General features: G+C 72.4%; 55 protein-coding genes (2 of these 55 cut by a window edge). 15 read left to right on the top strand and 40 right to left on the bottom strand.

The window, feature by feature from the left end; translation table 11 throughout:
• Positions 1-88, top strand: the final stretch of a protein-coding gene (locus AB0C84_RS04360; RefSeq protein ID WP_258943934.1) for a glycerol-3-phosphate acyltransferase. 518 nt of this gene lie to the left of the window's left edge; 88 of the gene's 606 nt are visible here — the last part of the coding sequence; its start codon lies beyond the left edge, outside the window; its stop codon occupies positions 86-88.
• On the opposite strand, the gene AB0C84_RS04355 is transcribed toward AB0C84_RS04360, so the two are convergent.
• From AB0C84_RS04355 to wrbA, 5 genes are all read right to left on the bottom strand, one after another.
• Positions 39-1,181, bottom strand: a complete 1,143-nt coding sequence (locus tag AB0C84_RS04355; RefSeq protein ID WP_361061013.1) for a glycosyltransferase family 2 protein — start codon at positions 1,179-1,181, stop codon at positions 39-41. The genes AB0C84_RS04360 and AB0C84_RS04355 overlap by 50 nt on opposite strands.
• Positions 1,178-2,647 carry a phytoene desaturase family protein gene (gene crtI / locus AB0C84_RS04350; protein ID WP_361061011.1) on the bottom strand — a complete coding sequence of 490 codons (1,470 nt, stop codon included), beginning with the start codon at positions 2,645-2,647 and terminating at the stop codon, positions 1,178-1,180. The genes AB0C84_RS04355 and crtI overlap by 4 nt, the downstream gene beginning before the upstream one ends.
• Positions 2,635-3,420 carry a carotenoid biosynthesis protein gene (locus AB0C84_RS04345; protein WP_361061360.1) on the bottom strand — a complete coding sequence of 262 codons (786 nt, stop codon included), beginning with the start codon at positions 3,418-3,420 and terminating at the stop codon, positions 2,635-2,637. Before AB0C84_RS04345 ends, crtI begins: the two co-directional genes overlap by 13 nt.
• Positions 3,421-3,481: 61 nt before the next feature.
• The gene (locus AB0C84_RS04340; RefSeq protein WP_361061009.1) at positions 3,482-4,924 is read right to left on the bottom strand and encodes an MFS transporter; all 1,443 of its coding nucleotides are present in this window, start codon (positions 4,922-4,924) and stop codon (positions 3,482-3,484) included.
• 33 nt (positions 4,925-4,957) lie between these two features.
• Positions 4,958-5,638, bottom strand: coding sequence for an NAD(P)H:quinone oxidoreductase (gene wrbA, locus AB0C84_RS04335; protein WP_361061007.1), 681 nt, complete (start codon positions 5,636-5,638; stop codon positions 4,958-4,960).
• A 77-nt stretch (positions 5,639-5,715) separates the two neighbouring features.
• Here wrbA and AB0C84_RS04330 point away from each other — a divergent pair, with 77 nt between their 5' ends.
• Complete coding sequence (locus AB0C84_RS04330; RefSeq protein WP_361061005.1) at positions 5,716-6,177, top strand: MarR family winged helix-turn-helix transcriptional regulator; 462 nt, start codon at positions 5,716-5,718, stop codon at positions 6,175-6,177.
• 56 nt (positions 6,178-6,233) lie between these two features.
• On the opposite strand, the gene AB0C84_RS04325 is transcribed toward AB0C84_RS04330, so the two are convergent.
• The gene (locus AB0C84_RS04325) at positions 6,234-7,259 is read right to left on the bottom strand and encodes a LuxR C-terminal-related transcriptional regulator (protein ID WP_361061003.1); all 1,026 of its coding nucleotides are present in this window, start codon (positions 7,257-7,259) and stop codon (positions 6,234-6,236) included.
• 348 nt (positions 7,260-7,607) lie between these two features.
• On the opposite strand from AB0C84_RS04325, the gene AB0C84_RS04320 reads away from it, so the two are divergent.
• A complete protein-coding gene (locus AB0C84_RS04320) occupies positions 7,608-8,990 on the top strand; it encodes a carbohydrate-binding protein (protein ID WP_361061001.1) in 1,383 nt (460 codons plus the stop codon).
• 57 nt (positions 8,991-9,047) lie between these two features.
• Here the strand turns inward: AB0C84_RS04320 and AB0C84_RS04315 are convergent, their stop codons facing one another.
• The 8 genes from AB0C84_RS04315 to AB0C84_RS04280 form a co-directional block, all read right to left on the bottom strand.
• A complete protein-coding gene (locus AB0C84_RS04315; RefSeq protein WP_361060999.1) occupies positions 9,048-10,625 on the bottom strand; it encodes a carbohydrate-binding protein in 1,578 nt (525 codons plus the stop codon).
• 446 nt (positions 10,626-11,071) lie between these two features.
• Positions 11,072-12,124: a hypothetical protein gene (locus AB0C84_RS04310; protein WP_361060997.1), complete on the bottom strand. Its 1,053-nt coding sequence runs from the start codon at positions 12,122-12,124 to the stop codon at positions 11,072-11,074.
• Positions 12,124-13,407, bottom strand: coding sequence for a Gfo/Idh/MocA family oxidoreductase (locus tag AB0C84_RS04305; RefSeq protein WP_361060995.1), 1,284 nt, complete (start codon positions 13,405-13,407; stop codon positions 12,124-12,126). Before AB0C84_RS04305 ends, AB0C84_RS04310 begins: the two co-directional genes overlap by 1 nt.
• Before the next feature lie 108 nt (positions 13,408-13,515).
• Entirely contained in the window at positions 13,516-14,772 is a 1,257-nt protein-coding gene (locus AB0C84_RS04300) for an extracellular solute-binding protein (RefSeq protein WP_361060994.1), read from the bottom strand.
• A gap of 91 nt (positions 14,773-14,863) precedes the next feature.
• Entirely contained in the window at positions 14,864-15,724 is an 861-nt protein-coding gene (locus tag AB0C84_RS04295) for a carbohydrate ABC transporter permease (protein ID WP_258943945.1), read from the bottom strand.
• On the bottom strand, positions 15,708-16,712 hold the full coding sequence (locus AB0C84_RS04290; RefSeq protein WP_361060991.1) for a sugar ABC transporter permease: 1,005 nt from the start codon (positions 16,710-16,712) through the stop codon (positions 15,708-15,710). Before AB0C84_RS04290 ends, AB0C84_RS04295 begins: the two co-directional genes overlap by 17 nt.
• A 203-nt stretch (positions 16,713-16,915) precedes the next feature.
• Positions 16,916-17,896 (bottom strand): aldose epimerase family protein, encoded by a 981-nt coding sequence (locus tag AB0C84_RS04285; protein WP_361060989.1) that lies wholly within the window; start codon positions 17,894-17,896, stop codon positions 16,916-16,918.
• Entirely contained in the window at positions 17,893-18,855 is a 963-nt protein-coding gene (locus AB0C84_RS04280) for a LacI family DNA-binding transcriptional regulator (protein WP_339155702.1), read from the bottom strand. Before AB0C84_RS04280 ends, AB0C84_RS04285 begins: the two co-directional genes overlap by 4 nt.
• Before the next feature lie 145 nt (positions 18,856-19,000).
• On the opposite strand from AB0C84_RS04280, the gene AB0C84_RS04275 reads away from it, so the two are divergent.
• The 3 genes from AB0C84_RS04275 to AB0C84_RS04265 are packed head-to-tail and all read left to right on the top strand — an operon-like array spanning position 19,001 to position 22,934.
• Positions 19,001-19,888: an NAD(P)-dependent oxidoreductase gene (locus AB0C84_RS04275; RefSeq protein ID WP_361060987.1), complete on the top strand. Its 888-nt coding sequence runs from the start codon at positions 19,001-19,003 to the stop codon at positions 19,886-19,888.
• Between the two features lie 37 nt (positions 19,889-19,925).
• On the top strand, positions 19,926-20,969 hold the full coding sequence (locus AB0C84_RS04270) for a mandelate racemase/muconate lactonizing enzyme family protein (RefSeq protein WP_361060985.1): 1,044 nt from the start codon (positions 19,926-19,928) through the stop codon (positions 20,967-20,969).
• 30 nt (positions 20,970-20,999) lie between these two features.
• Complete coding sequence (locus AB0C84_RS04265) at positions 21,000-22,934, top strand: DUF6807 family protein (RefSeq protein WP_361060983.1); 1,935 nt, start codon at positions 21,000-21,002, stop codon at positions 22,932-22,934.
• Here AB0C84_RS04265 and AB0C84_RS04260 read toward each other — a convergent pair.
• Positions 22,921-23,412 carry a hypothetical protein gene (locus tag AB0C84_RS04260; protein ID WP_361060981.1) on the bottom strand — a complete coding sequence of 164 codons (492 nt, stop codon included), beginning with the start codon at positions 23,410-23,412 and terminating at the stop codon, positions 22,921-22,923. The two genes, AB0C84_RS04265 and AB0C84_RS04260, sit on opposite strands and share 14 nt — an antisense overlap.
• 229 nt (positions 23,413-23,641) lie before the next feature.
• Here AB0C84_RS04260 and AB0C84_RS04255 point away from each other — a divergent pair, with 229 nt between their 5' ends.
• From AB0C84_RS04255 to AB0C84_RS04245, 3 genes are all read left to right on the top strand, one after another.
• Positions 23,642-23,935, top strand: a complete 294-nt coding sequence (locus AB0C84_RS04255) for a hypothetical protein (protein ID WP_258943953.1) — start codon at positions 23,642-23,644, stop codon at positions 23,933-23,935.
• A 137-nt stretch (positions 23,936-24,072) separates the two neighbouring features.
• Positions 24,073-25,113 (top strand): permease, encoded by a 1,041-nt coding sequence (locus tag AB0C84_RS04250; protein WP_361060979.1) that lies wholly within the window; start codon positions 24,073-24,075, stop codon positions 25,111-25,113.
• Positions 25,110-25,859, top strand: a complete 750-nt coding sequence (locus AB0C84_RS04245) for a TIGR03943 family protein (protein ID WP_361060977.1) — start codon at positions 25,110-25,112, stop codon at positions 25,857-25,859. The genes AB0C84_RS04250 and AB0C84_RS04245 overlap by 4 nt, the downstream gene beginning before the upstream one ends.
• Before the next feature lie 18 nt (positions 25,860-25,877).
• On the opposite strand, the gene AB0C84_RS04240 is transcribed toward AB0C84_RS04245, so the two are convergent.
• The 5 genes from AB0C84_RS04240 to AB0C84_RS04220 form a co-directional block, all read right to left on the bottom strand.
• Positions 25,878-26,864: a pectate lyase gene (locus tag AB0C84_RS04240; protein ID WP_361060976.1), complete on the bottom strand. Its 987-nt coding sequence runs from the start codon at positions 26,862-26,864 to the stop codon at positions 25,878-25,880.
• Between the two features lie 17 nt (positions 26,865-26,881).
• Positions 26,882-28,642 carry a rhamnogalacturonan lyase gene (locus AB0C84_RS04235; protein ID WP_361061358.1) on the bottom strand — a complete coding sequence of 587 codons (1,761 nt, stop codon included), beginning with the start codon at positions 28,640-28,642 and terminating at the stop codon, positions 26,882-26,884.
• 290 nt (positions 28,643-28,932) lie between these two features.
• Positions 28,933-29,496, bottom strand: coding sequence for a SigE family RNA polymerase sigma factor (locus tag AB0C84_RS04230; protein WP_361060974.1), 564 nt, complete (start codon positions 29,494-29,496; stop codon positions 28,933-28,935).
• Between the two features lie 294 nt (positions 29,497-29,790).
• Positions 29,791-30,702, bottom strand: coding sequence for a glycoside hydrolase family 19 protein (locus tag AB0C84_RS04225; protein WP_339155709.1), 912 nt, complete (start codon positions 30,700-30,702; stop codon positions 29,791-29,793).
• Positions 30,702-31,238, bottom strand: coding sequence for a lytic polysaccharide monooxygenase auxiliary activity family 9 protein (locus AB0C84_RS04220; protein ID WP_179845561.1), 537 nt, complete (start codon positions 31,236-31,238; stop codon positions 30,702-30,704). Before AB0C84_RS04220 ends, AB0C84_RS04225 begins: the two co-directional genes overlap by 1 nt.
• Before the next feature lie 548 nt (positions 31,239-31,786).
• Here AB0C84_RS04220 and AB0C84_RS04215 point away from each other — a divergent pair.
• Positions 31,787-33,394, top strand: a complete 1,608-nt coding sequence (locus AB0C84_RS04215) for an FAD-dependent oxidoreductase (protein WP_361060971.1) — start codon at positions 31,787-31,789, stop codon at positions 33,392-33,394.
• 25 nt (positions 33,395-33,419) lie between these two features.
• On the opposite strand, the gene AB0C84_RS04210 is transcribed toward AB0C84_RS04215, so the two are convergent.
• The 6 genes from AB0C84_RS04210 to AB0C84_RS04185 form a co-directional block, all read right to left on the bottom strand.
• Positions 33,420-33,851, bottom strand: coding sequence for a protein-tyrosine phosphatase family protein (locus tag AB0C84_RS04210; RefSeq protein WP_361060969.1), 432 nt, complete (start codon positions 33,849-33,851; stop codon positions 33,420-33,422).
• On the bottom strand, positions 33,848-34,402 hold the full coding sequence (locus tag AB0C84_RS04205) for a CGNR zinc finger domain-containing protein (RefSeq protein WP_361060967.1): 555 nt from the start codon (positions 34,400-34,402) through the stop codon (positions 33,848-33,850). Before AB0C84_RS04205 ends, AB0C84_RS04210 begins: the two co-directional genes overlap by 4 nt.
• A 53-nt stretch (positions 34,403-34,455) precedes the next feature.
• Positions 34,456-36,954, bottom strand: coding sequence for an ATP-dependent Clp protease ATP-binding subunit (locus AB0C84_RS04200; protein WP_361060965.1), 2,499 nt, complete (start codon positions 36,952-36,954; stop codon positions 34,456-34,458).
• A gap of 326 nt (positions 36,955-37,280) precedes the next feature.
• Positions 37,281-37,706 (bottom strand): VOC family protein, encoded by a 426-nt coding sequence (locus AB0C84_RS04195; RefSeq protein ID WP_258943975.1) that lies wholly within the window; start codon positions 37,704-37,706, stop codon positions 37,281-37,283.
• Positions 37,707-37,794: 88 nt separating this feature from the next.
• A complete protein-coding gene (locus AB0C84_RS04190) occupies positions 37,795-38,769 on the bottom strand; it encodes a pyridoxal-phosphate dependent enzyme (RefSeq protein WP_361060963.1) in 975 nt (324 codons plus the stop codon).
• Positions 38,770-38,830: 61 nt separating this feature from the next.
• Complete coding sequence (locus tag AB0C84_RS04185; RefSeq protein WP_361060961.1) at positions 38,831-39,604, bottom strand: SDR family oxidoreductase; 774 nt, start codon at positions 39,602-39,604, stop codon at positions 38,831-38,833.
• Positions 39,605-39,692: 88 nt separating this feature from the next.
• Between AB0C84_RS04185 and AB0C84_RS04180 the strand changes: the two genes are divergently transcribed.
• Entirely contained in the window at positions 39,693-40,310 is a 618-nt protein-coding gene (locus AB0C84_RS04180; RefSeq protein ID WP_361060959.1) for a TetR/AcrR family transcriptional regulator, read from the top strand.
• Positions 40,311-40,490: 180 nt separating this feature from the next.
• Here the strand turns inward: AB0C84_RS04180 and AB0C84_RS04175 are convergent, their stop codons facing one another.
• The 3 genes from AB0C84_RS04175 to AB0C84_RS04165 all read right to left on the bottom strand — a co-directional run bounded on the left by AB0C84_RS04175 (position 40,491) and on the right by AB0C84_RS04165 (position 42,518).
• Entirely contained in the window at positions 40,491-41,489 is a 999-nt protein-coding gene (locus AB0C84_RS04175; protein WP_361060957.1) for a lipase, read from the bottom strand.
• Positions 41,490-41,922: 433 nt separating this feature from the next.
• A complete protein-coding gene (locus AB0C84_RS04170) occupies positions 41,923-42,108 on the bottom strand; it encodes a DUF397 domain-containing protein (RefSeq protein WP_361060955.1) in 186 nt (61 codons plus the stop codon).
• Entirely contained in the window at positions 42,099-42,518 is a 420-nt protein-coding gene (locus AB0C84_RS04165; RefSeq protein ID WP_361060953.1) for a DUF5753 domain-containing protein, read from the bottom strand. The genes AB0C84_RS04170 and AB0C84_RS04165 overlap by 10 nt, the downstream gene beginning before the upstream one ends.
• Before the next feature lie 18 nt (positions 42,519-42,536).
• On the opposite strand from AB0C84_RS04165, the gene AB0C84_RS04160 reads away from it, so the two are divergent.
• Positions 42,537-42,914 (top strand): hypothetical protein, encoded by a 378-nt coding sequence (locus AB0C84_RS04160; protein WP_361060951.1) that lies wholly within the window; start codon positions 42,537-42,539, stop codon positions 42,912-42,914.
• A 95-nt stretch (positions 42,915-43,009) separates the two neighbouring features.
• On the opposite strand, the gene AB0C84_RS04155 is transcribed toward AB0C84_RS04160, so the two are convergent.
• The 6 genes from AB0C84_RS04155 to AB0C84_RS04130 all read right to left on the bottom strand — a co-directional run bounded on the left by AB0C84_RS04155 (position 43,010) and on the right by AB0C84_RS04130 (position 47,573).
• Positions 43,010-43,513 carry a potassium channel family protein gene (locus AB0C84_RS04155; protein ID WP_361061355.1) on the bottom strand — a complete coding sequence of 168 codons (504 nt, stop codon included), beginning with the start codon at positions 43,511-43,513 and terminating at the stop codon, positions 43,010-43,012.
• 130 nt (positions 43,514-43,643) lie between these two features.
• Positions 43,644-44,981, bottom strand: a complete 1,338-nt coding sequence (gdhA, locus tag AB0C84_RS04150; protein WP_361061353.1) for an NADP-specific glutamate dehydrogenase — start codon at positions 44,979-44,981, stop codon at positions 43,644-43,646.
• Between the two features lie 188 nt (positions 44,982-45,169).
• Positions 45,170-45,820, bottom strand: coding sequence for a DUF4360 domain-containing protein (locus tag AB0C84_RS04145; RefSeq protein ID WP_361060949.1), 651 nt, complete (start codon positions 45,818-45,820; stop codon positions 45,170-45,172).
• A 75-nt stretch (positions 45,821-45,895) separates the two neighbouring features.
• Complete coding sequence (locus AB0C84_RS04140; RefSeq protein WP_361060947.1) at positions 45,896-46,546, bottom strand: DUF4360 domain-containing protein; 651 nt, start codon at positions 46,544-46,546, stop codon at positions 45,896-45,898.
• 248 nt (positions 46,547-46,794) lie between these two features.
• Positions 46,795-47,166 (bottom strand): DUF488 family protein, encoded by a 372-nt coding sequence (locus tag AB0C84_RS04135; protein ID WP_361060945.1) that lies wholly within the window; start codon positions 47,164-47,166, stop codon positions 46,795-46,797.
• A gap of 47 nt (positions 47,167-47,213) precedes the next feature.
• Positions 47,214-47,573 (bottom strand): hypothetical protein, encoded by a 360-nt coding sequence (locus tag AB0C84_RS04130; RefSeq protein ID WP_361060944.1) that lies wholly within the window; start codon positions 47,571-47,573, stop codon positions 47,214-47,216.
• A 104-nt stretch (positions 47,574-47,677) separates the two neighbouring features.
• On the opposite strand from AB0C84_RS04130, the gene AB0C84_RS04125 reads away from it, so the two are divergent.
• Positions 47,678-47,869 (top strand): hypothetical protein, encoded by a 192-nt coding sequence (locus AB0C84_RS04125; protein WP_258943968.1) that lies wholly within the window; start codon positions 47,678-47,680, stop codon positions 47,867-47,869.
• Positions 47,870-47,952: 83 nt separating this feature from the next.
• Here AB0C84_RS04125 and AB0C84_RS04120 read toward each other — a convergent pair whose 3' ends face one another.
• From AB0C84_RS04120 to AB0C84_RS04110, 3 genes are all read right to left on the bottom strand, one after another.
• A complete protein-coding gene (locus AB0C84_RS04120) occupies positions 47,953-48,756 on the bottom strand; it encodes a hypothetical protein (protein WP_361060942.1) in 804 nt (267 codons plus the stop codon).
• Between the two features lie 9 nt (positions 48,757-48,765).
• Positions 48,766-49,017 carry a hypothetical protein gene (locus AB0C84_RS04115; RefSeq protein WP_361060940.1) on the bottom strand — a complete coding sequence of 84 codons (252 nt, stop codon included), beginning with the start codon at positions 49,015-49,017 and terminating at the stop codon, positions 48,766-48,768.
• A gap of 569 nt (positions 49,018-49,586) precedes the next feature.
• The gene (locus AB0C84_RS04110) at positions 49,587-51,179 is read right to left on the bottom strand and encodes a CocE/NonD family hydrolase (protein WP_361060938.1); all 1,593 of its coding nucleotides are present in this window, start codon (positions 51,177-51,179) and stop codon (positions 49,587-49,589) included.
• A 95-nt stretch (positions 51,180-51,274) separates the two neighbouring features.
• Here AB0C84_RS04110 and AB0C84_RS04105 point away from each other — a divergent pair, with 95 nt between their 5' ends.
• A complete protein-coding gene (locus AB0C84_RS04105; RefSeq protein ID WP_361060936.1) occupies positions 51,275-52,180 on the top strand; it encodes an arginase family protein in 906 nt (301 codons plus the stop codon).
• A 3-nt stretch (positions 52,181-52,183) separates the two neighbouring features.
• Positions 52,184-53,020 carry a hypothetical protein gene (locus tag AB0C84_RS04100; RefSeq protein ID WP_361060934.1) on the top strand — a complete coding sequence of 279 codons (837 nt, stop codon included), beginning with the start codon at positions 52,184-52,186 and terminating at the stop codon, positions 53,018-53,020.
• Positions 53,021-53,026: 6 nt separating this feature from the next.
• Here the strand turns inward: AB0C84_RS04100 and AB0C84_RS04095 are convergent, their stop codons facing one another.
• Both AB0C84_RS04095 and AB0C84_RS04090 read right to left on the bottom strand, forming a co-directional pair.
• A complete protein-coding gene (locus AB0C84_RS04095; RefSeq protein ID WP_361060932.1) occupies positions 53,027-54,142 on the bottom strand; it encodes a hypothetical protein in 1,116 nt (371 codons plus the stop codon).
• 74 nt (positions 54,143-54,216) lie between these two features.
• A protein-coding gene (locus tag AB0C84_RS04090; RefSeq protein WP_361060930.1) for an LCP family protein crosses the window boundary here: on the bottom strand, positions 54,217-55,513 show its 3' portion. It continues 41 nt past the right edge of the window; only the last 1,297 of its 1,338 coding nucleotides appear in the window; its start codon lies beyond the right edge, outside the window — the gene reads right to left on this strand; its stop codon occupies positions 54,217-54,219.

Below are 55,513 nucleotides of genomic sequence, written 5' to 3'. Positions count from 1 at the left end.
GGTCGAGCAGGTCGCCGGGACCGGGGCGCTGATGTGCCTCATCGGGCTGCGCTTCGGGCAGGCGGCGCTGGCCGGACGGCGGACCTGACCGTCGCGGGGCCGTAGTCCCGGCCGCGCCAGGTGCGCGCAGGCAGCAGCGCCGACCAGGTGAGCCGGACGGCCGTCGCCACGTCCATGAACGGGGACGCCGCGAGTCCGGGGCCGGGACGCGCGTAGCTGCCGCGCAGCGCCGTCACGAGCAGGAGCCGCTGCGCGAGGAGGCCGAGGTCGAGCGGCGTCGGCCGTCCCGCCGCGAGCCGCAGGACGGGCAGCGCGGCGGTCAGCCACACCACGGCCAGGTCGCCCGCCAGATGGGCCGCGGGGGTGACGTCCCGCAGCGCGATGGAACGCCCCCACCCGTGCCACACGTCCGCGGCGGAGGTGTGCATGTCCACCTCCAGCAGCGGGCCCGCGTCCACGAACGCGACCCGCCAGCCGTCGCGGGCGAGCAGCCTGCCGAGCGCCACGTCGTCGGTGAGATGGCGCCGGACCCGCGCGAACCCGTCGGCCTCGTCCATGCGCGCCTTGCGGAAGGCCATGCACTGGCCGTTGATGAGCAGCCGCTCCGCGGACGCCCCCGGCCCGGCCGGGCCCGTCGTCGACCCGATCGGGCCGAAGCGGTAGACGAGCGTGGCCAGCAGCGAGGCGTGCAGCGCCTGCTCCACGGCGTTGCCGCAGATGAAGCGGGGCCCCGCGCTCACCAGGTCGTGGGCGTTCAGGAGCGCCGCCAGCTCCGCGCAGAGGCCCGGCTTGGGACGCATGTCGGCGTCCAGCAGGACCACGACCGGGCCGGTCGCGGCCCGCACGCCCTGGTGCAGGGCCCACTGCTTGCCGACCCACCCGTCCGGCAGCGGCGCGCCCTCGACGACGGTGGCGCCCAGGCTCTTCGCCAGCCGCGCCGTGCCGTCGCGCGACTCGTCGTCCACGACGATGACCTCGCTCACGGCGGGGTCGGCGAGCAGCGGCGCCAGGCACGCCCCGATGCGGGCCTCCTCGTCGCGCGCGGGGATCACCACCGACACCCGCTCGGGCGGTCGACCCGCCGCGCCCGGCCTCAGCGGTTCGGGGCGGCGGCGCCCCCGGGCGAGCCGCGCCGCGACGACCCCGGCGGCGGCCGCCTGGAGGACGGTCAGCGCCCTCATCGCGTCTCCGTTCTCTCGCGGGGCGCGGTGCCGCGGGCGCCGCCGAAGTCCTGGTTCACGAGGGCGGCGACGATCCGCCCGCCCATCGCGACGAGCGGGAGGCCGCCGCCGGGATGGGCCGACCCGCCCACCAGGTAGAGGCCGCGCCGCGGCCCGCGGTTGCCGGGCCTGCGGAACGGCGCGAGGCGTCCCTGGTAGGGGGTGCCGTAGATGGCTCCGCCCCAGGCGCCGTACCGGTCGCGCAGGTCGGCGGGCGTGAACATGTCCACGAAGCGGAGCCGTCCCGACAGGTCGTGCCCGCGTTTCGCCAGACGCTCCAGGACCAGGTCCCGGTAGGACTCGCGGGACATCGGCCAGCGGCCGGGATCGCGCGCCGGGACGTTCACCAGCATCGTCCAGTTCTCCGCCCCGTACGGGGCCTGCGCCGGGTCGTCCACCGCCGAGCAGCCGATGTAGACGGTCGGGTCGTCCGGCGGCACGTTCCGGCGGAAGATGTCGTCGAACTCCTTGCGGTAGTCCGCCGAGAAGACGACGGAATGGTGCGGCAGGTCCTCCGTGCGGCCGTCCACCCCCGCGAGCAGCAGGAACGCCGACGACGACAGGCCGAGCCCGGCGAGCCTGCGCAGCCGGCGCCGGTCGGGCAGCAGCCAGCCGTACAGCGCGGCGGCGTCCGCGTTGACCACCACCGCGTCCGCGTCCACCCGCTCCCCCGACGCCAGCACCACGCCCGACACCGCCGAGCGGCCGGCGACCACCTCCGCCACCTCGGTCCCGGTGTGCACCTCGACGCCCGCATCGGTCAGGAGCCGGGCGAGGGCGTCGGCGATGCGCGGCAGTCCGCCCGTCACGTACCAGCCGCCGTGCCCGTGCTCGATGGCCGGGACGCAGCCGAGGGCCGCCGGCGCCTGGTATGGGCTCGACCCCGCGTACGTCGCGTACCGGCCGACGTACTGCCGCATCCGCGGGTCGTCGAAGAAGCGCCGCGCCAGGCCGTCCAACGTCCGGCCCGGCGCGACCGAGAACAGGTCACCGATCCGGGGCTTCTCGGAGGGACGTCCCAGCGGCCCGGAGAAGAACGTCCGCTCCGAGGCCGCGTAGCACTCCTCCGCCCAGCCGTAGAAGGACCGCCAGGCCGCCCCCTGCCCGGGGCTGAGCCGGTCGACCTCCTCTTCCATCCGGGCGGGGCTGCGGAACGCGCGCAGACGCGTCCCGTCGGCGAAGTAGTACCGGCACAGCTCGTCCAGCTCCACCAGCGGGACGTCCACCCCGAGTTCCTGGAACAGGCGCGGCATGGTCAGCAGGGACGGGCCGAGCGAGAACGCGAACCCGTCCCGCTCGTACTCCGCCAGCTTCCCGCCGAGCCGGTCCAGCCGCTCGTACAGCCGGACGTCGTGGCCGCCGCGCGCCAGCCGCAACGCGGCGGTCATCCCGCCGACCCCGCCGCCGACCACGATCACTTCCGCCATGCGCGCCTCCATGCCGGGACGGCGAACGCCCCCATCGCCACCCCGCCCGCCGCCGCGACGAGCGGGTCCCGGGGCTCGAACACCGCCGCGAACGCCACCGTCTCCATGCCCGCCATCACCGAGTAGAGCGTGACGAGCCCCCGGGACGGGCCCTTTCGCCAGGACGGGAGCGCGGCGTCCTCCCGTCCGGCGATCAGGTCGATCGCCAGCATGACCAGGAACGACACCACCAGCCATCCGGCGAAGTTGCTGAGCGGGACCCCCCGGTAGGGGCCCTCGTCCGCCCACGTCCACAGGCCGAGCCGCAGCATCTGCGGGTCCAGGAACAGGTCCCACGCCGTCAGCGCCGCGGCCCCCGCCGCCCACCGCGCGACCCGGTTCCGCGGGGCGATCGCGGTCGCGACGGCGTGCGCGGCCAGCCCCATGCCGCCCCACGCCGCCGCCACGATGACCGGCACGCCCCCGGCCTGCGGGCGCAGCACCGAGGTGTAGGAGTACTCCCCGAACGGCATGCCCGTGCGGATGCCGACCCATTCGGCCGCGTAGCCGATGGCCACCGTCGCGGCGAAGGCCCCGGCCGCTCGGCCGGGGCTCCGCCGGTCGGCGAGGAACGCCACGGCGCTCGCCGCCAGCAGCACCACGACGACGCTGGTCAGCCGGATCGGCTCGGGCCTCAGCCCGGACGCGACCTGGGCCGCCACCATCGCGGCCAGCAGGCCCGCGCCGACCAGTCCGAGGGGTCGCGGCGCCGGCGCGTCCCAGCCGAGCCGCATTCTGCGCACGAATCCCACACGACCACTTCGTACGGGGGCGGCCCGGCGGATGCATCGATCGTCAGGACGCGTCCCGGCGGCCCGGCAGCAGCAGGCCGGCCGCCGCGATGAGCAGGCCCAGACCGGCCGCGATCAGGAAGACCCGGTCGTAGCCGGCGGCGAGGGCGGCGGTCGTGCCCGGCGCGCCGGACGCGGCCCGCGTGCGCGCGGCGGCGGCCGTCGCGAGCACCGCCAGGCCCACCGCCCCGCCCGCCTGGGAGGCGGTGTTGGCCAGCCCGCCGGCGACGCCCGCGTCGCCCTCCGGGACGCCGGCGGTCGTCGCGGCCATGAGGGTGGGGAACGTGAGCCCGATGCCGACCGCGACGAGCAGCGTGGGGCCGAGCACGCCGGTGAGGTAGCCGCTCCCGGCGCCGGCCTGGGAGAGCCAGCCGAACCCCGCGAGGAAGCAGCCGCAGCCCGCCAGCACCAGGAGGCGCGCGCCCGTCCGTGGCAGCAGCCCGGCGCCGAAGCGCGCGACCAGCATGAACACCACGGCCGCGGGCGTCTGCCCGAGCCCGGCCCGGAGCGCGCCGTAGCCCAGGACGTTCTGCAGGAACAGCGACGTGAAGTACCACATCGCGATGGCGATCCCTCCGAAGAGCAGCAGCATGCCGCCGCCCACGGCCACCCCCCGGATCCTGAACAGCCGCAGCGGCATCAGGGGCCGGGCGGCGAAGCGCCCCTCCACCACGAGGAAGACGGCGAGCAGGAGCAGGCCCGCCGCGACCGGACCGGCGACCCGCGCGGACGTCCAGCCGTGGCCGGCGCTCTGCATGACCCCGTAGATCAGCGCGGCCGCCCCGGCCGTCCCGGCGGCGGCGCCGGGGAGGTCGAGCGGCTCCCGCCGGCCGGTCCGCGCGCCGGGCAGCGACGTCAGGGCCACCACGATCAGCACCGCGCCGATCGGCACGTTGATCAGGAACACCCACCGCCAGGACAGGCCGGTCGTGAGGGCCCCGCCCGCGAGCGCGCCCGCCATCCCGCCCACGCCGCCCGCGGCGGACCAGGCGCCGAACGCCCGGGCCCGCTCGCGGCCCCCGGTGAAGCCGGTGTTGATCACGGCCAGCGTGGCCGGGGCCAGCAGCGCGGCTCCCGCGCCCTGGACGGCGCGCGCCGCGACCAGGACCTGCGGCGCGGCCGCCAGGCCGCCGGCCAGGCTGGAGGCGGAGAACAGGAACATCCCGGCGGCCAGCGCCCGGCGGTGGCCGACCAGGTCGGCGGCGCGCCCGCCCAGCAGCATGAGCCCGGCGAAGGTGAGCAGGTAGCCGTTCACCACCCAGGCGAGTCCGGCCGCGCCGAAGCCGAGGTCCCGGTCGACCGAGGGCAGGGCGACGTTCACGATGGACGCGTCCAGGATCACCATGAACTGGCACGCGCACACCAGCACCAGCACGAGCCGCCCGGGCCCGGTCCCCGCCTTCGCGGACTCCCGGCTCGACGCCTTCGCGGACAACTCAGACGACACGGGAACCTCCCACATTCGAAGGAACGCGGCCGCTCACGCCGGCGTCCGGACGGTCGTCTCGGCGGCGCGGTCGCCCTCGGCGGCGCCTCCGTTCACGCCGGTGGCGCGGGTTCCGGCCAGCAGGCGGGCCGTGGTCCGGGCGAGGCGGCGGCCCTGGTGGCGGGCCGCGTCGAGGGACGCCGCGTCGGGGCCGTCGCCGGACGGGCCGGTCACCGCCGAGGCGCCGTAGGGGTTGCCTCCGGCGGCGTAGACGGCCGGGTCGGTGTAGCCGGGCGGGACGATCAGCGCGCCCCAGTGGTAGAAGACGTTGGCCAGCGAGATGATCGTGGCCTCGTTGCCGCCGTGGCGGTTGAAGGCCGAGGTGAACGCGGTCACCGGCTTGTCGGCCAGCACGCCTTCGCGCCACAGCCCGACGCTCTGGTCGATGAACTGCTTGAGCTGCGCGGCGGGCGCGCCGAAGCGGGTCGGCGTCCCGAACGCGTACGCGTCGGCCCACGCCAGGTCCTCCACGGCGGCCTCCGCGATCGAGGCGGTGGCGTCCATGTGCCGCCGCCACCGCGGGTTCTCGTCGATCGTGCTGCCGGCCGCCAGTTCGGCGACCCGCCGGAGTCTCACCTCGGCCCCGGCTGACGCGGCGCCTTCGGCGACGGCCTGCGCGAGCGCGTGCACGGCGCCCGTCGAGCTGTAGTAGATGACGGCGACCTTCACGGACATGTCGGCTCCTCGACGTCGCGCTAGAATTAGTTATGCGCATAATGTTATGCGCATAACTAATCCGTCAAGGAGGGGCCGTGGACTTCGACCGAGCCGACGCGATCAACCAGGCCGTCCGGCTGCTGAGCCTGCGCCACCGGGCCCGGGCCGCCGCGCTGCTGGCCCCGCTCGGCCTGCACCCCGGCCAGGAGGCGCTGCTCCTCGAACTCGCGCGGACCGGCCCGAGGATCCAGGCCCAGCTCAGCGAGGCGCTCGGCTGCGAGCCGCCCAGCGTCACGCTCATGACCCGCAAGCTGGAGGCGTCCGGGCACGTCCGCCGCAGACCCGCGCCCTCGGACAGGCGCGCCAGCATCGTGGAGCTCACCGAGGCAGGCGCCGCCCTGGCCGAGCGGGTCAAGGACCTGTGGTGCGCCCTGGCGGAGGAGACCGTCACCGGCCTGCCCGAGCAGACCGTGGCGGACCTGCCCGGCCTGCTCGCGACCCTGACCGCCAACGTCGACACCCGGCGCGCACGCCCCGCCCGCGGGTCCGGCGAGTGAGCACGCCGGCCCGTCCGGCCGGACGCGCGTGAAGGCGCCCGCGTGGTCGCGGGGTCTCAGACCAGGCCGCGACGGGCGGCGTGGACGCCCGCCTGGAACCTGGTGCGGGCGTTGAGGGTGCGCAGGAGGCGCGCGACGTGCCGGCTGACCGTGCGCGCGCCCATCCCGGTGTGGCGGGCCACCGCCTCGTCCTTCAGCCCGGCGGCGAGAAGGGTGAGCAGATGCCGGTCGGCCTCGGACAAGCGGGGCCAGACGCCGACCGGGCCGGACTCGTCGTCGAAGCGCAGCGGCGTCGCCTGCTCCCAGCAGGTGTCGAAAACCTCGATGAGAATGTCGAGCAGCGTCGACGGGCGGATGAGCGCGGTGATGCCGGGATCGTCGCCCCGCAGCGGCATCAGCGCCATCTCGTCGTCCACGATGACGAGTTTGGCGGGCGGGTTCTCCAGGATGCGGGCCCGTTCACCGAAGCCGGAATCCTCGCGGGCCAGCTCCATGCGCGCGGGGATGGCCAGGGCCTCGGGCGTGTAGATGGCGCGGTACTCCACGCCGTTCGCCAGGCGCTCGCGCTCGATCGCGTTCGGGCTGACCGGGTCGACGGCGTAGGGCGGCTTGTCGATGGCCTTCACGTGCCTGACCGCGGCGCGCTGGACCTGCTCGTAGCGCTGGATCACCGCGTCCAGCCCGTCGATCACCTCCACCAGCTTCTCGGGGTTCGACCGCTGCTCGGCGGCCAGCAGATCGCCGTTGATCCGCTTGGCCTCGATCCGCGCGCGGATGAACTCGGTCTCCCGCTTGCGGATGAGCGTCTCGACCACGGCGTCCGGAGGATGGGCCGTGTACGCGCGGTCCGCCGGGGCGGCCGCCCCGCCCGCGCCCGCCACCCCGGCCGCGCCCTCCGCGCTGATCATGCCGAGGTCCTCCATCTCCAGGAGGAGCGCCGCCAGGCGGGGACGCGGCGCCTCCGACATCCCCGCCAGCTCGCCCAGCGTGCTGCCCGGGTTGTACAGCAGCGTGAGGTAAAGGGTCTGCTGCGTGGCGGTGACACCGAGAGCCGCGAATGGATTCTCACCTGGTGCGGTCACGGGAAACATGAAAAGGATTATGAAGCCGACGGAGTGCGACTTCCAAGTAACCTCCGTTTCGGCCCGGGCCCGGCGCGCACCCCGCACACACCGGGCCCGAACCGCCGCCGGGACCCGCAGATACTTCCCCTGCCGCCAGTTCCGGCCGCACATCTTCCATCGCCGAGCTCCCTTACGCGACTGAACGGAAGCAATTCGACTTTGCCTTCCGGACGCCGCGCACGGCAAGCGGGTCAGTGGCGAATTCAGACACGGGCGAAAACTCGCCAGAACGCGGGGGCGGAGAGCCTTTCTCGCCGCGCGAGAGGACATCTACGTTTGCCGCACCCCCACCCCCGAGGAGAGACCATGTCCCACAGACGCGGCTTGCGCGTCGCCGTGCTCGCGGCCGGCGCGCTGGGTCTGGCCGGCACGCAGGGCATCGCGGTCGCCCAGCCGGGCCCCGCCGGGCCCGCCCGTCCGGCTCCCCGCACGACGGCTCCCTACTCCGCGGCGACGGCCGCGGACGTTCCGCCGGCCATGCTGAAGGCGATGCGGCGCGACCTCGGCCTCACCGAGGCGCAGGCGAAGAAGGCGCTGGTCAACCAGTTCGACTCCGGTGTCACCGCCGGGAAGCTGCGGCTGAGGCTCGGCGGCGACTTCGCCGGGAGCTGGGTCAGCGGCAGGACCGCCGAGACGCTGCACGTCGCCACCACCGACCCCGCACGGACGGCCGAGATCACCGCCCAGGGCGCGCGGGCGACCGTCGTCGGCCGCAGCCTGGCCGAACTCACCGCCGCCAAGGCGAAACTGGACCGTGCCGCCGCGCGCGAAGCCCCGTCCCGCTCCCCCGTCTGGTACGTGGACGTCCAGGCCAACCGCATCGTGGTGCTGAGCTCCGCGCCCGCCGAGGCCCGCGCCTTCGCGAAGGCGGCCGGAGTCGACGCCGCCGAGGTCACCGTCAAGCGCTCGGCCATCAGGCCGCGCACCTACTACGACCTGCGGGGCGGCGACGCCTACTACATGAACGGCTCGGGACGCTGCTCGATCGGCTTCTCGGTCACGCGCGGCGGAACGCCCGGCTTCATCACCGCGGGGCACTGCGGCCAGCCGGGCACGACCACCAGCGGGTACAACCAGGTCCAGCAGGGCAGCTTCCAGGGCTCCTCGTTCCCCGGCAACGACTACGCCTGGGTCGCGACGAACGGCAACTGGTCGCCGGTCGCGCGCGTGAACGGCTACGGGACCGTCCAGGACCCGGCCGTCTCCGGCTCGACGGTGGCGCAGACCGGCTCCCCGGTGTGCCGGTCCGGATCCACCACCGGCTGGCACTGCGGCACCGTCCAGCAGCTCAACACGAGCGTCACCTACCCGCAGGGCACCGTCTCCGGGGTCACCCAGACGAACGTGTGCGCCGAGCCGGGCGACTCGGGCGGCTCGTTCATCTCCGGCAGCCAGGCGCAGGGCACGACGTCCGGCGGCTCCGGCGACTGCCGCAGCGGCGGGACGACGTTCTTCCAGCCGGTCAACGAGGGGCTCCAGGTCTACGGCCTGACGCTCTACACCGGCACGTCCAACCCGCCCGACGACCCGCCGGACGACCCGCCGAGCGGCAGCTGGGCGGCGGGCACCGTCTACCAGGTCGGCGACGTCGTGACCTACAACGGCGTCGGCTACAAGTGCATCCAGTCCCACCAGGCGCAGCCCGGCTGGACGCCGGAGAACGTCCCGGCGCTCTGGCAGCGCGCCTGACGCGAGACCCCGGCCTTCCCCCGGGCGTGACGCCGGGGGAAGGCCGGATCCATGCCGTCACAGAGTCTGTGCTCTGCCCCCGAAGGTCACGACGAGGCGGCCGTCCGACCCGAAGGACCAGCCGAGCGCGCCCGCGTAGGAGGAGCACCGGGAGCCGTTCGAGCCGGACCAGAACTGGTCGGACCCGTCGGCGTCGCCGACGACCTTGTCGTTCGACCCGTCGACGGCGAACCGGCACGAGGTGTCGTTCCGGAACACCGAGGTGCCCGCGTCGAACGAGAAGTTGCGCTCCTCGTTGTCGACGCTGACGTTGTCCGACACGGTCATCGGGCCGGGGTTCCTGTTGTAGGTGAACCCGTGGTGGCCGTTGCCGTAGGCGATGCTGCGCCGGACGACGTGCTTGACCGCGATGTCCTCGCCGCCGAGCTTGTAGCCGTTGCGGTCGCCGTTCCCGGCCTGGCCGCCGTTGGAGAGCGTGCCGTTGCCGTAGGAGAGGGAGTCCTCGATGGTCACCGGGCCGATGGCGCCCGTGTCGCTCTTGGTGTAGAGGTCCCAGCCGTCGTCGATGTTGTTGTGGGAGACGTCGTAGCGGAAGACGTTGCCGGAACCGATGGTGAGCTTCGCGGCGAAGCCGTCGGCGTCCTCCCCGTCGGAGTCGGCGTTGTCGTGCGACTCCGAGCTCACCACGAGATTGCCGGAGGGCCACTGGTCGCGGGGGGTGTCGGAGGCGATCCGCGAGATCTGGAGTCCGGAGTCGCGGTTGAAGCGGGTCACCGTGCGCTCGATGACGTTGCCGCTGCCGCCCACGAAGATCCCGTTGTCGCCCGCGTGCTCGACGACGACGCCGCGGACGTGCCAGTACGACCCGTTCACGGCGAGGCCGCGGTTGGCCGGGTCCTCGCTCATGGCGGCGAAGTTCAGCACCGGGGTCTCGCCCGGATAGGCGAACAGCTCCGTGCGGTCGCTCTGCGTGCCGTTGCGCCCCTGCGGGATGGCGACGGTCTGCGAGTAGCGGTAGGTCCCGCCGCGCAGGTAGATCGTCCCGCCGGGGGCGATGCGCCCGATCGCGGAGGTGAGCGTCGTCGGGTCCGCCTGCGTCCCGGACGCGCCGTCACTGCCGCCCGGCGCCACGTACAGCGTGTCGCCGCCGGTCGGTGGCGGAGTGTCGCCGGTGTCGGCCTCGACGTAGTCGATGTTCGGCAGGCCCTCGGCGCCGGTGGGGGTGAACCGGACGGTGTTGGCGCCCGTGTTCACCGGCACCGTGATCGTCTTGGTGGCCCAGGCGTCCCACGAGGCGGTGCCCTCGAACGACACCGCCGGGACGGCCGCGCCGTTCACCGCGACGTCCGCGGCCCGCGCGGCGGAGGTGCCGTTGGCGAAGCGGACCCGCAGCGTCGCGCTGCCGGCCGCCGAAGCGTTCACCGTTAACTGCGCGTAGGCGCCGGCCCGGTTCGTGGCGTTGCAGAATCCGGTGCCGGAGTAGCCGCTGTGGTTGGAGTCGATGGTGCCGGTGCACACCGCCGGCGAGGTCTCGGCCTCGTAGCGGGTGGTGGTGGCGTGCGCGGCGGTGCCGGGCAGGGCGGCGAGCCCGCCGGCCACCAGGCCGCCGCACGCGATCAGGGATCTCAGCTGCATCGTCGTTTCTCCAGTCGAGTATCGGAGCAGTTCCTGGGCAGGATCGAAGCGAAAGCGTGAATTGCGCGGAGCCCACGACAGACGCCGCATCCGCTGCTTTCCGGATTGTCGCGGACGGGCCGGAGGATGGGGGCGGACGAGCCCGCGACGAAGGAATCGGAAGCACGGAGAAGACGCCTTTCCGTCGCGATCGCGGCCATCGCCATGGGCCGCTCATCGGGGTGGGAGCGGGCGGAAGGCCGGACATCGGCCTTCCTCAGAAAGCGCTTTCCTTCACGTTAGATCCGCACCACTAATACGTCAACGATCCTGCAATTGTTTCATGACACCGACCCCTGAACCGTGCATCGAAAAACGCATTTAACTGACCTGACGGCCGGAACGTCCAACGGCCGCCGCACCGAAACCGCGCCGGTCGGATCAACGAGCGTTCCCGGCCCTCGGCGCTACCGGCGCGGCCCGCCTCCGGCGGTCTCGGCGAGCCAGGCGAAGGCGGCGTCCTGCATGGTGCGGTCGAAGCGGTGCGGGGCGTCGAAGAACATTCCGGCATAGAGGCCCGGCGCGTCCCGGTAGGCGTCCGTGATCTGGCGATGGGCCCGGCGCATCCCGGTCGCGGGGAAGAGCGGGTCCGCGGCGGCGTAGAGGACCATCCGCGGAGCCGGTGCGCGGGAGGCCACCACACCGGGCCAGTCCGCCAGCCGGGTCAGCCCCGGCGGGAACAGCATCCAGGAGTGCGCCGCCACGTGCTCCTCGCGGAGGTCCCGGAAGGAGGAGACGGCCGCGGCCACCACCACGGCCCCCACACCGGAGTCGAGCGTCCCCAGAACCGCGGCCCGTACCCCGCCCCCCGACAGCCCGATCGCGGCGACGGCGGCGATGTCGGGACGGGAGCGCAGGTAGGCCGCGGCCGCGAGATCCTCGGAGGCGATGACCCCGGTGAACGAGGTGCCCAGCAGCGTGCAGGTCTTCGCCAGGGCGTGCTCGTGGTCGCGGGCGGCTCGGTCGTAGCGGTCCGGTTCGCTCGCCTCCGGGCCGGGGCCGGGATCCAGCGGGAACCGGCGGCCGCCCCAGGCGAACACGTCGTGGACCAGCACGGCGAAGCCCCGGCGGGCCAGCTCGCCCGCGTAGGCGCGGCCCCCGTAGAGCCGGTCGCGCAAACGGACGATCTCCGGCGCCGGCGGCTCCGGGCCGTCCGCGATCTTGTCCTTGCCCGCCCACTTCATGCCCGCGTGGCAGTGCATCGCGAGCACGCCCGGCAGCGGACCTGCGGCGCCCCGCGGACGGAGCAGATACGCGCGGGTGCGGGGTCCGAAGCCGACCGTCCAGGACAGTTCCTCCCCGTCCAGGCCCGCGCCGGTCCAGCGGCGCTCGACGCGGACGTCGCGGGCGCGCAGGTCGAGGACGCCCAGCGCGTCCCGGAGGCGTTCGGGCAGGTCCGGCCCCGGCCGCGGGAACAGCCCGCGGTCGCGGCGGGCGATCTCCGCCAGTTCCCCGAGCATCAGTCCGCCCGGCGGGTGCCGCCCGCCGTGAGGGCGACGGGGGCGCCGGTCACGGCGGACAGGCCCGCGGAAACGCCGATCATCACGCTCGCGACGCCCGCGCGGTACCCGGCCTGGCGGGAGAGCGGGTCGTGCGACGGTCCCCGGAACACGTCGTCGAGCAGGAGGGCGTCGCCGCCGCCGTGCGCGCCCGCGCCGTTCCCGATCACGATCTCCTCCGGCTCCCGCCAGTGCCGGTGCAGCACCAGCCGCTCGGACGCGCCCGCGGCGTGCTCCTTGCCGGACGCGGTCGGGTCGATCGCGGCGTGCGGCGGCGTCCACGCGCGCTCGACGACGTCCAGTTCGAGCCGTCCGGCGGTGCCGTTGAGGACGGCCCGGTACCCCTCGGCGGGCGCGTGCGCGTTGAGGGAGTAGGTGAGCATCGCGCCGCCCTCGTAGCGGACGAGGACCGCCATGTTGTCGTCGATGGTCACGCCCTCGCCGAAGACGTCCTGGTCGCGCAGGTACCCGTCCTCGTGCTCGGCGTCGAGGTAGAGGCTCTTCAGCCGGGGATCGGCGGCCAGGTCCAGCAGGAACGGGTCCGTGCCGAGGCCCGCCGCGTCGCGGGCCCGGGCGGGACGTCCGGTGAGGCCGCGGGCGCGGGCGTTCGCGGCGCCGTAGAAGCGCAGCGACGTCTGGGCGTAGACGGAGGCGGCGGCGTCGGCGATCCACCAGTTGACCAGGTCGAAGTGGTGGGTGGACTTGTGCACCAGCAGCCCGCCCGAGTTCGCCCTGTCGCGGTGCCAGCGGCGGAAGTAGTCGGCGCCGTGGACGGTGTCGAGCGCCCAGTCGAAGTGCACCGAGGTGACCTCGCCGATCGCGCCCTCCGCGACGAGCCGGCGGACGGCGCTGTTGCGCGGCGAGTACCGGTAGTTGAAGGTGACGACGAGCCTGCCCGGGCCGCGCTCGGCCGCCGCGGCGATCGCCGCGCAGTCCTCGGCGGTGGTGCACAGCGGCTTCTCCACGACGACGTCCTTGCCGGCGTCGAGGGCAGCGACCACGTAGCGGGCGTGGGCGGCGTCGACGGTGGTGACCACGACGGCGTCGGCGAGGTCGAGCACGGCCCCGAACTCCTCGGGCGCGAAGCACGGGACCTCGCGGCCGATCCGGTCGAGGTAGTAGCGCAGGCGCGTCCGGTTGGGGTCGCAGAGCGCGGCGATCTCGCCGGTGTCGCTCCATTCCCCGAGCAGCGCGTCGACGTACATCTGCGCCCGGTGGCCGAGCCCGACGAAGGCGTATCGCATGGCGGGAGAACTCCAGGGAGAGGGCGGGCGCCGTGCGGCCCGGCCGTCCTCGGGCCGCACGGCACGTCACGGGGGCCGGAACCGCGGCGGCGGGCCCGGCCCGGGACGTCAGGACAGCGCGTTGTCGGCCTCGGTGAGGAAGGTCTTGGCGGCCGCGTCCGGCTGCGCCTTGCCGAACAGCACCGAGTCGGTGGCGCGCTTGAGGATGTCCTCCATCTCCATCGCGCCCTTGGGCGGGACGACGACCGGGCTGAGGTCGCCCTTGATGGAGTCCATGAAGGCCAGCACCTTCTGGTCCGCCGGGGTGAGCCTGCTCTTGATCGTGGCGATGACCTTGGCGTTGGTGGGGAGGCCGCGGTCGCTGAGCAGGATCCCGCCGGCTTCCGGGTCGTTGACCAGGAAGTCGACGAACTTGCGGGCGTTCTCGGCCTTCTCGGACTTGGCCGAGATCGTGTAGTACATCGCCGGCTGGAGGAACATGCCCGAGGCGGAGGCGCCCGGTGCCTTCGGCATGCGCAGCAGGTCCAGCTCCTGCCCGGAGCCCTTCGTCAGCGCGTCGAGCTGGTTGCTCCACCAGCTGCCGAACACGCTGGTGTTGGTCGCGAGCAGCGCCTGGTCGACCTTGGTGCCGGTCTCCAGCATCTTGGCCGCGGCCGGGCCCGCCTTCGTGTCGATGATCTTCTTCAGGAGCGCCCACCAGTCCTTGACGGTCTGCTCCGACAGGGCGACCTTGCCGTCCCCGTAGAACTGCTCGCCCCGCTGCGCGGCGAAGATCTGCAGGAACGCCGGGTTCTCGTTGTACTCGGTGCCCCAGACCTTGCCGCCGCTCTTCTCCGTCACCTTCTGGGAGGTCGCGACGTAGTCGTCCCAGGCCCAGGTCTTGTCGTCGGGGGCCTTCTGGCCGTACTTCTCCAGGGCCGCCTTGTTGACGACCATCGGGAAGGCGTTGACGCCGGTGGGGATCGCGTACTGCTTGCCGTCGACCTGGCCGGCCTTCAGGACGCTCTGGTCGAGGTCGGCGGTGTTCACCTTGCCGGTCAGGTCGGCGAGGGTGCCGCGGCCCGCGTACTCCGCCAGCCCGCGGATCTCGATCGACATGACGTCGGGGGCGTCCCCGGCCGCGGTCTTGGTGGCGAGCTTCTCGTAGTAGCTGTCCCAGTCGGAGAAGTCGCCCTCGACGTCGATGCCGGGGTTCTTCGCCTCGAACTTGGCGATGGCCGCCTCGGTCAGCTTCTGCCGGGAGTCGCTGCCCCAGTAGGAGAAGACGATTCTGTTCTTGCCGCCGGAATCGCCGTCGCCGCTGCCGCACGCGGTGGCCGACACCGCGAGCAGGGTGAGGGCGGTGGCCGCCAGGATGCGCTTCATGTGTCGTGTACCTCCGGGGACGGGGGTGGGGAGGGACGGGGGCCTGTTCGGGGGCGGGAGCCTCGCGGGCGGAGGCCTTCCGCGGGCGGGTCTATTTGAGGCCGGTGGTCGCCATTCCTCGGACGAGGTATTTCTGGCCGGCCAGGAAGAAACCGAAGATCGGACCGAGCGAGACGATCGACATCGCGAACATCGGCCCCCAGGAGGAGTCGCCGCTGGAGTCCATGAACTGGCGCAGCGCCACCGGGGCGGTGAGCTTGTCGGAATTGGTGAGGTAGAGGTTCTGGGTGAAGAAGTCGTTCCACGTCCAGATGAAGGTGAAGATCGCCGTGGTGGCCAGCGCGGGCACGCAGAGCGGCATCACCACCTGCAGGAACGTCCGCCAGTAGCCGGCGCCGTCGATCGCCGCGGCCTCGTCCAGCTCCCGGGGCAGGGTGCGGATGAACTGCACCATCAGGAAGATGAAGAACGCGTCGGTGGCGAGGAACTTCGGCACGACGATCGGCCAGATCGTGTTGATCCAGTCGATCTTGTTGAACATGATGTACTGCGGCACGACCGTCACGTGGTGCGGCAGCATGATCGAGCCCAGCATGACCGCGAACCAGAACCGCTTGAACGGGAACTCCAGCCGGGCGAACGCGTAGGCCGCCATCGAGCAGGCCAGCAGGTTGCCGACGACCGCCAGGGACGTGATGACCGCGGAGTTCCAGAGGTAGTACCCGAAGGAGTGCTTGAGCGCGCCCCACCCGCCGGAGTAGTTCGCGCCGGTGACCTCCGAGGGCACCAGGCCCGGCTCCCGGAAGATCAGCTCCTCCGGCTTGACCGAGCTGGAGATCATCCAGAGCAGCGGGTAGAGCATGAACAGCCCGAACACGATCAGCAGCACGTGCCTGGTCAGCCGGGAGACGGGCCGGAACAGCACCGGCGCGCGCTTACCTGTCGTCGCCATAGAAGACCCAGAATCGAGACATGAGGAAGTTGACGGCGGTCAGGGCCGCGATGATGAGGAGCAGCACCCACGCCATGGCGGCCGCGTAGCCCATCTCGTAGTTCTTGAAGCCCTTGATGTAGAGGTAGAGCGTGTAGAAGAGGGTCGAGTCGACCGGCCCGCCGTTGCCGCCGCTGACGACGAACGACTGCGTGAACGACTGGAACGACTTGATCACTTCCAGCACGGCGTTGAAGAAGATGATCGGCGTGAGCAGCGGCAGCGTGATCGAGCGGAACTGCCGCAGCCGGCCGGCGCCGTCCACCCGGGCCGCCTCGTACAGGCTCCGCGGGATCTGCCGCAGCCCGGCCAGGAAGATCACCATCGGGGCGCCGAACGTCCAGACGTGCAGGACGATCAGCGTCCAGAGCGCGGTGTCGGGGCTGGTGACCCAGCCCTGGCCGTGGTAGCCGAACCAGCCGAGGAACGTGTTGACGATCCCGTCCGTCCCGAAGATCTTCCGCCACAGGATGGAGATCGCCACGCTGCCGCCGAGCAGCGAGGGCAGGTAGAACACCGACCGGTAGAACGACAGCCCGCGCAGTCCCCGGTCCAGCGCCATCGCCAGCCCGAGGGCGAAGGCGAGCTGCAGCGGGACGGACACGACGACGTAGGTGGTCGTGACCTTGAGGGAGTTGGTGAACCGGTCGTCGGCCGTGAACATCGTGTCGTAGTTCTTCAGGCCGACCCAGTGCGCCTCGCTGAGCAGGCTGTAGTCGGTGAACGACAGGTACAGCGAGGCGATCATCGGGCCGAGCGTGATGGCGAACAGGCCGACGAACCAGGGGGCCAGGAACAGGTGGGCGGTCCACGCCTGCGAGCGGGAGCGGCTGCGGCGGCGCCGGCCCGTCCGGCGTCCCGCCCGCCGCGGCGCGCCCGCCCCGGCGGGGGGCGCGGCCGGAGGCTGCGGCGTCTCCGCCGTTCCGGACGCCGCGGATCTCAGCGTCATCACTGGCCCTTCGGTGAGTCAGGTGAATCGAGATAGCGCTTTCTTAGCGCTATGGCCGCGAGGACGTCAACCCTTTGCAGTGAGCTGGCTCACGATCGCCTCCGAAGCGGAATCAGATATGACCAGTTCAGAGGCATCATGAGCACGCAGTGCGAGCGCCAGATTGTTGCGGGTTGCGAGCTGTTACTACAACCGATTGCAGTTCAGGCATGTCCGAAGCGATAGGTGGTGACCGAAACGTGCTCCTGGCCGGGCCGCAGGACCGCGGACGGGAAGGCGGGCCGGTTCGGCGCGTCGGGGAACCGCTGGGTCTCCAGGCACAACCCGGCGAACGGGCCGTAGGGCGTGGCGACGCCGTCCAGCATGTGACCGGTGTAGAACTGGACGCCCGGTTCGGTGGTGGTGACCTCCATCGTCCGCCCGCCGGCCGGATCGGCGACCGTCACCCGGCCCTGGAGCACGAAGCAGTGGTCGTAGCGGCCGCCGCGCCGCGCGCCCACAGGGGTGGGGACGGTGAAGTCGAACGGCGTCCCGGCGACCGGGACCGGCAGGCCCGTGGGGATCTTCCCCCCGTCCACCGGCAGGTAGCGGTCGGCCTCCATCGCCACCACGTGGCCGCGCACGTCGCCCGTGCCGGACAGGTCGAAGTAGGAGTGGTTGGTCAGGTTGACCACCGTGGGGGCGTCGGTCGTGGCCCGGTACTCCAGCCGAAGCGCGTCGCCGTCGAGCGCGTACCGGACGCGAGCGCGCAGCTCGCCGGGGTAGCCCTCCTCGCCGTCCGGGCTCACCAGGCTCAGCACCAGCTCCGCCGGGCCCGCCGACTCCACGCGCCACACCCGCTTGTCGAAGCCGCGGACGCCGCCGTGCAGGCTGTGCTCGCCGTCATTGGCGGCGAGCCGGTGCTCCCTGCCGTCGAGCGTGAACCGGCCCCGGGCGATGCGGTTGGCGTACCGGCCGACGACCGCGCCGAAGTAGCGGCTGCGGTGCAGGTAGTCGTCCAGCGTGGGGAGGCCCAGGACGACGTCGGCGCCGTCCGCGACCTCCAGCCGCTGGAGGATCGCGCCGTAGGTCAGGACGCAGGCGCGCAACCGCCCGTTGTCGAGCACGTGCCGTTCGACCCGTTCGCCTTCGGGCGTGACACCGAACGCGGGCGTGGCTCCGGTGGCGCCGTCGTGCAGCCTCATGGGATTCCTTTCGGGGGAGCGGTGGACTCGCGGACGACCAGGTGCGTCTCCAGGACGGTGGCGGCGCTCATCGACTTGATGAGCAGGTCGACGGCCATGCGCCCGGCGTCGGCCGCGGGCATCGCGACCGTCGTGAGCTTCGGCCGGTGCAGCCGCCCGGTGACGCTGTCGTCGACGCCGATCACGCTGACGTCGCCTGGCACGCTGACGCCCCGCTCCTCCAGCGCCTCGATGAGGCCGATGGCGACGAGGTCGTTGTAGGCCAGCACTCCGGTGACCCCCGCCTCGGCCACCCGTTCGGCGACGGCGGCGCCGCCCTCCTCGGTGGGGGCGTTCGGGCCGATGACGAGCGTGTCGAGCCCGGGCACCTCGCCCACGGCCCGGCGGATCTCGCCGCTCGTCCAGGAACCGGCCGGCCCGGCGACGAGGGCGACCCGCCGGTGGCCGAGCCCGGCGAGGTGCCCCATCGCGGCGCGGGCGCCCTGGGCGACGTCCATCACGACGGTCGGCACCCCGCGCATCCGCCGGTTGACCAGCACGAACGGGATCGTCTCGGCCAGCCTCTCCAGCGCCTTGTTGGACGAGCGCGGGCTGCACAGCACGATGCCGTCCACCTGCTTGGAGAAGGCCTGGACGAGGTCCTGCTCCTCCACGGGGTTCTCGTCGGTGTCGGCGACGAACAGGTGGTAGTCCTGGCCGCGGGCGGCGGCCTGGGCCGCCTTGATCAGCGGGGGGAAGAACGGGTTGGCGAGGTCGGCGACGATCAGGCCGAGGTTGCCGGTCCGGCCCGTGGTGAGCGCGCGGGCCGCCCGGTTCGGCCGGTAGCCGAGCTTCTCGGCCACCGCGAGGACCCGGGTCCGCGTCTCGGCGTTGACCATGTGGGGCGCGGAGAAGGTCCGCGACACCGTCGACACATGCACGCCGGACGCGTGCGCCACATCCCGGATCGTCACTGCCATGACGGCCATCCTAACGCAACCGTTTGCACGTCATGGCCAGCACATCAGAGTGTTTCACCTGGTCAACCGTCGATGCTTGACGTATGGCCGGTGATCGAGCGATCGTTACTGCAACTGTTTGCAGGAGATCGAAGGAGCCGACGCGGTGAGCAGAGTGCTCGTCACCGGAAGCGCGGGCCGGCTGGGCCGCAGCGTCGTGACCGTGCTGGCGGCCGCCGGGCACGAGGTGATCGGCGTCGACACCGCCCCCGGCACGCCCCCGGACGCCGCCGCCACCCTACCGGCCGACCTCACCGACCTCGGCGAGGCCCATTCGGCCCTCACCCGGTTCCGGCCGGACGCGGTCGTCCACCTCGCCGCGATCGCCGTCCCCTTCGGCCGGACGGACGCCACGACGTTCCGCGTCAACACCCAGCTCGCCTTCAACGTCTGCGCGGCCTCGGTCGCGCTGGGCGTGGAGCGCCTGGTCGTCGCCAGCAGCCCCACGGTGATGGGCTACGGCGCGCCCGGCGGCTGGACGCCCGACTACCTGCCGCTGGACGAGAGGCACCCGGCCCGGCCGTGGAACGTCTACAGCCTGTCCAAGCTGGTCGCCGAGCAGACCGTGGAGACGTTCGCACGCTCGGCGGAGGGCACGCGGATGGCCGCGTTCCGTCCCTGCTTCGTGGTCGCGCCCGAGGAGTGGGAAGGCGCCCCCACCCAGTCGGGCCACACCATCCGCGAGCGGCTGGACCGGCCCGAGATCGGCGGCGCCTCCCTGTTCAACTACCTCGACGCCCGCGACGCGGGCGCCTTCGTCGACGCCCTCCTCGCCGGGCTTCCCCGGCTGGAGCTCAACGGCGAGGTGTTCTTCGCGGGCGCCGCCGACGCGCTGGCCCGCGATCCGCTGGCCGAGCTGCTGCCCCGCTTCGTCCCGCAGGCGAAGGGGCCCGCCGGGGCGCTCACCGGCTCCTCCCCCGCGTTCTCCTCCGCCAAGGCCGAGCGGCTGCTCGGCTGGACCGCCGAGCGCAGCTGGCGCACCGAGCTCGCCTAGTCCCGAAGGGACGGTCGCCCATGGAACGGGTACCGGCATGATCAAGGATCTGACCGTCGCGGCGCGGTCGGTGCCGCTGGCCCGGCCGTGGGGCGCGGACGTGCCCCGCAACCACGTCCTGGTCGTCACGCTCACGCTCGGCGACGGGCGCTCGGGCACCGGCGTCTCCTGGACCCCGCAGGTCGGGGCGCACGCGATCAAGGCGCTGCTGGAGCACGACGTCCGGGACGCGGTGATCGGCCTTCCGGCGCACCCGGGCGTCGTCTGGGACCGGCTGTCGGCCGTCCTCGGCGAGGCGGGCCGGAGCGGGATCGTCCCGCTCGCGATGGCCGGGGTGGACCTCGCCCTGTGGGATCTGGAGTGCGGTGAGCGTCCGCTGGCAGAGGTTCTCGGGGCGCGGCGCGAGAGCGTTCCCGTCTACGGCAGCGGCGTCAACCTGCACTACACGCTGGACGAGCTGACCGCCCAGGCGGAGCGGTGGGTCGCCGCCGGGTACCCCGCCGTCAAGGTCAAGGTGGGCCGCTCCTCGCTCGCCGAGGACGTCGCGCGGGTCGCCGCCGTCCGCGCGGCCGTCGGCCCGGACACCGCGCTGATGATCGACGCCAACCAGCGGTGGGACCTGCACCGGGCCCGGACCGCGCTGCGGGCGCTGGAGCGGTTCGACCTGTTCTGGATCGAGGAGCCGCTGCCCGCCGACGACGTCGCCGCCCACGCGGAGCTGCGCCGCCACGTCGGCACGCCGATCGCGGTCGGGGAGAACGTCGCCACGGCGCACGGCTTCCGCGACCTGCTCACCGCCGGCGCCTGCGACGTCGTCCAGCCGAACGCCGTGCGCGTCGGCGGGATCACCCCGTTCCTGCGCATCGCGGACCTCGCCCGCGTCTTCGGCGTGCCCGTCTACCCGCACCTGCTCACCGAGCTGTCCGGGCAGCTCGCCCTGGCGCTGCACCATCCCGCGATGGTGGAGCTGGTCGAGGACGCCTCGCTCACCGACCTCGGCCTGCTCGCCGCCCCGTCCCCCGTGGAGATCATCGGGACGGAGCTGCGCGCGACGGGCGCCCCGACGAGGTGGGCGCGGTGACGAGGTGGGCGCGGTGACGAGGTGGGCGCGGTGACGCCGGTGCGGGTCGTGGTGGCGGGGGTGCACGGCTACGGGCGCCACCACCTGGACAACGTCGCCCGCCTCGCCGCGGCGGGCCGGGCCCGGCTGGCGGGCGTGTGCGACCTGCGGCCGCCGTCCGGGCTCGGGGTGCCCGTCTCGGCGGACCTGCCCGCCCTGATCCGCGAGACCGGCGCGGAGATCGCGGTGATCGCCACCCCGATCCACACGCACGCCCCGCTGGCCGTGGCGGCGCTCGAAGCCGGGGCGCACGTGCTCCTGGAGAAGCCGCCCGCGCCGTCCGTCGAGGAGTTCTCCCGGATCTCCGAGGCGGTGGCCCGGACCGGGCTGGCCTGCCAGGTCGGCTTCCAGTCGCTCGGCTCGGACGCGATCCCCGCCGCCCGGGAGCTGCTCGGCCCGGTGCGCGCCATCGGGGTCGCCGGGGCGTGGAGCCGGCCGTTCGGCTACTACACCCGCTCGGCCTGGGCGGGCCGCCGCAGGCTGGACGGCGCCGACGTCATGGACGGCGCCCTCACCAACCCCTTCGCCCACGCGGTCGCGACCGCCCTGGCCGTCGCCGGCGCGGACACGGCCGCGGCGATCGCCGGCGTCGAGCTGGAGCTGTACCGGGCCAACGCGATCGAGTCCGACGACACCTCCAGCGTCCGGCTCCGGCTCGCGGACGGGACCGTCATCGCGATCACCGTCTCGCTCTGCTCCGACCGGCGCACCGAGCCCTACCTGCACCTGCACGGTCGCGACCGGTCCGCCCGCCTCTTCTACACCGTCGACGAGATCGAGATGGACGGGGCCGTCACCGGCTTCGGCCGGGCCGACCTGCTCGGCAACCTCGTCGCACATGTGCGGGACGGCGCCGGCCTCCTGGTGCCGCTCGCGCGCACGGGCGGCTTCACCCGGCTGCTCGACGCGATCCGGCTCGCCCCCGACCCGCGTCCGATCGAGGGGCGGTTCGTCCGGGCGGAGCCGTCCCGGCTGGTCCTGCCCGGCATCGAGGACCTGGCCGTGCGCGCCGCCGCGGAGCTGAAGACCCTCTCCGAGCTGGGCTTCCCCGGCAGCCTGGGATCCGTGCGGGCACCCTGGCCGCGGACCGCGCTACGCGTCGGCGACCGTGAGGTGGCCGACTACGTCCAGCGCGGCGACCTCCAGGCCGCCGACGCGCCGCGCCCCCACCTGCACCCCGTCCGGACCCTCGGCGGGACGGTCGTCACCGAGAGCCGCCCGGACGACCACGTCCACCACCTCGGGGCCGGCGTCGCGATCTCCGACGTCGACGGGGTCAACTTCTGGGGCGGCTCGACCTACGTCCGCGGCGAGGGGCCCAGGATGCTCGCCGACCACGGGCGGCAGAGGCGCCGCTCGCTCCGTCCCGTCGACGGCGGCTACGCGGAGGACCTCGACTGGACCGGACCGGACGGCACCGTCCTCGCCACCGAGGAGCGGACCCTGACGGCGCGGGCCCTGACACCGCCGACCGGGCCGGAGGCGTGGGCGCTGGACTTCGCGTTCGCACTCACCGGCCGGACAGGGCGCCCGCTCGTCCTGCGAAGCTCGGCCTGCAAGGGCCGCACCGGCGCCGGATACGGCGGCTTCTTCTGGCGCGCGCCCAAGGACTCCACCGGCCTGGACGTCTTCACCGGCGAGGCCTCCGGTGAAGGGGCCGTTCACGGCAGCGTCACCCCCTGGCTGGCGCTGACCTCGGATGCGTGGAGCCTGGTGTTCGTCCAGACCGCCGGGCTCGATCCCTGGTTCGTCCGCGTCGCCGAGTACCCCGGCGTCGGGCCCGCGCTGGCGTGGGACGAGCCGCGGACCGTCCCGGAGCGGCTGGAGCGGGCGATCACCGTGATCGTCGCCGACGGGCGCCTCGCCCCCGACCGCGCCGGCACCCTCGCGGCGGCGCAGGCGACCGGGCGGGTCAGCCGGAGGTGAAGACCTCCGCGGCGGCGGTCCTGCGGAGATCTTCGAGGACGTCGATCTGCCTCTGTGCGCGGTCGTGCAGCTTCTCCAGCTCGGCCGCGTCCAGGTCCGGCGTCCGATCGGCGAGGGCGCGCAGCGTGCGCCAGCCGGCCGCCTTGCCCTCGACGGCCAGGCGCAGGAACTCGTACTCCACGACATCGGTCAGCGGGGAGCGCTCCTTCAGGCTGCCGTTGAACTTGAGCCGCCCCGCCTTCTCGGCCACGGACAGCGCGATGCTCTTGTAGTGCCGGACGGGGATGCCGAGCGAGGCCATGACGGCCAGCAGCGCTCCCCGGTCGGCGGCGATCTCGTCGGCGAGCCGCCGCAGCCGCTCCTCGTCCGGCCTGCCCTGGTGCGCCTGGGCGAGCGCGCGAGAGCGTCCCACGCCGGCCGCCGCGCCCGCGAGGTGATCGTTCAGGTAGATCGCCAGGAATGGTCCAGCCGTCTCCATCGGGGTCCTCTCGGATATGAGGGCCGCGGCCCTGCTCTTCGGCCATGGCGGCCCGTCGCTGACGCACCTCGCGGTACCCGGCGGGCGGGCGGGTACTCGCCGCCGGTCCCTCGGACCGCGCCCGCGGGAGGCCGCCGGACACCGACACGTCCGGAGTGGGCAAAAACCGGCCAATGCCTGCTTGTGCAGGTGAACGCCCGGGTACGGCCCGACCGACCAAGGGGGGAAAATGATCAAGACACTGCACAAGCGCGGCATCAGGTCGCACCACATGTACACGGCGGGACTCGGGTCGATCGGCCTCGCGCTCGCGTCCTGGGCGCTGTCCACCCGGCTGGAGGAGCAGGGCATGGACCGCGCCGACCGATGGGGCATCTTCGTCGGCGAATGGGCCCCGACCTTCTTCGCCATCGGCGTCGCCATGCGCCTGGAGGAGATGCGCGAGGAGGGCGGCGGGATCCCGCAGCAGCGCGGCGAGATGGAGGAACGGGTCGGCGGCCGCGCGTCCCACGCGATGCGCTGACGCCCACGCCGGCGGACCCCCGGGCGCCCGCGCGTCCCGGCGCCCGAGGGTCGCGAACGGCGGCGTGACCCGGGCCGTCGCGGGGGCGCCCGGCCGGGCCGCGGATCTCGGGCGGCGCGGGGGCGGGCTCTGGAACGATGGCCTGCATGATCGAACGCGCCGGGCCGCGGGTGGCCGAGGAGGAGGTGCTCCCTCCGGCGGAGTGGGGGCGCGAGCGGGGTGCGGCGCCCGGAGCGCGCGCGGCCTGGGCGTTCGGCGCGCTGGCGGCGTCGCTCGTGCTCGGACGGACATGGGCGGCGCCGCACATCGGCGCGCGGGCCCTGGACGCCTGGGCGACGATCTTCGTGGCGGTGTGCGTCCAGGCGCTGCCGTTCCTCGTCTTCGGCGTCGCGCTGTCGGCCGCGATCACCGCGTTCGTGCCCGCGTCGGTGTGGCGGCGGGTGCTGCCGCGCCGGCCGGCGGCGGCGGTGCCGGTCGCGGGCGCGATGGGGGCGGTCCTGCCGGGGTGCGAGTGCGCGTCGGTGCCGGTCGCGGGCGGTCTGATGGCGCGCGGCGTGGCGCCCGCCGCCGCGCTCACGTTCCTGCTCGCCGCCCCCGCGATCAACCCCGTGGTGCTGGTCGCCACCGCGGTCGCCTTCCCGGGCAAGCCGGAGATGGTGGTCGGACGGTTCGCCGCGTCGCTGCTGGTGGCGGTGCTGGCCGGGTGGGCGTGGCTGCTGCTGGGCAGGCGCGAATGGCTGAGGGTGCCGTCCCGTCCGCACGCGCATGGAGCGGCCGGACGCCTGGACGCGTTCCGGCAGGCCATGCGGCACGACATCATGCACGCCGGAGGGTTCCTGGTCGTCGGCGCGGCGGCGGCCGCCACCATCAACGCCGCGGTGCCTTCGAACTGGGTCTCGTCGGCGGCGGGCGACGCCGTGGTGTCGGTCCTGCTCCTCGCGGTGCTGGCCGTGCTGATGTCCATCTGCTCGGAGGCCGACGCGTTCGTGGCGGCCAGCCTGTCGCAGTTCTCCACCACCGCGCGGCTGACGTTCCTGGTGGTCGGCCCGATGGTGGACCTCAAGCTGATCGCCCTGCAGGCGGGGTTCTTCGGCCGGAGCTTCGCGGTCCGGTTCGTCCCGCTGACGTTCTGCCTGGCGGTGGGGGTCAGCGCGCTGGTGGGAGGGCTGCTGTCGTGAGCAGGTCCGCGCAGAACCTGCTGCTCGTCCTGGTCGGCGGCGCGATGCTGTGGATCACGCTGGGCAGCGGCGAGTACGTCAACTACGTGCGGCCCGGGTTCCGCTACCCGCTGGTCGCCGCGGCGGTCGCGCTGGTCGTCCTGGGGGCCGCCGGGCTGCGCCGGGAATGGCGGGACACCGGCGACGACCCCCACGACGACGAGCACGACGACGAGCACGGCAGGCACGGCGGGCACGGTCCGGGCGTGGCGTGGCTGCTCTGCCTGCCCGTGCTGGCGATCTTCGTGATCGCGCCGCCCGCGCTCGGCTCGTTCACCGCCGCACGCGGCGCCGGCCGCGCCGCGCCGCCCCCGCCGTCCCCCGCCGAAGGCTTCGCCCCGCTGCCGAGGACGGGGGCGCCCGTCCCGATGAGCATGGGCGAGTTCATCGGACGCGCCTACGAGGCGCAGACGGGCGACCCCGCCTCGTTCGAGGGGGTCCCGGTGCGGCTGACGGGCTTCGTGTCCCCGCCGGCGAAGGGCGAGCGCGGCTGGCGCGTCACCCGGTTGAAGGTCGCGTGCTGCGCGGGGGACGCCATCCCGTTCCCCGTGATCGTGCGCGGCCTCCCGCGGCCGCCCGCCGACACGTGGGTGCGGGTCGACGGGGTGTGGGAGCCGCCCGCGCCCGGACGGCGGGCGACGGTCGTCCAGACGCTGCGCGGGCGGTCCCTCCAGCGGGTCGGCAGGCCCGGCGACCCCTACGAGTGACCTGGCCCGCCGTCCCGGTCAGACGTGGCCGACGCCGGCGCCCGCGGTGACGGTCGCCTTCACCGCACTGGCGGCCTCGGCCGTGTAGGAGTAGGGGATCGCCGCGACGGACCCGGAGTTGCGGGTGGCGGGCGTCCCGGAGTTTGCGAGGTAGTTGCCCTCGGCCTTGATGTTGCCCTGGTCGGACGACCCCTCCTGCAGCGAGGTGGGCTTCGCGACGTTCTCGAAGTAGTTGCGGTCGACGAAGACGCCGGCGTTCTCGGTGGACGCGATGCCGTAGCTTCCGATGCTCTTGTAGTAGTTGTTGAAGACGTGCACGGGGTTGGCGAAGCGCACCCGCGGATGCCGCTGCTTGGTGCCGTCGAACCAGTTGTGCACGTAGGTGACGCGCAGGTGACCGAGGTCCTCGCCCGCGTTGTCGTCGCTGTGGCCGAGCAGGGCGGTCTTGTCGTGGTCGTGGTAGTGGTTCCACGACACCGTGACGAAGTCGGACGCGCGCTTGATGTCGGTCAGGCCGTCGTACCCGTTGGACAGGTCGTTGTGGTCGATCCACACGTTCGTCGAGTACTGGACGTTGATCGCGTCGTCGCTCGCCCCGGTGAACGTGAGGTTGCGGATGATGACGTTGCGGGCCTGGGAGACGTTGAGCCCGCCGCCGGTGATCCGGCCGGACGTGCCGACGCCGATGACCGTCTTGTTGGACGCCACCTTCTGCATCCCCGACACGGCGATGGTGCCCGTGATCCGGATGACGTAGGGCGCGCTCGCGGTCGCGTACGTGTTGAGCTGGGACGCGTTGGTCGCGGTGACCGTGGCGCCGCCCGCGCCGCCGGTCGTGCCGCCGTTCATGCTCGCGTACCCGACCGGCGACGACTCGGCCGCGACGGCGGCTCTGGACTGGACGGAGTCGCCGGGCGGCACGGCGGCGCCCGAGACGCCGGACGCGGTCACGGCGGCGCCGGCGGCCACGGCCAGCGTCCCGAGGAGCGCGGTTCTGGTCTTCATGGCGGGATTCCTCCTTGTCACCGCACGTAGATCTGCGGCTGGGGTGGGGTGGACATGCCGTCCCCGAGGAAGAAGCTCGGGTGCGGCGGCTGGTTGTAGGCGGTGTTCTGCCAGGCCAGAGCGGCCCGGTACTGGGTGTCGTGCAGGAGCGTGTAGAGCTTGCGGTCGGTGACGTCCCGCGTCGTGTACACGCGGAGCCGGGTGTTGTCGGTGGTGGGCCAGACGACCTCCTCACGCCAGTCGCCGAACAGGTCGCCCGACAGTGACGGGACGGCCTTCGTGCCGTTGTTGGAATGCACGCCCGAAGCGGTGAGGAGCCGGGTGTCACCGGACGGGCCGTACTTGTCGATGCGCGTGCCGTCCAGGAGCTCGCGCACCGGGTCGGCGTCCCACCAGACGAGGAAGTTCGCCGAGGACGGCTTGCGGCCCGCGTTGTTGCCGGTGACGCTGCGCAGCTCCGAGACGGCCGCCGACCAGAACTCGGCGCCGGGACGTCCCGTCCAGATGTCCCCGGCGACGCCCCGGCCGTTGTCGCAGCACGCGGACGTCGACCACAGGACCCGCCCGTCGCGGGGATCGACGTAGAGCGAGGACGGCTGGCCCGACGACTCGCTGACCTTGAAGTACTCCAGGCCGGGCCGGGCCGGGTCGAAGTCGCCGAGGTGCTGGGCGTCGCCGTGGCCGGTGCGGGTCGTCCACAGGCCGCCGCCGTTGTCGTCGACCGCCATGGCGCCGTAGACGATCTCGTCCCGGCCGTCCTGGTCGACGTCCCCGGCCGACAGGCTGTGCGAGCCCTGGCCGTCGAAGCCGCGGCCGGTGTTGGTGGAGCTGTTGGTGTCGAACGTCCAGCGGCGGGTGAAGTGCCCGTCGCGCCAGTCCCACGCGGCGATCACGGTGCGGGTGTAGTAGCCCCGCGCCATGATCAGGCTGGGGCGGGCGCCGTCCAGGTAGGCGGTGCCCGCGAGGAAGCGGTCCACGCGGTTGCCGTAGGAGTCGCCCCAGGACGCGACACTGCCGCGCGCCGGCACGTAGTCGACGGTCTGGAGCGCGGCGCCGGTGCGGCCGTCGAACATGGTGAGGTACTCGGGCCCGGTGAGGACGTATCCGCTGGAGTTGCGGTAGTCGGCCGACGCGTTCCCGATCGCCTTGCCGGTGCCGTCGACGGTGCCGTCCGCGGTCTTCATCGCGACCTCGGCCCGGCCGTCGCCGTCGTAGTCGTAGGCCTGGAACTGGGTGTAGTGCGCCCCGGCGCGGATGTTGCGGCCGAGGTCGATCCGCCAGAGGCGGGCGCCGTCCAGCCGGTAGGCGTCGACGTAGACGTCGCTGGTGTAGCCGCTCTGCGAGTTGTCCTTGGAGTCGGACGGGTCCCACTTCAGCACGAACTCCAGGCGCCCGTCGCCGTCTAGGTCGGCGACGCTCGCGTCGTTGGCGCTGTAGCCGGACCCCGGCGGCTGGATCGGCACGTCCAGGTACCCGTCGCCGAACCGCAGCGACGGCTCGGAGGACGTCCCCTCGCCGCCGTTCACGATCGGCCGGACGGTGTAGGAGGCGTCGGCGGGCGCACCCTGGTCCCGGTAGTTCGTCGATCCGGTGACCGTGGCGACGCGGGTCGTCCCGCGGTAGAGGGCGAACGCGGTGGCGGGCGGGTCGGTGCCGAGCAGCCGCCAGCCGACGTAGTTGCCGTCGCCCGAGCGGACACTGATCAGGCCGCGGTCGAGGTCCTCGACCTGCCGCGCGACGGCCGCGCGGGCCGGGTGCGGCACGCCGGGAAAGGCCACGGCCGCGGCGACGGCCAGGGCGAGGTAACGGGGTTTCGGTCTCACAGACCACTTCCTTGGGAGCGGGGCGGGGAGCGCCCGAGAGCGGGTCTTCTCCCCCTAGTCGCGCCCTCACGCCAAAAAGGTTGCCGCCCGATCCCCACCCCGGAAGCCGCCATCGGAACCCGCAACCGGTCTGCGCCCGACGGCCCACAAGCCACAGCTCGACGCCCCCCCGGTCAGAACGTGGTTGATTCCGCGACTGGGGGTCGAGCTCACAAGGTGCCAGGTCAGTGGGACTTTCTGTGGTGTCAGTGTCGTGGGAGTTGATGATCCGGGGGCTGGGGGTCCGCTAAGTGGCGGGCCAGTTCGGCGACGGCCTTGGCGGTCTGGCTTTTCACGGTCCCGACCGCGACGCCCAGGACGCGGGCGGTGTCCTTCTCGGACATGTCGAAGCCGAAGCGCAGGACCACGCACGCGCGCTTGCGCTGGGGCAGGGTCCGGAGCGCCGCCCGCACGTCGACGACCGCCGGGACGTCGGGGTCGCGGACGCGGTCGTCCATCCGGGCGCCCAACCGCGCGGCCTTGTCGCGCTCGCGCACGAGGGCGCGGAGCCGGCTCCGCGCCATGTTGACGACCATCCCGCGCACGTAGGCGAGGGGCCGGTCGGCCGCGCGCACCCGGTCCCAGCGCTGCCAGGCGGCCGTCAGGGCCTCGGCGGCCAGGTCGTCGGCGCCGTCCTGGTCACCGAGCAGCAGGAACGCCAGCCGCGCCAGCTCGCGGTGGTGCCGCTGGAAGAAACGGTGGAACTCGGCGCGGGCGGACTCGTCCGGCGGACACTTGTGGGAGCGCTCCCAAAGAGCGTGCGGAAGCATCGTCACCGCCTTCGGTGGTCGACCGGGGGCGGGGCGCGGGTGGCGGTCCCGGCCCACCCCCGGCTGCGGTCAGAAAGCGCATTCAGAAAGCGCTTTCTCACGACCGTACGGACGCGCTCCTCGGCCCGTCAACAACTCTTTCACCGCACGGCTCACACGCCCTCCCGGAAACGGAACCGGAAACGGCGAACGGCCCGCACCCGGGATCACCGGGCGCGGGCCGTCACCGCTCAGGGGTCGGTGGCCGTCAGGGGCGTGGTCGCGGCGGGGTGGATTGTCGATGTAGTGAGGGTTTCAGCAGGTCAGGTTGTTTCCTGCGGGGACGCCTAGGATCTGGGTGAATCGCTGGTAGGCGTTCACCCTGCTCTGCACCTGGGCCGGGTTCCGGCCGTCGCATTCCAGGGCGCCGTTGATGCTGCGGATGGTCTCGCCGAAACCGCGGCCGTTGACCATCGCGCTGTGGCCGGTCATGGTGCCCGGGCCGTTCTGGGTCATCCAGTACCAGAGCCCGGTCCGCCAGGAGACCGACGCGTCCCGCTCCACGAGCCACGGGTTGTTCAGCAGGTCGAGGCCGAGGGCGTCGCCCGCCGCCTTGTAGTTGAAGTTCCAGCTCAGCTGGATGGGGCCGCGACCGTAGTAGGCCGCCTGTCCCGCCGGGCATCCGTAGGGCCGGCTCGCGTCGCAGTAGTGCGGGTAGTTCCCCGTGTTCTGCTCGACGACGTAGACCAGCCCGCCGGTCTCGTGGTTGACGTTGGCCAGGAAGGCGGCCGCCTCCTGCTTCTTCACCGTGTCGCTTCCGGTGGTGGCGAACGCGGGGAAGGCCGCCATGGCCGCGGTCAGGCCGCTGTAGCTGTAGAACGAGTTGCGGCTCGGGAACATCTGGGCGAACTGCGACTCGCTCACCACGAACCCGCCCTGGCCGGGCGGATCGCCGGGGTCGGGCGATCCGCCGCCGCAGGTCCCCTGGTCGGCCCACACGTCGGCGCGGCCCGGGGTCTCGTTCTGCGTCCACCACTTCGCCGACCAGTTGTGCCCGTTGTAGGACACCGCGGCGCCGCCGGTGTAGACGGCGGAGGAGCTCCACGCCGCCGCGCAGTCCGCGGCGGAGGCCCGCGCCATCGGCAGGACGGCCGGCAGCGTCCCCGCCGCGAGCAGGAGGGCGCCGGCCAGCCGCAGGGCGGCGCGGCGCGCCTTGCGGAACGGCATCACTGGACGTTCACGTCGACGCAGGCGTAGAAGGCGTTGGCCGTGTCGGCGATGTTCCAGATCGCCAGCACCTTCTGCCGCCCGGTGACGCCGCCGAGGTTGACCGAGTGCGAGACGGTGGCCGGGGGCTGCTGGTTGTTGCCGCTGACCACGGCGACGCGCCTGCCGCCGACGTAGTACTCGTAGTTCGAGGTGCGGTGCCGGGCGGTGAACGTCCAGGTGAAGGTGACGGTCTGGCCGACCGTCGTGGCCCTCCAGCCCTTGCTGTCGTCGTCGAGCTCCGCGAACTGCGCGTTTCCGCCGCTGCAACTGCGCAGGCCCTTCGGGCCTTCGACGCTCTGCGGCTCCCACTGGATGGAGCCGCACTGGACGATGTGCTGCGCGCACTGGGCCTGCCGGCTCATCGGCGCCGAGACGTACCCGTGGGCCCAGGCCGAGGTCGCCGGGATCACCACGGCGACGAGCGGGGCGATTCCGACGCCGGCCGTGATGGCGGCGATCCTGCGCGAACGCTTCGTGCGGGGGGTGGTCTTCATGCGGGGGGTCCTTGCGTGATGGGGGTGGTCATGAACGTCGTCGCGGCAGGACCTGCCGCGGGAGGGGAGCGGCGGCGCGTCGGCGGGGCGGGGAGCGGGAGCGGGGCATGAGCACTCCATCGGATAGGAAACTTTCCTATCGGATTTAGCGAACGGTAACCCCGCGCGCGATCGCGGGCAAGACTCCTCCGGAAACCGCCGGAACGGCGCCGCGGCAGCGCGGCCGGACCAGTGCAGGCGGGGAGGCGAACCAGCTGATTCCGGACGGGAGATTCGGCACCGTTTCCCGCACGCGCGCACCGGGGTCGGCGATATCTGCCAACGGGCCGTCCCGGATCCCGGGAAAGGGGCGCGGGCGGGGGTGAGGTTCCGGTCACCGGGACACCCCTTGGAGACCCGTCCCCGCCCTTCTACGATCGGGCCACCCATTTCTGTCGCCCGACCGGCGGGAACTCCCGCGTCCGGCCGGGACGGCGGCGCCGACAAGGGCCAGGCGCGGGCCCTCGTTAGCGGTCGCCTCGCTGCACGGCGTCCGCTGAGAGGAACACATGGACCGGAGCGCTGATTACGTCGTGGTGGGGGCCGGCAGCGCCGGCTGCGTGCTGGCCAGGCGGCTGGCCGAGTCCGGGGCGAGCGTCGTCCTGGTGGAGGCGGGCGGTCCGGACCGGACGCCGCTGGTCCGCAAGCCGGGGTTGATCGCCGTCTTCCACAACGTCCCGCAGCTGAAGAAGCGGCTGGACTGGGGCTTCTACAGCGCCCCGCAGAAGAGCGCGCTCGACCGGAGGATCCCGCAGGTCCGGGGGCGCGTGCTCGGCGGCTCGGGGTCGATCAACGGGATGCTGTTCGTGCGCGGCCACCGCAGAAACTACGACGACTGGGCCGCCGAGGGCTGCACCGGGTGGGGCTTCGACGACGTCCTCGACAGCTACCGGCGGATGGAGAACTGGGAGGACGGCGCCTCCGACCTGCGCGGCGCGGGCGGCCCGATCCAGGTGACCCGGCAGCGCGACCTCACGCCCGCTTCCGAGGCGTTCATCGAGGCGGTCGTCCAGACGGCGGGCGTCAAGCGCAACGACGACTACAACGGCGCCGAGCAGGAGGGCGTGGGGATCTTCCAGCAGAGCGTCGCGGACGGCCTGCGCTACAGCTCGTCCGTCGGCTACCTCGACGACCACGGCCTGCCGAACCTGACGGTCCTGACGAACGTGACCGTGCGGCGCGTCGTGATCGAGAAGGGGCGGGCGACGGGCGTCGAGGTCGCCGGGAAGAAGGGGGAGGCGACGATCCGGGCGTCCCGGGAGGTCGTCCTGTCGGCGGGGGCGTTCGGCTCCCCGCACCTGCTGATGCTGTCCGGCGTGGGCCCGGCGGCCCACCTGAAGGACCATGGCATCGAGGTGCGCGCCGACCTCCCGGTGGGCGACAACCTGCACGACCACATGTTCGTGCCGATGACGTTCGTCATGGACACGGCCCGCCACAAGGGCACCGCGCCCTACTTCGCCAAGGGCGTCGCCAAGGAGTGGACGAGGGGCGGGACGTGGGTCGCCCGCAGCGTCTTCGAGGCGGTCGGCTTCGTCCGCAGCGGGCAGGCGGGCGACGTGCCCGACATCCAGCTGCACGCGTTGCCGTGGTCGTACCCGTTCCCGAACCAGGACGCCCCGGTGCGGCACGCCGTCGACAAGCGGTCCGCGCTCACGATCATGCCGACGCTGATCTACCCGAAGAGCCGCGGCACGCTCCGGCTGGGGTCGGCGGACCCGTCGGCCGCGCCGGTCATCGACCCCGGCTACCTCACCGAGCCCGACGACGCCCGGCTGCTGCTGGACGGCATCGAGCTGGTCCGCGAGGTGATGGCGAGCCAGGCCATCGCAGGGGACGTCAAGGAGGAGCTGTCCCCCGGGCCGGGATACTCCGACCGGAAGGCCCTGGCCGAGGAGCTGCCGAACCGCGCCACGACCGTCTACCACCCGGTGGGCTCGTGCCGGATGGGCGCCGACGAGCGGGCCGTCGTCGACCCCGGGCTGCGCGTGCGCGGCATCGAGGCGCTCCGCGTGGCGGACGCGTCGATCATGCCGAGCATCATCGGCGGCAACACCAACGCCCCCAGCATGATGATCGGCGAGCACGCCGCGAAACTGATCCTCGCGGACACCTGAGCGGCCCCCGGGCCGCGTCCCGGGTTCAGGCCGGGAAACGGGTCACCCAGCGGCGTTGCCAGGGGGTTTCGACGGCACGCGGGTGATGGTGCTCGCGCGCCCAGGCGACGGCCTCGGACGGGGCCACCCCCGACAGGACCGCCAGGCAGGCGATGACCGTTCCGGTGCGGCCGACGCCGCCTCCGCAGGCGACCTCGACGGCGGTACCGGAGCGGGCCCGCTCGTGCAGGTCGCGGATCTGCCGGACGGCCTCGTCCCGGTCGCGGGGCAGCAGGAAGTCGGGCCAGTCGATCCAGGCGGACGGCCAGCCCAGCGCCGGCTCGTGCCTGCGGCGGAGGCGGCCGGAGCCCAGGTAGAGCCCGAAGTCGGGGGCCGGGCCGTCGGGGGCCGGGTTCCGCAGGCCGCGGCCCCGGATCGGGGTTCCGTCCGGGAGCCGGATCGCGCCGGTGAGCGTCATCGGGCCACCGCCCGGCGGCGCGCACGGTGGTTGGCGACGTTCTGCCTGTTCCCGCACAGTTCCGGCATGCAGTAGCGGCGGCGGCCGGCGCGGCTGGCGTCGGCGAACACGCCCCCGCAGCCGGGGGCGGCGCACGCGCGGAAACGATCGTGGCCGAGCGCCCGGACGAGGCCGAGCAGCGCGACGCCGGCGAGGGCGGCCACCTCGCCGACGAGGGAGGCGTCCCGGGCCGTCGGGACGTACCACCGCCACCGGCCGGACGGGTCGCGGCGCAGCACGGGCGCGAGCCCGGCGTGCCCGGCCAGCAGCGCCAGGCGCTCCACCGCCTCGTCCTCGGTCCCGGACTCCATGACGGCGCGCACCTCGCCGCGCAGGAAGCGGACCTTCTCGACGTCATCGGCGACCGGCGCCGCGACGTCGTACGCCGCGAGCAGGCCGGCCAGGTCGGCGGGCCCGGAGAGCGCCTCGGCGCCCCGGACGGTGGGCGACGTGCTGACGAGGTCGTTCGCGACCTCGACGCCCGTCGCGTAGTCGGCCATCGGGATGAGCACGCGTCCTCCTGCACCCGAGCACTTTTGTAAGGGTTATAAGAGGACTATAGCCATTACCCCATGGCGACGTCGAATTCGAGGCCGCCGTTCACCGCGGACACCTCGACATGCCCGCCGTGCCGCAGGTCGCCCGACAGGAGCAGGTCGGAGAGCCGGTCGTCCACCTCCCGCTGGATCGTCCGGCGCAGCGGCCGGGCCCCGAACTCGGGCTGGTAGCCGCGCTCGGCGAGCCAGTCCACCGCCTCGGTGCTGAACGCGACGGAGACGTCCTGGGCGCGCAGGCGGCGGCGCGTCTCGTCCAGCAGCAGGTCGGTGATCTGGCGGAGCTGGCCCTCCTCCAGGCGCCGGAAGACGATGATCTCGTCGATCCGGTTGAGGAACTCGGGCCGGAACGACTCGCGCAGCCGCCGCATGATCCGGTCGCGCAGCCCGGCGCCGCCGTCGCCGGACGTGCCGAAGCCGATCTCGGTGGTGCCGGTGATCAGCTCCGAGCCGAGATTGCTCGTCATGATCACGACGGTGTTGCGGAAGTCGACGGTGCGGCCCTGCGCGTCGGTGAGGCGCCCGTCGTCGAGCAGCTGCAGCAGGACGTTGAACACGTCCTGGTGCGCCTTCTCGATCTCGTCCAGCAGGATCACCGAGTACGGCTGGCGGCGCACGGCGTCGGTGAGCTGCCCCGCCTCCTCGTAGCCGACGTACCCGGGCGGCGCGCCCATCAGGCGGCTGACGGTGTGCCGCTCCTGGAACTCGCTCATGTCGAACCGGATCATCCGGTCCCGGCTGCCGAACAGGGCCTCCGCCAGCGCCTTGGCCAGCTCGGTCTTGCCGACACCGGTCGGGCCGAGGAACAGGAATCCGCCGATCGGGCGGTCCGGGTCGCCCATCCCGGCGCGGGAGCGCCGGACGGCCCGCGCCACCGCCGCGACCGCGTCCTCCTGCCCGATGACACGCTCGTGCAGGTGCCCCTCCAGGTTCGACAGGCGCTCCCGCTCGGCCTGCGTGAGCTGGGTGACGGGGACGCCGGAGATCCGCGAGACGACCTCGGCGATGTCCTCCGTGGTCACCTCCGGGACCGTGACCGGCCCGCCGTTCTCGCGCGTCGCGGTGAGGTCCTTCTCCAGCCGGGCGACCTCGTCGCGCAGTTCGGAGGCGCGCTCGTAGTCCTCGTCCGCGACGGCCTGGTCCTTCTCACGGCGCCGCTGGTCGAGGCGCTGCTCCAGCTCGCGGCGCCCGCCGTCGCGCGTGGAGCGCAGCCGGACGCGGGCGCCCGCCTGGTCGATGAGGTCGATCGCCTTGTCCGGCAGGAACCGGTCGGTCAGGTAGCGGCTGGACAGGTCGACGGCCGCGACGAGCGCCTCGTCGGAGAAGCGCACCTGGTGGTGCGCCTCGTACCGGTCGCGGAGGCCGCGCAGGATCTCGATGCTGTCGTCGGCGCTCGGCTCCGGCACCAGGATCGGCTGGAACCGCCGCTCCAGCGCCGCGTCCTTCTCGATGTTGCGGCGGTACTCGTCGATCGTGGTCGCGCCGACGACGTGCAGCTCACCGCGGGCGAGCGGCGGCTTCAGCATGTTCCCCGCCGACATCGCGCCCTCCGCGCTGCCCGCGCCCACGATCGTGTGGATCTCGTCGATGAACACGACCAGGCCCTCGGCGTGGTCGCGGATCTCGTCGACGAGCTTCTTCAGCCGCTCCTCGAAGTCGCCCCGGTACCGGGTGCCCGCGACGACGCCGCCCAGGTCGATCTGGACGATGCGCTTGCCGCGCAGCGTCTCGGGGACCTCGTCGTCCACGATCCGCTGCGCCAGCCCCTCGGCGATCGCGGTCTTGCCGACCCCCGGGTCGCCGATCAGCACCGGGTTGTTCTTGGTGCGCCGCGAGAGGACCTCGACCGTCTCCTCGATCTCGTCCTCGCGCCCGATCACCGGGTCGATGCGCCCCTCCCGGGCGAGGGCGGTCAGGTCGCGCCCGAACTCGTCCAGCGTGGGCGTCCCGCTCGGCTGCCCGCCGCCGCCGGGCGGCGGCTGCCCGGAGCCCCCGCCGGACGCCGCCTGCTGCAGCGAGTCGGGCGTCACGTGCTCGTGGTCGAGGATCCGCCCGGCGCTCGACCCCCGGTCCAGCGCCAGCGCGAACAGCAGGTGCTCGGGCCCGATGTAGGACGATCCGAGCGCCCGCGAGACCTGGTGCGAGTCGAGCAGCGCCCGCTTGGCGGAGGGGGTCAGCTCGGGCGGGACGTCCCGGGGCTCACCGCGCCGGGCGTGGTCCTCGATCTCCTCCCGGATCTTGTCCGGGTCCGCGCCGGCGCGCGCCATCCACTGCCGCGTCCCCTGCTGCCGCGTCGCCGCCCACAGCAGGTGATCGGTGTCGAGATCGTCGCTGCCCCACTGCGCCGCCTGCGCGGCGGCGTCCCGCACCAGCTCCCGCGCGGGCTCGCTCATCAGCCGCGCGAGGCTGATCCGCTCCATGGGCCGCCGGTGCGCCCGCGCCCCGAAGAAGCGGGCGAGCATCTCCTCGAACGGGTCCATTCCCCCTGGCCCGTACCATCCCGCGGTCATCTCCGAAAACCCCCCGGTAGTCGAAGGACACGTCATAACGACGGACATCCCCCTGCCCATGGCATGCCCCAGGAAACCCCCACGCCAACCGTCCCGCGCCCTGTCGCGCCGGACCGGTCAGGAATCGGGAAGCCCCCTTGACCGGCCCGCGTCCAGCGTGAAGTCAACGGATACCAGTACCGCCGGCCGGAGGCAGGCGATGGCACAGAATCAGCAGGTGAAAGCGCGCGGGGGCGGCAGGCTGGGGACCTGTCGCGGTGGGTGCGGCGGATGATGAACGCCCGCGCCGGACGCGCCCACCGGCATCTCCGCCGGAGGCGGCGGCCTCATCTGAGCTGCTCGGCCAGAGCGACGATGACGCCCGCCGGGCCGCGGAGGTAGCAGAGCAGGAAAAGGTCCTCGAACCGGTCGATCTCGCCGATGAGTTCCCCGCCATGGGCGCGCAGGCGGTCGACGGTGTCCCTGATGTCGTCCACGGCGAACATGACGCGGCGCAGGCCCAGCGTGTTCGGCGGGGCGTCGTCCGGGGCCCCGCTGATCAGGTCCGGAGCGTGGAACTTCGTCAGCTCGAGGGCGCCGTGGCCGTCCGGGGTCCGCATCATCTCGATCTCGACCTCGACGCCGTCGAGCCCGACGACGCGGTCCACCCACTGTCCCTGGACCGGCATCCTGCCTCCCGGCTCCATGCCGAGCTCGGTGAAGAACGCGACGGCGGCGTCGAGGTCGTCGACGACGATGCCGACGTGGTCCATGCGCTGAAGGGTCATGCCCCGTCTCCTTGGAGTTCGTTGACGTGCTCGTGGAATGAGTGCTCGGCCGCAGGTCCGGGCGCCCCGGTGGTCAGTGGCCGGGGGCCGCGCCGATCCAGCGGTGGTAGGCGTCCATGTCGACGTTGCCGCCGCACACGATCGTGACGACGTGGCGGTCTGTGAAGCGGGCGCGGTCTTCGAGGACCGCCGCGACGCCGAGGGCGGCCGACGGTTCGACGACGAGGCCGGCGTGGTCGAGGAGCATCCGCATACCGGCGATGATCGACGCCTCCTCGACCAGCACGGCGTCGTCGGCGACCAGGAGAAGATCGTCCAGGACCTCCGGGATGGGTCGGCGTCCGGCGACGCCGTCGGCTATGGTGTCGGTCGCTTCGGTGGTGACGACGCGCCGCCGGTGCCAGGAGCGCGTCATCGCCGGCGCGCCCGACGGCTGGACGCAGATCACCTCGACCCCGGGCGCGAAGGTCCTGAGCACGTGCCCTACCCCGGTGGCCAGCGCCCCGCCGCCGAGCGCGATCAGGACGGTGTCGAACGGCGTCGCGGAGTCCACCAGTTCCAGGCCGATGGTCGCCGCGCCCTCGCAGGTCTCGATGTCCAGGCTGTCCTCGACCAGCCGGATGCCGTCGTGCCGCGCGAGGGCGGCCGCCCGCTCGCGCGCCATGTCGAAGTCGCCGTCCACCAGTTCCAGCCTGGCGTCCAGCGCGCGGATGCGGTCGAGCTTCGCCGCGGGAGCGAAGCGGGACGCCACGACCGTGACGTCGAGCCCCCGGCCGCGCCCGGACCAGGCGAGGGCCTGGCCGAGGTTGCCCGCGCTGGCGCACACCGCCGCTCGCGGCCCGTTCTCGGCGAGCAGCCCGGCGACGAGCTCGGTGCCGCGGCCCTTGAAACTGCGGACCGGGTTCGCCGTCTCCAGCTTGATGCTCACCGCGCACCCGAGGACGGCCTCCAGCGCCTCGCAGCGATACAGCGGGGAGTCGAGGAAGACAGAGTCGATCATTCGGGGAGCCGCCCGGATCCGGGCGGTGTCGAGGCGCGTCGCCGGCACGACACCGCAGCCTAGCCCGCGAGGCCCTGACGAGCGCCGGACGGGGGCTCCGCCACCATGCTCACAACCCGGAACCGCCCGTCGCGTCGATCACCCGTCCGGTCACCCAGCGCGCGTCGTCGGAGGCGAGGAAGGCCACGATGTCGGCCACGTCCTCTGGCCGCCCGACCCGGCCGAGCGCGGCCAGAGAGGCCGCGCGGGCCTCGGCCTGCGGATCGCCGCGCAGCCAGCCCGCGTTGACATCGGTGTCGATGATGCCGGGCGCCACCGAGTTCGCGGTGATGCCCCGGGGGCCCAGTTCCTTGGCGAGATTGAGGGTGAAGGTGTCGAGCGCGCCCTTGGTGGCGCCGTAGGCCATGATCTCCGGCATGGCGATGCGGGCCACGCCGCTGGAGATGTTGATGATCCGGCCTCCGTCGCGCAGCCGCGGCAGCCCCTGCTGCACGATGAAGAACGGTGCGCGGACGTTCACGGCGAAGACCTCGTCGAACTCGTCCTCGGTCAGCGAAGCCAGATCGGAGCTGCGGCCGATGCCGGCGTTGTTGACGATGATGTCGACGGCCCCTCCCGGCGCGTAGTCGTCCGCATGGGCGTCGAAGGCGTCCCACAGGCGGGACGCGTCACCGTGGCGCCCCAGTTCCGCCCGCAGGGCGAAGGCCCGGCCGCCGTCCTTGCGGATGCGTTCGACGACCTCGTTCGCGGCCGTCTCGTCGCGGGCGTAGGCGACGGCGACTGTGGCTCCGTCCCGGCCGAGACGTTCCGCGATGGCCCGTCCGATGCCACGACTCCCACCGGTGACCAGCGCGACCTTGCCCTCAAGAGCTCGTGCGTCCATGGCTGCGGCCCCTCCTCCAAATTCTTGAGCGATGGCTCAAAAAAGGAAGGTAGCACACCTTTTTGAGCGATCGCTCTAGAATGTTGGGGTGAGCGACACACGGGCGAAGCGAGGGCGGCCGAGGGCGTTCGACCGCGACACGGCACTGACCGCGGCCACACGGCTGTTCTGGGAACGCGGCTACGAGGCCACGTCCGTCGGCGAGCTGACCGAGGCGATGGGCATCAGGCCCGGCAGCCTGTACGCGGCCTTCGGTGACAAGAGGTCCCTGTTCAAGGAGGTCGTATACAGCTATGGGCGCTCACCCGTGGGAGCCTTCATGACCGTCGCCCTCGATGAGGAACCCACCGCCTACGGCGCCTTCTCCCGCATCCTGCGAGAGGCGGCCGTCAACTACGCGGACCCGTCCCATCCGGCCGGCTGCCTGACGATCAGCGCGGCCGCCAACGTCACCCCGCAGGACGCCGAGGTGGCGGCATTCCTCCGCGCTCTGCGCAACAAGAACCTGGCCGTCTTCCAAGCCCGCCTCCAGGCGGCGCAGCAGGCCGGCGAGATCCCCTCCACGACGAGCCCCCGCGCCATGGCCGCGTACTTCGCCGCCGTCATCCAGGGCATGTCACAACGTGCCTGCGATGGAGCCACCGCTGCCGAGTTGACCGAAACCGCCGAACTGGCCCTCGCCGCCTGGCCCGCGACACGCAATTAACACCTGCGCTCCTACCGGCCACACCGTCCGACACAGGAACAGCCGCCCCACCACCATCCTGAGCCGGGCCGGTTGAGACGTCATCTCATCCGGTGGGTCGGCGGTGGAGGAGGAACTCGGCGTCGCGCCGCCCGCGGCCCGTCGAGCCGGCTCCGCTCCGTACGGTGCCGAAGAGGTGGCTCACGGGACGAGTTCGATTTCGGGGTATCGCGGGGACGGCCTGGTCAGAAGGCGGCCGTCACGGTGACGCAGATGCAGGTCGAAGAAGGCGCCCAGGTAGGCCCGTTGGACGGCGATGGCCCGGTCCGCGTCGATGGTGCCGACGCGGTCCGTCAGTTCGGCGACCACCCTGGGCGGGAGCGGGAGCGCCCTGATCAGCTGCTTCGCCAGAGGGGCCAGGTCGGTGAAGGTGTGGTGGCCTGAGCCGAGCAGCCGGAGCTGGTAGCGCCGACCGCGCAGATGGGACCAGAACTTCGCCCAGGACGGGTCGTTGTCGCGCCCGTGGTCGGCATTGGCCATCAGCAGGAAGGGGCGGTCGAGGCCGGTGGCGGCGACGGCCCCGCCGATGCTCCCGTCCAGGTCGGCGCCCGCGAGGATTCGGCGGTCACGGGCCATCGTCTCCGCGGCGGTACTGCCGCCCAGCGAATGACCGAACATGCCGACCCTGGACAGGTCGAGGGAACCCGGCAGGCCGTGCGGCAGAGGGCAGTGCTCGGCATCGGGATTCTTCCCGGCGTTCAAGGCGGCGAGTTCGTTCAACACGAAACGGGTGTCGTCTCGGCGCACTCGCGAAACCCCTGCGATGTCGGCGTCGTTGGGTTCGCCCGGGGCGCGCTGAAGGACGAGGCGGCCGCCGGGGAACTCCACGATCTGGGCTTCGTGGGTGTGGTCCATGGTGACGACCACGTAGCCGCGGCTGGCCAGATCCTCGACCAGCGCGGTGCCGAGTTCGCGCATCGAGCCATAGCCCGGGGAGAAGAGCACGACCGGACGGCCGCCACGATGCCTTGTGACGGGGGTGTTCTGGAAGGCGTGGGTGATGGGGAGGTCGACGTCGTCCAGTGAGGCATGAAGGCCGCGGCTGATCTGCTGCTTGTACAACGCAGCCGCACTCGGCTGGAGCCAGCGAGCGCGCCTGCGGCCGCCGGTGTGCCGGGTCGGGTACCAGAGGCTGACCATCAGTTCGCGCGGAGCGGGCGATGGACTCCACGGGTCCCGCCGTGAGCGGTCGACCAGATGGAGCGATGTCGTGCCTGTCCGATGCGGGCCGGTCGGCTTGGGCAGTGTCAGCCGGACTCGCCCTTCACGGTCCCCGGCGGTCGTCCGTTCGGCACCGGCGGGACGGCGGTCCGCCCCGGCCGGGCCCGCGATTGCGATCGAGAGCCCCGCCGTTCCGGCAGCGGCCAGAACCGACCGGCGCGTCGGGGCGGACGGCCGTGTGTTCATGTGGCTCCCCATCAGCAGTAGAAATCTGAAGATGAAGCACCAATGCTGGTGTCACGGCCGTGACAGCGACAGGGCGCGACCCGGATCTCAGGGACAGACCAGGGACTTCCCTGAGTCCGCCCTCCGGGTCGGAGGACACGGGTTCCCGTGACTCGCGGCGAGTTTCTCAGAGGTTCTTCAGCGCTGCCGCAAAGCGGCGGAAATCTTCGCGGCTCATTATGATCTCGGGCTCGTCAGGGGCCTTGCTGTCACGCACGGCAACAATGTCGGAGACGGAGGCGATTTCCACACAGTTGGAACCATCTTCTTTGCTCTTGGAACCCTTGCGCCACAATGCTTTACTCAGGTCCATCTCTCGTCAACCACCCTTCGGATCAACTCTCTCGTATCTCTCACGTTCAACGCCTCTCCCTGCAGCATGACAAATGTCTCGCTCACCAGGGCCACGTGTCTCGGGCTGGTCGTCGTTTCGCCACCATAGGCGTTGTCGGTGTACACGATCTGCCGCTGGTCGGGTAGCGTGGCGATCGCAAATGGAGCCCATACATTCCGTATGTAGCAGATCGGGGCTACTTGCAAACACACTCTGTCTCTGCGGGACAGTTCGATGAGGTGCTCCAACTGCTCTCTCATCACCTCCCTTCCGCCCACTTCGCGATAGAGGACGGTCTCGTCCATTACGACCGAGACGGCGGGTCCAGGCTTCTGATACAGAATCTCCTGGCGCCTTATTCTGTTCTTGAGGGCATCCTCGTCATCCAAAAGCGCGCGAGCGGTCGTATGGGCTCGCTGCGCCCGATGATCGTCCATGCGGGACGGTACCTGCTGTGGTGGCGGACCCTGCTGGACCGCGCCACGGCGATCCTGCATCTGGAGCTGCTCGCCGCCGCGATCGAGTCCAAGGGCTACCGCTGCATCAGGCACTACCAGGCCGACGACTTCCCTACCTGGGTGCCGCTTCTGTGGATCCTCGCGTTCAGCCCGGACGACCACGTGCGCCTCACGGTGAGCGTCCGCGCCACAGCCGGCCGGAAGTGGGCCTACTACGAGACCGGGCGCGGCAGGCACGGTCACCTCTCTCCCTGCGGCGACACCGAACGCGCCGCCGACCAGGTAGACGCGCTTCTCAAGCACCGGATGTTCCCCTCCACCTGGTGAGGCGCGGGGATGCAGTCGGCAAGCTGGGGACGGCGCGAACGGTGGCTGGAAAGGGTCCGCGACCTCGGGCCCGCGGGCCGCTAGGAGCGCTACGGCTAGCGGTCTCCGGCGGCGTCGGGGGGTTCGGCGGCCTTGCGTTCGACGCCTCGGCGCATCGCCTCAAGGAAGACCTTGGCCACGACGCCCAGGAAGACCAGGTCGCCGAGCATCTGGACGGCCGTCAGAGCGCGGGCCGTCTGGGAGATCGGGACGACGTCGGCGAAACCGACCGACGTGAAGATCGTGATGGTGAAGAACAGGGCGTCGATGTGCGTCAGCGGCTCGGAGAAACCGGGCGGGGTGTCGTGGCTCATCAGGCGGTAGCTGGAGGCGAACACCAGCAGGAAGAGCGCGACGGTCGTCCCCAGAGCCTCGATGGTGCGGAACCTCGGGGAGTGCGAGCGCGCGATCGACCTCGCCTGCCAGGTGACGAGCGCTCCCAGGGCGACCAGCGACACGGTCAGCACAACGCCGGTCACCGGCGTGAACGACCTGTTCAACGGGGCCGTGAAGTACACGACGACCAGGGCCACCGTGGTCAGCGTCGTGCGCAGGGCCACCTTGACCAAAGGCCGGATGCGGGCTCTTCGCGATTGCGCGTTCACTCTCCGTCCATGCCCAGGACCGCCCCTTCTGAGCCATCCGGCGGCTCAGCGCAGGGCGGTCCTGCGGCGGAGGTGACGCGCTTCGTCAGATGAGGCCCTGGGCGAGCATCGCGTCGGCCACGCGCTCGAAGCCGGCGATGTTGGCGCCGGCCACGTAGTCGCCGGGGGCGCCGTAGCGGTCGGCGGTCTCGTAGCAGGTGTCGTGGATGCTCGTCATGATCGCCGACAGCTCCTCCTCCACCTGGGAGAAGGGCCAGGCGGAGCGGCTCGCGTTCTGCCGCATCTCCAGCGCGCTCACCGCGACGCCGCCCGCGTTGGCGGCCTTGCCGGGCCCGAAGGCGACGCCCGCGTCCTGGAGGACGTGCACGGCCTCGGGCGTGGTCGGCATGTTGGCGCCCTCGGACACGGCCTTCACGCCGTTGCGGACGAGGATCGCGGCGGCGTCGGCGTCCAGCTCGTTCTGCGTCGCCGACGGCAGCGCGATGTCGGCGGGGACGTCCCACACCCGGCCGCCCGGGACGAACCGCGCGGAGGCGCCGCGCAGGTCGGCGTAGTCGGAGACGCGGCCCCGGTCGACCTCCTTGACCTGCTTGAGCAGGTCGAGGTCGATGCCCTTCTCGTCCACGACGTAGCCGCCGGAGTCGGAGACGGTGATGACGTTCGCGCCGAGCTGCTGCGCCTTCTCGATCGTGTAGATCGCGACGTTGCCGGAGCCGGAGACGGTGATCTGCTGGCCGTCCAGGTCCTCGCCGCGGCGGCGCAGCATCTCGGCCGTGAACATCACGTTGCCGTAGCCGGTCGCCTCCGTCCGGACGGCGGAGCCGCCCCACAGCATGCCCTTGCCGGTCAGCATCCCGGCCTCCCACCGGTTCGTGACGCGGCGGTACTGGCCGAACAGGAAGCCGATCTCGCGGGCGCCGACGCCGATGTCGCCGGCCGGGACGTCGGTGTGCTCGCCGACGTGGCGGTGCAGCTCGGTCATGAACGACTGGCAGAAGCGCATGACCTCCGCGTCGGAGCGGCCGTGCGGGTCGAAGTCGCTGCCGCCCTTGCCGCCGCCGATGCCGAGGCCGGTGAGCGCGTTCTTGAAGATCTGCTCGAAGCCGAGGAACTTGACAATGCCGAGGTTCACCGTGGGATGAAAGCGGAGCCCGCCCTTGTACGGCCCGAGCGCGCCGTTGTACTCGACGCGGAAGCCGCGGTTGACGTGGATCTCTCCGTTGTCGTCCTGCCACGGGACGCGGAACATGATCTGGCGCTCCGGCTCGATCACCCGCTCGACCAGCTTGGCGGTGGCGAGGCCCGGCCGCGCGGCCAGCACCGGGCCGAGGGATTCCAGCACCTCGTGCACGGCCTGGTGGAACTCGGCCTCCCCCGGATCGCGGCGCAGCACCCCCGCGTAGGTCTCCTCCAGGACGGCCATGGTCTCGGGCGGGGCCGGCAGACGTGAGGCGAGGGGCATGGTGAGGATCCTTCCTTGAGACCCCCTCACTCTAAAACCCGTTCCGGACTCCATCGGGACGCCCCGCCGCGACGACCCCTCACCCGGCGCCGGCCGGGCCGCGTCCTCCCTGGTGGAGGACGCGGCCCGGCGGGGCGGGCGGGGGCCGGTCAGCCCGGGCACTTCTTCCACGCGAAGTGGTACGTCGTCCTGACGCTCCCGTCGGTGGAGTCGAAGGCCATGAAGCTGGTCCTCGCGGCGTCCGAGGTGCCCTTGTAGACGCGCAGCTCGGTGTTGATGTTGAAGTTGCGGTCCTCGCCGCACGGCTTGAAGACGAGCTCGGAGACGTCCGTGCGGTCCGAGAACTGCCAGTTGTCGGAGTATCCGCCGCGGATCGTGTGGCTGACGGGCGTCGTCTGCGCCATGCCCTGGTGGTAGTAGTTCGCCTTCTCCATCCCGGACGCGCCGTCCTCCAGGTGCGCGAAGCCCCGGTAGTCCGCGCCGGCGATCGCGTACGTGAAGCCCTGCGGGACGTGCACGTTCAGGTTGATCTGGCAGTTCTTGCGGATGTCGGTCGGGTTGGAGCCGCCTCCGGCCTGGGCCAGGTAGTCGCTGTAGGTGACGGTGAACGCGGTGTTGTCGCTCGCCGCCGCCACCGCGGTCGTCCCCGCGCGGCAGCCGGACCCGTTCACGGTGTTGACGTCGATGACGATCCGGTCGGGCGGGGGCGGGTCCGCCGCCGTGGCGGACGCGGGCACGGCGGCCAGGGGGAGCGTCAGGGCGGCCAGGCAGGCCGCCGAGACGGACAGTCCTGTGCGCATCGGTTGTTCTCCTTTACTCGGGGCTGGATGGAAGCCGGCACGCTCGGCGCCGCTGGTCACGGCCGCGGAGGGCCGTCACCACGGGGGGCACTGCTTCCAGGCGAAGTGGTAGGTGGTCTTGATGCTTCCGTCGGTGGAGTCCATCGAGATGAAGCTCGTCTTCGCCGGGTCCGAGGTGCCCTTGAGGACTCGCAGTTCCGTGTTGACGTTGAAATTGCGCTCCTCGCCGCACGGCTTGTAGACGAGTTGCGCCACGTCGTTGGTGTCGGTGAACTGCCAGTTGTCGGCGTACTGGCCTTTCAGGGTGTGCGAGATGGCGGAGGTCTGCGACATTCCCTGGAAGTAGTAGCTCGCCTTCTCGACGGCGGAGGCGCCCGGTTCCAGGGACGCGAAGCCGCGGTAGTCGGTGGACGAGATCGCGTAGGTGAAGCCCTGGGGGACGTGCACCTTCATGCTGATCTGGCAGTTCTTCCGGAAGTCGGTCGGGCCGGAGGAACCGCCCGCCTGAGCCAGGTAGTCGCTGTAGGTGACGGTGAAGGCCTCCTTGTCCTCCGACACGGCGACCGCGGCCGTCCCGGTCGGGCAGCCCGACCCGTTGACGGTCGCGATCTCGATGGTCACCCCGTTCGGCCCGTGCACCCGGCGCGGCGCCGCGGACGCCGGTGCGGCGGCGAAGGCGCTCACGGCAATTGCGGCGGCAACGGAAACGGCAATCCCTTTACGCATGCGATTCCTCCTCGCTGGGACCTGCGCAAAGGGAGCGTAAACTTACCTGCTCAGAGGGGTCAATCGTCGCTTTTTCACTTTCCCATGGCGAGGCCGGAAAAGACGAAGGACCCTCTTTTGCGGGGCGCGATCAGGGGAGATGGAACGTCCAATGCCGGCCCTTTGAAGGCGGCAGTGGAAAGGAGCGTTCCATTCAGGTGAACGGCGAATTGACGCGCGACGTCCAGAAACCCCAGAACGGGTTGCGATCAGGCGCGGGAGGGCCCGCCGGACCCGCGGAGCCTGGCGGCGAGGACCGCGGCCTGGCTGCGGTCGACGTCCTTGGTCGCGGTGAGCAGGGTGACCGTGCCCTGCCCGGCTAGCTCCCGCAGGTGGTCGAGGGCCGCGGCGCGCTCCGGCTCGGCCAGTTCGGCGTCGTAGCGGCGGGTGAACTCCTCGAACTTGGCGGCGTCGTGGCCGTACCACTTGCGGAGCTCGGTCGAGGGGGCGACGTCCTTCTCCCACTCGTCCAGGTGGGCCTCGTCCTTCGACAGGCCCCGTGGCCACACCCTGTCGACCAGGATCCGCTTCCCGTCCGCGTCCGACGGCGACTCGTACACCCTGCGCAGCCGTACCTCCATGGCGCGTCTATACCCAGGGTCACGGAAGTGACGCGCCACCCCACGGCTCACTGCGGGGCCCGCGGACGTCCCGGCGGCGTCAGGGGCGGGCGGCGCGGCCCGTCGAGGTCCGGTGAAGCGGGGCGGGGCTCTCCGGGGGCGCGCCGTCCACCGGGGCCGTCGTCCCTGCCGGGGCCGCCCTCCCGGGCGTCGCGGCGGTCGGCGACGGCGCGGCGGGCGAACTCCGCGGCGGCCGTCCGGCGGGCGAACTCGCCGGCGAGGGCGCGGCCGAGGACGTCGTCGTCCGGGCGGTGCCTCTCCAGATATGCGAGGGCCTCGGCGAGTTCCGCGGTGGTCAGTCGCCGCACCGGCTTTCCGGTCCAGGGCGGTGGTCCGGCGGGCGGTGCGGCGCGGGGTTCGGTGGTCACGGCGGGGTCCTTTCAATTCCGGTGCCGGCAAAGCCTTTTCCGTGCCGGCGGCGGGGCGGCGCGGCGCAATGTTCCGCATTCGTGCCACCGAATAGAATCGGTACGTGCATTGGTGGAACCAGCAGGCCTGCGAAGCGGCCGCGGAGGCGCAGGCCGCCGATCCCTCGCCGGGAAATCTCATGGCCGCCGCGCAGGTGCAGGCGCTCGTCTCGATGGCGGAGGCGCTGCACCGCATCGCGGCGGCACTGGAGGCGCGGGACGACTCCGAGGCGGCCCTCTCCGCCCGGCCGAAATAGCCGCCGCCCCCGGCGGCGCGTGCCCGTCCAGCGAAAATACCGGTGCGCCCTGCCGGAGGGGCGCACCGGTATCTCACGGGGTGTCAGGCGTCGCTGAACGATTTGCGTTCCGGCCTGCCGTTCGCGCTCGGCGCGAGGCGGGAGGTCTTGGCGACGGAGGGGCGCGGCGGCGCGGTCTCGGCCAGGTGGTCGTGATCGGGCGCCGGGACGGCCGGGCGCTGCCCGGGCTCGGCCGCCGGGCGGGCCTCGTCGCGGGGCCGGTCCCGCAGCCGGCGCGCCGCCTGCCGGAGGGCGCGCTCGCCGACGAGCCGCGTCAGCTCCAGCCCCCAGCAGTCCAGCTTGTCGGCGTCGGTGAGGTCGTCGCGGCCGCTCAGCTCGGCCGCCAGGCCGCCGAGCCGCTGCGCCTCCGCCAGGTCGAACTCGCGCATGAGGTGGCAGCACAGCTCGGCGAGGGCCGCGTGGTCGCGTTCGAACGACAGCCCCGCCAGGTCGTCGTGCGACAGCCTGCTGAGCGCGCGCTTGCGTTCCAGCTCGCCGTCGGCGAGCCGCAGGATGCCGTTGAGGAGGGCGATGGGGCCGGTGCCGGCGCCGCGGCCCTGCGCGGGGGCGAACGACATGCGCAGCACGGCCGCGGAGCCGAGGCCGGCGGCGATGACCCGGACGACCACGAGGCTCGCCGGGGGTGTGGTGGCGGGCAGCCCGAACGTCCAGCCGGAGGCGGTCACCGCGATCAGCGCGACGATCGACGCGCTGGCGTTGACGAAGACGAACAGCAGCCCGCCCGGGGAGAGCAGGGCCGCGGCGGGCCGGTCGCGGTAGCGCGCGACGAGCTCGGCGAGGCCGATCGCGCCGCCGATCAGGGCGGCGAGGAGCATCTCGATGGTCATGACCTTCCTTTACGCGCTGCGGGCGGACAGCCGGCCGAACGGTGGCTCCTCGGTCCTGCCGCGCCGGGACGGCAGGGCGGCCGGGCGCCGCCGGGCGGCGGGCCCGGCGCGTTCGACCTCCAGGAAGACCAGCAGCCACTCCGCGGGGCCGGAGGCGGTCCCGGAGTGCGTGCGCAGCGCCTTCTCGCGGGCGGCGAGAAAGGCCAGCAGCCACTGGACGGGGCCGGACGCCCCGCCCGCGGCTCGAATTCGTGAATCCATGCGGGAGACCATTCCGCAGCCGTGCCGCGAAGTCGACTCCCCCGGGGTCAATTTTTCGATCCAGGCCCCCTGAACCGCCTTTTCCCGTCAGATCGGAAAAGTCCGCCGGACGTCGCGATCTCCGTCCGCTTGACCCGAGGCGCGAGGCCACTGGAATGGGTGCGGCGATTCCTTTGCCTGGAAATGGGACAGCGCGCCGAGAGGCCCGTGAGGGGAGATCCCCATTTATGCGGCGGCGCCCGCCACCGCGTCGGCGGCGCCCGCGCCATCCGACACGCCGGACGCCGGCCGTGGCCGGACCCGGAAACGGACGGAGGGGCCACTCCCCCCGAGTGACCCCTCTCCCCCCGTTCCGCCGTCGCGGTCTCGGCGCGGACGCAGAATCCGCCGCTCCCCCCGAAGCGGCTCGCGCCGACCGTTCAGCGGTTGGGAAGAACGTAGCGAGCGTTCGCCGGGCCATCGCGGCTTTGCCCGGCCTTGTCGGCGAACGGGCCACCGTGTGCGATGAACGGAACACGCTGCGCGTTCGGGCGCGATGAGCGGCCTGCGTGGTCGCGCCGGCGGGGTGGTCAGGGTCTCCAGACGGGGAGGTGGACGGCCGAGGGGTGGTCGGCGTCGCGGAGGATCTCGAAACGGGTGCGCCGGGCCGCGACGGCCTGTCCCGCGGGCTCCGGGGTGCCGTGGTTGCGAGCGAAGCGGGGGAACGCGCCGCCCGCGAGCATGACGCGCAGGCGGTGGCCGCGCCGGAAGCGGTACGCGGTCGGATGCATCTCGATCTCGGCGCGGACGGTCCCGGTGGACGTGAGGCGCAGGATGCCGTCGGTGACGTTGCGGGAGACGCCGCTCCGGTCGACGTCGCAGAGGCGGACGAACAGGTCGCCCCGACCGGTGCTGGTGCGCACGTGGATCGTCGCCGAGACGGGCCCGATCAGGTCGAGGTCCTCGGTCAGCGGCGCGCCGGTGAGGACGACCACGTCGTCCCGGCGTTCGAGAGGGCCGTTGTCGCGCTGCTTTCCCTTGCCGGGTGACAGGAGCGGGCCGCCGACGTTGGGAGTCGGGTCGAAGGGGTCGTAGGTGAACGTGGCGGGGTCCGCGTCAGGCCCGTCCCAGACGAGGCCGCGGGACAGGTAGAGCGGCGTGGGCCTGGTCTCGGGAGGGGGCCACTGGCCGAAGTCCAGCCAGGTGCTGGCCTGTTGCAGGTGAAGCCTCACCGGCGCCCTACGAAGTTGGGCCTGGTCGCCGTTCAGGTGGGCGTTCAGCCAGGAGACCTGGTCGTGGAGCGTCGCGCGGAGGGCTTTGGCGTCGTGTCCCCAGGGGCCGATGGTGATGCGGACCTGGCGTCCCTCCGCGTGCATGGTGGCGAAGTCCCTGAGCTGGCCGCGCAAGAAGAGGTCCCACCAGCCCGTGACCATCGTGGTGGGCGTGGTGGTCGCGGGGACGGCGGCGCTGTGGTCGGTGCCCTTCCAGAAGTCGTCGCCCGGCCCGGCATGGGACGCGACCTCGCGCAGGAACGATTCCGGACGTCCGATGGCCGCGAGGTCGGCCTCGCCTACCGGCAGGTGCCGCATCGCATGCCGGACGCGTCTGTTGTGGAACGGCCGCCTCCTCTCGTCCTGCGTGCCCATCAAGGACGACCAGACAAGGGTGTTGTGCAGGGCGAGAGCACCACCGGGGTAGAAGGAGCTGGCGAACTCGGACGAGGTGATGCCGAGCCCCATCGCGGCGAGCGGCGGGTCCGCGTAGGGCGCGACGGCCCACTCGGTGAACCCGAGGTAGCTCGCGCCGACCATCGCGACCCTTCCGTCGCACCAGGGCTGCGCGCGGAGCCACTTGAGCGTGGCCAGGCCGTCGTCCTTCTCGTCGTGGAACGCGTGGAACTCGCCGCCCGACCCGAAGACGCCGCGCACGTTCTGCACGACGACCTGGAACCCGCGCCGGGTCAGGACCCCCGCGAACAGCCGGACGACGGCCTGCCGCTTGCCGTAGGGGGTGCGCATGAGCACGACGGGCAGCGGTCCCGCGCCGAGCGGCCGGTACAGGTCGGCGACGAGCACGACGCCGTCCGGCATGGGCACCCGCAGGTCCCGCGCCGACTCGGCGTGCGGGGACGCCGGCTCGGGGAGGCCGAGGAGGCGGTCGACGAGTCGTCCCGGAGCGGTCATCGGACGTCCCTTTCCGTTCCGTCTGTTGCTGAGCTTCCGGACGTTCCGGCTTTCGGGTGGTAGGCCGGGTTGCCACGGTGTTCTAGATTGCAGGAATGATCGCAGTGCTCGACGCACCGTCCAACCTGGGGCTCCGCCCGCCGCGCGAGGATCACGAGCCCGGCGTGCGCCGGCTGGCCCGCGCGCTGCGCGGCCACGACATCGTCGGCCGCCTGCGGGCCGGGGACGCCGGCCGCGTGGACCCGCCGCCCTACGTTTTCGGCCCGGACCACGAGACCGGCTACCTGAACGGCCCCGGCCTCGCCGACTACACCGAGCGGCTCGCGGCCCGCGTCGGCGAGGTGCTGGACCGGGGCGAGTTCCCGATGGTGCTCGGCGGTGACTGCGGCATCCTCCTCGGCCCCATGCTCGCGCTGCGCCGCCGCGGCGCGTACGGGCTGGCGCACCTGGACGGGCACGATGACTACTCGCCCCGGCGGGACCCGTCGGCGGCCGCGGGACGGCTGACGGCGGGCGGGTCGGCGCTCGGCCTCGTCACCGGGCACGGCCCCGCCGCCCTCACCGACGTCGAGGGGCTGCGCCCCTACGTGGCGGAGGAGCACGTCGCGCACATCGGCGTCCAGCGGGAGCCCGAGGACTTCGAGCTGTTCGACCTGGACGCGTTCGAGGCCTCGCGCGTGCGCCGCTTCCCGATCGAGTACATCCGCGAGCACGGCGCGGGCGCGGCCGCCGAAGGGGCGCGGGCGCACCTGGAGGCCGCCCCGATCGAGGGGTACTGGATCCACCTGGACGCCGACATCCTCGACAAGAGCGTGATGCCGGCCGTCGACTCCCCCAACCCGGACGGCCTGTCGTTCGAGGAACTGGCGTCCGTCCTCCGGACGCTGGTGGCGAGCCCGCGCGCGGTGGGCATGCACATCGCCATCTACGACCCGGAACTCGACCCGGACGGCACGGCCGGCGCGGCCCTCACCGACACGGTCGCCGCGGCGTTCTCCTAGACCGTGTCGGCCAACGTCCACTTCGTCTCCAGCGAGGTGGTCGACCCCGCTGCGGTCCAGGCGCTGGTCGTGTCGTTGGGCGGTGGTCACGATCCTGCCCACGACGAACCGGGCGAGGCGACCCTCGTCCGGGACGGCGCGGGCGTCAACGTCTCCACGCGGGGCGTCGCGGAGGCGGACCGCAAGCACGCCCACGTCGCCGCGTGGGACCGGGCGCTCGGTTCGCCCGCGCGGACCCGGGTGACGATAGAGCTGATCGGCGGGGACCCCGCCCAATGGCTCGCCGCCGAGATCGTGCTGGCCGCCGCCGACCGATGGCACCTCGTCATCGACGATCTCGCGGACGAGGTGGTCACGGTCCCGGATTTCGAGCGGCGGCTGGCGCGGCGCCAGGGCGGCTTCTTCCTGCCGGACGATCGGCTCGATCCCTCGCCCGCCGCGCGGCGCCGCCATCGCACGAAGGACGCCACGCTGCTCCTGCCGGGCGACGTCCCCGCCGAGGGGGTCTTCGGGCTCGTCCGGTCACTCGGCGGACGTCCCGTCCCGGACGGACACGCCGGTGTGGCTCTCTCACGCGGCACCGCGCGGGTGTGGGTGCATGCGCGGCCACCCGGGTTCGCGGGCGTCCCGCCTCAGGACGTCCTGGGCGCGCCGCCCTACAACGCGGTGGTGCTTGAGGTTTTCGAGGCGGACGGTTCACAGCTCCTGGCGGTCGAACTCGTGGAGGCCGCCGCCGTGCACTGGCCGCTCCTGGTGCAGGGTTTCAGGGAGCAGTTGATGACGGTGGACGACGTACGGGCGCGCGTCGCGATGGACGCGGATGACGTCTTCGACCCGTGACGTCCCTCAGATGGCCGTCAGGCGTTCGTATTCGTAGAGGACGCTGGCGAACTCGCCCGTCGGCACCTCGCAGGTGTGGCCGGGCAGCCACAGGTGCTCCAGGCGGACGGTCTGGACGTCCATGCGGATGTGGCAGGCATTGCCCGTGTGCTCCCAGCCTGGACGAGCCGCGCGGACGACTTCCAGGTGGTGGCGGTGGCTCTGCATGTCGTGGAGCAGGAACGCCGTGAGGACGTGCCGCGGCCCGTTCACCGACGGCGTGAACGCGCTGGCACTGGACGCCGCGGTCGCCAGGTCGGCACCGGAGTCGGCGAGTTCGGGGAAGAACACCTTGACGCGCCGGACGATGCCGCCGATCTCGATGGGCTGGCAGGGAAGCCGCAGAACGGCCTCCGGGTCGACGTAGCCGTGCACGGGCACCCCGGCCACGACACCCGACCACGCGCCAGGGATCCCGTTCAGGAAGCGGGCCTCGGTCAAGGCGTTCCCCAGCTCGCCCATAAGGCGTTCCGGGTCGATGCCCTTCGGCATGAAGGTCTTGGTGCCGCTGCGTAGGCGCTTCCCCGTCTCGTCCAGGACGGCGAGGTCGGCCCAGCAGGCGCCCGAGCCGGTCTCCATGACGCCGTGCGGAAGGCAGGCGTCGGGGTGCGGCGTCAGCCCTGCCAGGTCCTCCAGCACGGTGCGCGGGGTCTGGACGAGGCCCCATCCCTGCGTCCGGCGGGACACCGAGCCGAGGGCGAGGGAGGCGGCCATCGGCTCGCCGTTGCCCGGCCTGCCGAGGTCGCGCTCCAGGCTGCGGCGGCTCTTGAGGACGCCGACCTGGTGGAGGTACTCGTCCAGGCATCGCCGCAGGACGGCCGGTTCGAGGTCGCAGGACGCCCATCCGGCGACGTCGCGCACGTGCACGGTCGTGCCGTCGAAGTCGAGGCGGTGGTAGCGGTACTGCTCCTGCCAGGGCCGGGCCGCGCCGTCGTTCAGCCGCCCCTGGGCGCGCGCTATCGCGGAGACGTCCTCCCCCAGGTCGTTGATGAGAAAGTCGCGCAGCGGGGCGTGCAGGGGGTCGGTCTCCACCGCCACCCGCACCCCATCACTGCGGAACCGCACCGGAAGCGACATCGCCATTCGGGTGATTATGCCGATAAGCGAAGATCATCACCGGTATGGCTGAATGTTCGTTCCAAACGGATCACCACAGATCACGCCACCCGCTCGCAGACCTCGTCGCTCGCGCGGCTCTCGCCGCGCTGGACCGGGACGCCGCCGGACGTCCGGACGCGCGTGAAGCCCGTCCCGATGACCAGGTCGACGACGCCGGGCGGCGTCTTGGCGCCCGGCGCGACCCGCGCACCCGGCAGGAGGCCCGCGAGCGCCCTCGCCTGCGGTTCCGCGCCCGTCCCGTAGCGGACGACGGTGGCCCGCGGGCGGGAGCCGAGGTTGCCGACGGCGGCGACCTGCCAGCCGGCGTCCTTGAGCTGCGCCGCCACCTGCGCGGCGCGGCCCTCGACCCCGGAGGCGTTGAACACCCGCGCCTTCCCCGGCCGCGCGCCCGGGGCCCTCGCCGGAGCCGGCGCCACCACGTCGTTGCGGAGCGCGTCGAAGAACTCGTTCGCGGCGGGCTGGGAGAGCGCCACCCGGTTGCGGTTCAGCGGGTACGCCCCGGACGGCACGGTGACGAAGCGCAGCTTCCCGGCGTCCAGGTCGCGCATGCCCTGCGCGATCTTCAGCATCGCCGCGACACTCAGCCCCCTGTCGGTGGTCAGCGACTCGGCCGTGGCTCTGAGCAGGGCGTTCAGGCGTCCCGGATCGGTGAGGACGCCCGCCCCCATCGCCTCCTTGGCGAGCGCGCCGAAGAAGTGCTGCTGCCGCCGGATGCGCTCGGTGTCGCTTCCGTTCCCGAAACCCTTGCGGCTGCGGACGTAGGCCAGGGCGTCCTCGCCCTTCAGGCGGTGCCGACCCTTGGTGAGGGTCAGCCCTGAGTCCTTGTCGTGGACGTCGGCCGTCACGCAGACGGGCACGCCGCCGACCGCCGTCGCGATCCGCTTGAAGCCCACGAAGTCCACCTGCACGAAATGGTCGATGCGGACTTTCGTGAGCTGCTCGACGGTGTGGACCGTGCAGGTAGGGCCCGCGCGAGCGATCGCCTCGTTCAGCATGGCGACGCCGCTGCCCGGTACCTTCGTCCCGTCCCTGCGGGTGCACGCCGGGATGGGGATCATCAGGTCGCGGGGGAAGCTGACGGCGATCGCCTGGCCGCCGCCGGGCGACAGGTGCAGCAGCACCATCGTGTCGGACGCGGGCGGCTTGTCCCGCAGGCCCCGCCCGTACCGGGCGTTGGCGCCCTCGCGCGTGTCCGACCCGAGCACGAAGATGTTGATCGCGCTGTTGAGCTTCCTGGGCCGGTTCCCACCGATCAGCCGGTCGACGTCCTCGTGCTGGACGGCGTTCTGCAGCCGCCAGTAGTACCCGTACGCGGACAGGCCGCCCGTCACCATC

The organism is Actinomadura sp. NPDC048955 (genome assembly GCF_040649435.1).
GTDB classification, from domain to species: Bacteria; Actinomycetota; Actinomycetes; order Streptosporangiales; family Streptosporangiaceae; genus Spirillospora; species Spirillospora luteofluorescens.
The sequence above is the reverse complement of the archived record's forward strand: the minus strand, read 5'-3'. Positions and strand labels throughout refer to the sequence as shown.

Coding starts and splice junctions, on each gene's coding strand:
- AB0C84_RS04225 (WP_339155709.1), bottom strand. CDS start 30,702: ATGCCGTTCCGCAAGGCGCGCCGCGCCGCCCTGCGGCTGGCCGGCGCC.
- AB0C84_RS04255 (WP_258943953.1), top strand. CDS start 23,642: ATGATCAAGACACTGCACAAGCGCGGCATCAGGTCGCACCACATGTAC.
- AB0C84_RS04230 (WP_361060974.1), bottom strand. CDS start 29,496: ATGCTTCCGCACGCTCTTTGGGAGCGCTCCCACAAGTGTCCGCCGGAC.
- AB0C84_RS04110 (WP_361060938.1), bottom strand. CDS start 51,179: ATGACCGCTCCGGGACGACTCGTCGACCGCCTCCTCGGCCTCCCCGAG.
- AB0C84_RS04270 (WP_361060985.1), top strand. CDS start 19,926: ATGATCAAGGATCTGACCGTCGCGGCGCGGTCGGTGCCGCTGGCCCGG.
- AB0C84_RS04195 (WP_258943975.1), bottom strand. CDS start 37,706: ATGGACCACGTCGGCATCGTCGTCGACGACCTCGACGCCGCCGTCGCG.
- AB0C84_RS04315 (WP_361060999.1), bottom strand. CDS start 10,625: ATGCAGCTGAGATCCCTGATCGCGTGCGGCGGCCTGGTGGCCGGCGGG.
- AB0C84_RS04260 (WP_361060981.1), bottom strand. CDS start 23,412: ATGGAGACGGCTGGACCATTCCTGGCGATCTACCTGAACGATCACCTC.
- AB0C84_RS04145 (WP_361060949.1), bottom strand. CDS start 45,820: ATGCGCACAGGACTGTCCGTCTCGGCGGCCTGCCTGGCCGCCCTGACG.
- AB0C84_RS04220 (WP_179845561.1), bottom strand. CDS start 31,238: ATGAAGACCACCCCCCGCACGAAGCGTTCGCGCAGGATCGCCGCCATC.
- AB0C84_RS04290 (WP_361060991.1), bottom strand. CDS start 16,712: ATGACGCTGAGATCCGCGGCGTCCGGAACGGCGGAGACGCCGCAGCCT.
- AB0C84_RS04305 (WP_361060995.1), bottom strand. CDS start 13,407: ATGCGATACGCCTTCGTCGGGCTCGGCCACCGGGCGCAGATGTACGTC.
- AB0C84_RS04215 (WP_361060971.1), top strand. CDS start 31,787: ATGGACCGGAGCGCTGATTACGTCGTGGTGGGGGCCGGCAGCGCCGGC.
- AB0C84_RS04170 (WP_361060955.1), bottom strand. CDS start 42,108: ATGGACCTGAGTAAAGCATTGTGGCGCAAGGGTTCCAAGAGCAAAGAA.
- AB0C84_RS04240 (WP_361060976.1), bottom strand. CDS start 26,864: ATGAAGACCAGAACCGCGCTCCTCGGGACGCTGGCCGTGGCCGCCGGC.
- AB0C84_RS04135 (WP_361060945.1), bottom strand. CDS start 47,166: ATGGAGGTACGGCTGCGCAGGGTGTACGAGTCGCCGTCGGACGCGGAC.
- AB0C84_RS04160 (WP_361060951.1), top strand. CDS start 42,537: ATGGGCTCGCTGCGCCCGATGATCGTCCATGCGGGACGGTACCTGCTG.
- AB0C84_RS04355 (WP_361061013.1), bottom strand. CDS start 1,181: ATGAGGGCGCTGACCGTCCTCCAGGCGGCCGCCGCCGGGGTCGTCGCG.
- AB0C84_RS04285 (WP_361060989.1), bottom strand. CDS start 17,896: ATGAGGCTGCACGACGGCGCCACCGGAGCCACGCCCGCGTTCGGTGTC.
- AB0C84_RS04120 (WP_361060942.1), bottom strand. CDS start 48,756: ATGACCATCGAGATGCTCCTCGCCGCCCTGATCGGCGGCGCGATCGGC.
- AB0C84_RS04115 (WP_361060940.1), bottom strand. CDS start 49,017: ATGGATTCACGAATTCGAGCCGCGGGCGGGGCGTCCGGCCCCGTCCAG.
- AB0C84_RS04345 (WP_361061360.1), bottom strand. CDS start 3,420: ATGCGGCTCGGCTGGGACGCGCCGGCGCCGCGACCCCTCGGACTGGTC.
- AB0C84_RS04105 (WP_361060936.1), top strand. CDS start 51,275: ATGATCGCAGTGCTCGACGCACCGTCCAACCTGGGGCTCCGCCCGCCG.
- AB0C84_RS04210 (WP_361060969.1), bottom strand. CDS start 33,851: ATGACGCTCACCGGCGCGATCCGGCTCCCGGACGGAACCCCGATCCGG.
- AB0C84_RS04300 (WP_361060994.1), bottom strand. CDS start 14,772: ATGAAGCGCATCCTGGCGGCCACCGCCCTCACCCTGCTCGCGGTGTCG.
- wrbA (WP_361061007.1), bottom strand. CDS start 5,638: ATGTCCGTGAAGGTCGCCGTCATCTACTACAGCTCGACGGGCGCCGTG.
- AB0C84_RS04250 (WP_361060979.1), top strand. CDS start 24,073: ATGGCCTGCATGATCGAACGCGCCGGGCCGCGGGTGGCCGAGGAGGAG.
- AB0C84_RS04095 (WP_361060932.1), bottom strand. CDS start 54,142: ATGGCGATGTCGCTTCCGGTGCGGTTCCGCAGTGATGGGGTGCGGGTG.
- AB0C84_RS04295 (WP_258943945.1), bottom strand. CDS start 15,724: ATGGCGACGACAGGTAAGCGCGCGCCGGTGCTGTTCCGGCCCGTCTCC.
- AB0C84_RS04185 (WP_361060961.1), bottom strand. CDS start 39,604: ATGGACGCACGAGCTCTTGAGGGCAAGGTCGCGCTGGTCACCGGTGGG.
- AB0C84_RS04200 (WP_361060965.1), bottom strand. CDS start 36,954: ATGACCGCGGGATGGTACGGGCCAGGGGGAATGGACCCGTTCGAGGAG.
- AB0C84_RS04280 (WP_339155702.1), bottom strand. CDS start 18,855: ATGGCAGTGACGATCCGGGATGTGGCGCACGCGTCCGGCGTGCATGTG.
- crtI (WP_361061011.1), bottom strand. CDS start 2,647: ATGGCGGAAGTGATCGTGGTCGGCGGCGGGGTCGGCGGGATGACCGCC.
- AB0C84_RS04310 (WP_361060997.1), bottom strand. CDS start 12,124: ATGCTCGGGGAACTGGCGGAGATCGCCCGCCGCGACCGCGGGCTGTTC.
- AB0C84_RS04320 (WP_361061001.1), top strand. CDS start 7,608: ATGTCCCACAGACGCGGCTTGCGCGTCGCCGTGCTCGCGGCCGGCGCG.
- AB0C84_RS04140 (WP_361060947.1), bottom strand. CDS start 46,546: ATGCGTAAAGGGATTGCCGTTTCCGTTGCCGCCGCAATTGCCGTGAGC.
- AB0C84_RS04175 (WP_361060957.1), bottom strand. CDS start 41,489: ATGGTCAGCCTCTGGTACCCGACCCGGCACACCGGCGGCCGCAGGCGC.
- gdhA (WP_361061353.1), bottom strand. CDS start 44,981: ATGGCCGTCCTGGAGGAGACCTACGCGGGGGTGCTGCGCCGCGATCCG.